Origin of the sequence: Agarivorans aestuarii (assembly GCF_019670125.1) — a bacterium.
GTDB classification, from domain to species: domain Bacteria; phylum Pseudomonadota; class Gammaproteobacteria; order Enterobacterales; family Celerinatantimonadaceae; genus Agarivorans; species Agarivorans aestuarii.
The window spans coordinates 4430001-4487671 of sequence record NZ_AP023033.1; the positions used below are offsets into that span (position 1 = coordinate 4430001).

Here is a 57671-nt window from a genome sequence, read left to right on the forward strand (position 1 = left end):
AACAAGCTCGTCCTTTGAATGAGAAAGAGAAAGCCTTTTTAAGCGAATCGGCCGACAACTACGTGCGCCTGAAACAAAAGTACCTAGAAGAACAGGCTTAAACAATAATTTCGCCATTAGGCTCGAAGTCTTCCTGCTGTAGCTTTTGCTCTAGAAGTTCTTCGATATCAAATTGAACACTGTGATAAGCCTCGAGCATTTTATCGTCGTTAGTTAGCGGTAGTCCCACCAAATGCTCGAGGGTAGATTTACGAACAGCACATTGCACTCGCGCACCCATTACCTGAGCGCTAAATTCAACACACTGATTAACAGCCTGCCAACGTTGATCGTCACTAATTATAATGGCTTGATTCATAATTTATTTACTCCGGCAACGGACTAGTTGTTTTTTCTGCGCGCTGTTCTTAAAGTGTTGCCATTGAACCGACAAACTGCAAGTGAAAATTAGATGATAACATGGCAATGCTTGGCCTTTAATCAACTTAATACCCTACAGCTTTATCAAATGATGATGCTGCGCGAAGAAGTGTTTGTTGTTGAACAAAACTGCCCCTATCAAGACGCCGATGGAAAAGACTTGCAGGCGGAGCATGTAATGGCCTATCAAGATGGCGAACTAGTAGCTTATGCGCGCATCTATACTAGTGAGCCATTAAGTGCCCATATTGGTAGAGTTGTCACCAAAGCCAGCGCAAGAGGTACGGGGCTAGGGCAACAACTTATGCAACAAGCTATAAGCCAATGCCAACAACACTGGCCCAACGCCACCATTCACATTTCTGCGCAACGCTATCTGGAAGATTTCTATCAAGGCCTTGGTTTTGTTATCTGCAGCGAGCCCTACCTTGAAGACAACATTCCACACATAGGAATGGAGATAAGGCCTAACGACTAAGGTTGCGGCGTAATTCGCGTAACACCTGACGAAAACCAGGACGAATCCCTCGCCAAACAGTGAAACTTTCGGCGGCTTGACCCACCAGCATGCCTAAACCATCAACCACTTTTGTTGCTCCTTGCTCTGCAGCCCAAGCATTAAAGGCGGTTACATCGGCTGAGTAGGTCATGTCATAACATCGAGTGGCGGCTTGAATTAACTCTGCCTTTAATGGCGGAAGCTGCCCCTTGAGGCCTGCCGAAGTAGAGTTAATGATGATATCAAACTGACCTGACAAGTCTTCGAATGAATTACTAGAGACCTTACCAAACTCACTAAAGCGCTCGGCAAGCGCTTCGGCTTTAGCCACCGTGCGGTTAACAATTACCAGCTCGCTAATTTGCTCATCTAATAAAGGACGGATTACCCCGCGCGCAGCACCGCCCGCACCTAACAGCAATACTCGCAATTCTTTCAGTTCGCCGAAGTTGGCAATTAAATCTGCAACTAACCCAGCGCCGTCGGTATTGTCGCCAAGAATAATACCGTCATCGGTTAACTTTAGCGTGTTCACCGCTCCAGCTAATAAAGCCCGCTCGGTATGTTGCTGTGCAGCTTGGAAAGCTTGCTCTTTAAATGGCGCAGTAACATTGCAGCCCTTCCCGCCTTCTTGCCAAAATTTAGCAAGAGCGTCTGCAAAGCCGTCTTCTGCTGGTTCAATGGCGGTATAACTTAACTGCTGCTGGGTTTGGCGAGCAAACAAAGTATGAATGAAAGGAGACTTCGACTGGCTAATTGGGTTGCCAAATACTGCGTATAAATCCATTAGGTGCGCTACTAAAACAAATAATAACGCACCTTAACAAGGCTTTAAGAAAAAGCCAAAGTACAAAGTTGAAAAATTAACCCTGTAACGACGCAATAATTAATCTTCGTCGTCAATCTCGGGACCATCGACCTCTTCAACATCGTCATCATCGCTGTTAGCGGCTGTTTCGGTCACACTGGCTTTAGGCGGATTACTCACTAAACCATGAAATGCTTTGCGGCCAGTAAGCTTTTTATATTTAAGCCAGACCTTCTGCTCGGCGGTTTCGGGCTCGGCATCGCCACGGCATACCGATACAAAGTGAGATTCAATATCATCCACGGGCTCGCGGATAGATTCATCAAGCTCTTTAAACGCGCTACCGCAGCGCTCAAGTAACTCGGCTTCTTTAATGGTGAATGCGCCGCTGCGAGAAAAGCCGCGGCGAAAGTTTTTATCATCTGCAAATCGGCGTTTTGCCGAAAACGATCCATTCATAGCTCAGACTCAACTAAAAAAAAAATCATCAAAAGTGGGGGACTTAAAACCCAACAGTTAAAATAATTAATCCATAGTCGGCATTCTTGCAAGAAAATAAGTCGGTTTTTTTACAGTGTTTAGCTCGCCATCTCTAACCAGTTTTGCGGAACCAAATAACGTTGATATAAACGCTCTTCTGGACTACCTGATTCTGGCTGCCAGTTATAACGCCACTTCACCAAGGGCGGTAAGGACATTAAGATGGATTCGGTACGACCACCCGATTGCAGGCCAAACAAGGTTCCGCGATCGTAAACCAAATTAAACTCAACATAGCGGCCACGACGATACAATTGAAAATCTCGTTGTTTCTCGCTAAACGGGCTGTCTTTACGTCGCTCTACAATCGGCAAATAGGCATTTAAGAAGCCCTCGCCAATAGCTTGAGTAAAGGCAAAACTCTGAGCAAAACCAGCTTCATTGAGATCATCAAAAAATAAGCCTCCTACACCCCGCGTTTCGTTACGATGCTTTAGGAAGAAATAACGATCACACCAAGCTTTATATTTCGGATAAACATCTTCACCAAAGGGTTGGCATAAATCAGCTGCAGTTTGATGCCACGAGATACAGTCTTCGTCAAAGCCGTAATACGGGGTTAAATCGAAACCGCCACCAAACCACCAAATTGGTTCTTCACCTTCTTTTTCTGCCACAAAGAAGCGCACGTTAGCATGTGAAGTAGGTACCATTGGATTGTTTGGGTGAATCACCAACGAGACGCCCATCGCTTCAAAGTGACGGCCTGCCAACTCGGGGCGCTGCGCGGTAGCGGAAGCTGGCATTTCTTTGCCACAAACGTGAGAGAAGTTGACTCCCGCTTGCTCAAATACCTTACCATTAGTAAGCACCCGAGTACGGCCTTCGCCAGTTAAGCCTTTATGCTCTGCTGGGTCACGCTGCCAATCATCATGCAAAAATGTTGCTGCGCCATCTTGTAATTCCAGTTGCTGACAGATGGATTGTTGTAGCGTGAGAAAGAATTGGCGAACGGCTTCGATATCAACGTCTTGCATAAGGCTTCCTGTATTCAATCTAGGCGCGGATCACTTGCCCAGTAAAAATGTCTTTTATTTGGCTAGTTTGTTTAGCGGCGCCCAACGCCCCGTCTAATGCCAACCCCAAACCCTGCAACTTAGCCGCTTGCTGCGCAGTTTCGGCCGGGGCTTCGCCACTGTAATTGGCCGAAGTAGACACAATTGGCTTACCTAAACCGGTACATAGCTTTGCAACAACAGGATGCTGAGTTAACCGCACCGCCACTGAGCTAAACTGCCCACTAATCCACTTTGGTGTTTTGGTAGATACTGGCACCAACCAGGTGGTTGGCCGCGCTTGAACACTCACTAACAGCTGCTGCTGTTCGGCAGATAACGCAGCATAGTCGATATAAGGCAATAAGTGCTCTAACTCAGAGGCGAGCAATATAAGCCCCTTTTCAACGGGCCGGCGTTTTATTGCCAGAATTCGTTCTACTGCCGCTTGCTTATCGGGGTCACAGCCAAGGCCGTAAACCGCTTCGGTTGGGTAGGCTAATACCAAGCCTTGCTTAAGTGTGGCAACGGCTTGCTCAATTGAATCACTTACTGGAGTAACTAAAGAGTCGGTCATTATTTTTGCACTTTAACTAAACTATGAACTAATAAAAACTGCAGCGCGGCACATACCACTACCGATGGCCCCGCAGGGGTATCTTGATACCAAGATAAACACAAACCAAGCACTACTGAGATCGCGCCAAAGGCGATAGCGAACAATGCCATTTGCTCGGGAGAGCGGCTTAAACGACGTGCCGTTGCAGCAGGAATTAACAACAGCGAACTAATAATTAATGCGCCAACTATTTTCATGGCTATTGCAATAACCACCGCCAATAATAGCAACAGCAGCGCACGCATCAAGCCCACGTTTACGCCTTCCACCTCGGCGATTTGCTCATTCACTGTGGCCGACAATAGCTTGTTCCACTGGCTCAGCAATAAACCAAGCACTAAAGCACCGCCGCCCCAAATCCACAATAAATCTTGTTGAGTTACCGCTAGTAAATCACCAAACAAATACGCCATTAGATCAATGCGTACATTGTCCATTAAAGCAACCACGACTAAACCTAAAGACAATGCCGAATGCGCCATAATCCCCAGTAAAGTATCACTGGCTAGCTGCTTGTAGCGTTGTAGCGATAACAAAATTATAGCCAGCATAACCCCGCTAAAGACCACCGCTATCACCGGGTTGATTTGCAACCATAAACCTAGCGCTACCCCTAATAACGAGGCATGCGCCAAGGTATCGCCAAAATAAGCTAAACGACGCCACACCATAAATGAGCCCAGCGGCCCCGCTAATACCGCAATACCTAAGCCTGCCAATAAAGCATTTACTAAAAAATCGTCCATGTGCTAGTTGTTCTCTTCAGTGCTTGGCTGATGATTGTGGTTATGGTCGTGATCGTCACAAACATGGTGATGGGTATAAACCGCAAGCTGTTGGCGTTCGTTTTGCGCAAAAAGCCGTGCGAATTCTGGATGTTGAGCCACGCTCTCGGGCTCCCCATGACAGCAAACATGGTGATTTAAACAAATTACATGATCGGTGCCCGCCATTACCAAGTGCAAATCGTGAGAGACCAACAGCACCCCGCACCCCATTTGCTGGGCGATATCAGCAATCAATTGATAAAGCTCTATCTGCCCAGAGATGTCGACTCCCTGCACGGGTTCGTCTAATACCAGCAGTTGCGGCTCACCCAACAAGGCCCGCGCCAACAATACTCGCTGCATTTCGCCGCCAGACAAACGCACCATTTGCCGCTTTAGCAAGCTATCAATACTAAGCTGGCGAATAACCTTAGTTAAACCTAGCTTAGAAGAATGCCTAGCTAGCTTAAGAAAACGCTCCACGGTGAGGGGGAACGATTCATCTAAACTGATTTTTTGCGGTACGTAACCAATACGTAATTTTGAAGCACGAGTAATATCACCGGAGTCTGCAGAAATAAGGCCCAAAATAACCTTAATCAAGGTGCTTTTACCGGCACCGTTAGGGCCAATTAATGTGGTGATTTGACCACGATTTAGCTCCAACGAAACATGGTCGAGAACCATGCGCTGGTCAAAGCTAACGCAAATATTGTTAAGCGAAAGTAAAGTGGTCAATCCTGCATCCTATAGATAACTAGCTGAATAAGCCCCAGTGGCGTTTACTAGGGCGCGCTATTCTACACTAGATGTTACACTATCGTATTATTTTACCAAATCACTCTCAAAATCTTGTATGCGTAACCTGCTTTTTGTTCTGATGTTCTTCGCTATACCAAGCTGGGCCACTAGCCCAAACATCTTAGTTAGTATTAAACCTTTGCAACTCATTGTTAGTAGCTTAAGTGAAGGTGAACTCAATGTTGATTACCTAGTAAGCCCCAACGTATCGCCGCACGATTATGCGCTGCGCCCATCGGATGTGCGTGCACTGCGTCAGGCCGATTTAGTTATTTGGGTAGGTGATGAACTAGAGCCATTCTTAAGTAAACCGCTTAGCCAAACCAGTGCCAGCCAACTAGCGCTGCTAGACATACCCCAGTTAGAACTCATTGATGGCGATGAAGGCCACGATCACCACCATGGCGACCACCACCATGAAGTAGACCCGCACATTTGGTTAGGCCCCAATGAAGCTAAGCTTATTGCCGCTGCAATTACCGAGCAGTTAATTGCTAAAATGCCCGAAGATAAAGCCAAATTAGAGCAGCAGCTTGAACGCTTTAATCAAGAGCTAGCAAAGGTAGTGAGTAGCATTAATCTGCAACTCCAAGCGGTTAAACAGCAAGGCTATTTTGTTTTTCACGATGGTTATAGTTATTTTGAACGCGAGTTTGGCTTAAATCGTTTAGGTGAATTTACCATTAACCCGCAGCGTCGTCCTGGCGCTAAAAGCTTGCTGAATATTCGCCAGCAGTTAGAGCAAGGCAAAGCCAAATGTATCTTTGCTGAACCCCAATTTGATGGTGCATTGCTAGAAAGCATTAGCCAACATAGCGGTGCGCAAATTAGCTTGCTCGACCCTCTAGGGATTAGCGTAAACAATGACAAAAACGGCTACTTTGAATTGCTGCAACAACTGGCCGACTCTTACCACGAGTGTTTAAGCCACTAACAAAAAGCGGAGCCTAAGCTCCGCACTGTTATATCACTCTTGAAAATTGCTGTCGCCGCGCTTGGCTTCTAAAGTACACATCAAAGCACATGCAAATGTTACGAATCAGCAAGCGTCCTTTGTTGGTAACCTGCAAGGCGTCGGCACTTAAACTAACTAGACCATCTTCAACAAAAGGTTTTAGCAGCTGCATATCTTCAGCAAAGTATTGCTGAAAATCTAAATCAAACTGCTGCTCTATATCTTTAAAACTCAGTTGAAAATTGCATATCAGGGTCTTAATCAATTCGCGGCGAATTAAATCATCTTGATTGAGTGCAATTCCCTTCCACTGCGCATGCCCCTGTTGGTCGATTTGCGCGTAGTAGGTTTTAAGATCTTTCTGGTTTTGGCTGTAAGCGTCACCCAACATCGAAATAGAAGACACCCCTAAACCCAGTAAATCGGCTTCGCCTTGGGTGGTGTAGCCCTGAAAGTTACGATGTAACTCACCCTTACTTTGAGCAATGGCAAGTTCATCATCAGGTTTGGCAAAATGATCCATGCCAATAAACTGATAGCCGTGAGTAGTTAAAAACTCGATGCTGTCACGCAAAATACCTAAGCGCTCGTCGCTGCTTGGCATAGCGCTTTCGTCTATTTTACGTTGCGCTGCAAAACGACTAGGTAGGTGGGCATAATTAAATACCGATAAACGGTCTGGATCTAAATCCAGCACGCGACTTAAGGTTTGTTGGAAACTCGCACGTGTTTGATGCGGAAGACCATAAATAAGGTCAATATTTACCGAATTAAAACCAACTTGCTTAGCGCGCTCTACCAAGGCAAAAATAAACGCTTCGTCTTGTTCGCGATTAACTGCCTGTTGCACTTGCTTGTTAAAATCTTGCACACCTAAGCTCAAGCGATTGAAGCCCAGTTCGGCCAAAAGGTTAATCGTAGAAAGTTCTATTTCGCGAGGGTCGACCTCAATGCTAACTTCGGCATTATCGGCAAATTCAAACTGGCTAAATAGCTGACTAGTTAAGCGCTTAAGCTGCTCTGGCTCTAGATAAGTTGGTGTACCGCCGCCCCAATGCATTTGACTTACTTTGCGCTGTTTAAAACGTGGCGCTTGCAGCTGAATTTCTTGTTCTAGGTAGTCTAAGTAAATGTCGGCCTTATGCTGATGACGGGTAATCACCTTGTTACAACCGCAGTAGTAACACAACTTATGGCAAAACGGGATGTGCACATACAGCGATAAATCACGTTCAGGAAACTTATCACAAGCAATGCCAAACTCTTGCTCACCAAAGTCTTCGTTAAACTCAAGGGCAGTGGGGTAAGAGGTGTAACGCGGGCCCGAGTAGTTATACTTCTCGATCAGTTGCTGATCCCAATCCACCATTGCTACTGACATTTACGTGCTCTCCTAGAGTGCGTTAGCACTGAGTTGTTCCAGTGCTTCGGCTTCTTGTAATATTTGTTTCTCTAAGGCTTTTTCTTCTGCTTCACGCTGCAGATCTTGGCGCATACGCTGCTGCAAAGGCAGTTTGTTGCGCGCCTCATGAGTGGGTAACTCTTTTACCGCATTATATAACTGAAAAACAGCAGGGTAGCGCTGCGCCCAATCAATTAGCTGCGGAGTTTGCAAAGCAATCAACAGATTGCTGATGCGGATCACACCCTCAGACAAACCACAACGGTCTTCCTGCATGGCTTTTGCAATGTAACGAATATCAGTTACCAAGTTTTGATTACGCTTAGCAACCGCGTTTTTAATCACTTTTTGTTGCCCCATTAAGCGCCCTACTAATAAGGCGGCATAAATGGCTAAGGCTGACACAATAATAACTGCGGCTACCGCTAACCAAACCATCAAGACTAATCCTTATATTGATCCAAGGAAGAACTATTTAATGAACGCCATAATTGCTCATCATCATCTAAAGCTTCCGCTTCTTCGGCTTCTTCTGACAAACCTAGTTCGGCTAGCAATTCAGCGTGACGTGCTAATTGTTTATCCACCCACTGCTGCTCTTGTTTGCTGATTTCACCGCCTTCATCTAACACGTCGATTAGGCTTTCAAGGCGAGTGTCGGCTTCTAGCATGGCCAACTCTTTTTCTGGAGTGAGTACAACTTTGGCTTTTGCTTTAGCGGGCTTAGTTGCAGGTTTAGCTGCTGGCTTGGCAACACCCAGCGCTACTGGCTCTTTACTACCATGACGCGGATCTTTTTTCTGGGCATTAGCGGCTTGCTGCTGCACCAACTCTGCTTCTTGCTGACGACTGCCAGAGGCTTTTCCCTTACCAATTTTTTTACGATCCGGCGCAGTAACACGTTTAGCTTTAAAGTCAGGGTCTTTACGCACCCCAATTAAGCCGCCTTTACGATTCTTTTTTCTAGACATTTTGTTTACCTCTGTGAAATAGCGCCACGTCGGGGCCAACTATCTCCAATCTCATCTGATAATGATTAGCTAACCAAGTAAAGGTTTTATCACTGTAAAACGCTACGTGGGTAGGATCATTTTTATAATGCCAATGGGGGAACACTTCTGTTCCCCAATGGCGTTTAGTCATTACGGCCAATAACCCCGTTTCAGCCACTAGGCCTGTTAACAGCTTCCAAGACTGAGCTGGGTGGTTAAAATGCTCCACCACTTCGCTGCTAGTGACCAAGCGATAAGTCTCGGTTAGGCGCTGCTCATCGGGGTAATATATTGGATCATAGTTCAGTAACTGATGCCCTGCTTGCGCCAACAATTCACACAGTGCAGGCCCAGGGCCACAGCCAAAATCTAAGCCAACAACCGGCTCTGTCAACTGGCCAATAACCGGCTCACTTAAACGCCGTAAAAAGTTTAAATAGCCTTGGTCTTGCGGGTCATTATTATGCAAGTCATATTGGGCTTTTTCAGCTTCAGTACTGAGTACATCGCCAGGGTCTACAAAGATCAAATCACATTCTGAACAATGCCAGTATTGGCAGCGTTTATTGCGATAAAAATCCTTGGATGATGTGGCACTACAGAGTGGACATTTCACCAATCAACACCTTGCCGTATTTTTTAGGGGCGCAAGTGTAACACTTAGAACTAAGATGGCGAATAATAAATCAAAAACAGCTGGGCAGCGGGCGCTGCCCAGATAAACCTTAGTGTAAGCCACCTAAGTACTGCGATAATATCTCGATATCTTTGTCGCTTAATTTGGCAGCAACATCTTGCATCATGCCGTTTAAGTCGTTAGCACGCTCGCCACTGCGGAACATTTCTAACTGCGACTTAATGTAACCCGCATACTGCGAAGAAACTCGCGGGAAACCAGCTAAGCTTTGGCCAACACCTCGTGGGCCATGACAGGCTGTACAAGCAGCAATGCCACGCTCTAAATCGCCACCCATATAAAGTTGCTGACCTGCTTCAACATATTCTGGGGCAGTGGTGTTAGGGCTCATCGCTTGGCCTGAGTAATAAGCGGCTAAATCTTCCATGTCTTGCTCAGACAATGGCATTGCCATACCGCCCATTACGGCGTTGTTACGTCCTTCGGTACCGCCGCTAATTGCGCCGGCTTTAAATTCTTTAAGCTGCTTAAGCAAATAACCAGCGTGTTGGCCTTCTAATTTAGGATAACCTGCAGCTTCGCCTTGCTCGTTATGACAAGCTTTACAAGTTGCAGCTTTTTGCTCTCCAGCAGCAGCATCTCCCTTTGCCCAAACCGGACTGGCAACACCCGCCATTAACATTAAAACTAAGGTAAGTTTTTTCATGACATTCCATTTATTAGTATTATTCCAAACCACACACTGGTGCCCGTGATACACTTAGCGAGTCCAGTAACGGCATTATTTTACACAATTTTGCCAAAAACGTAATGTATTACCCTAATTTCCTTGTGGAGCTCAACATAACCATGGCGCAATATCATTTTCAAAACACCCACTTCATAACCAGCGCGCCTAATATTCAGGCTATGCCTGAAGATAGTGGAATTGAAATCGCCTTTGCCGGACGCTCAAACGCGGGTAAGTCTAGTGCTTTAAATACCCTTACTCGTCAAAAAAGCTTAGCACGAACCAGTAAAACACCAGGTCGAACTCAATTAATTAACGTTTTTGAAATATCCGAAGGTTTTCGCCTAATTGACTTACCTGGCTACGGTTTTGCTCAAGTACCAGAAGAAGTTAAAAAGCAGTGGCAAAAGTCACTGTCTGAATACTTACAAGATCGCCAAAGCTTAAAAGGCATCGTGGTATTAATGGATATTCGCCATCCATTCAAAGATACCGATGCTGGTCTAATCCAATGGGCTGTAGATTGTGAACTGCCAGTACTCGCGCTTTTAACTAAATCAGACAAGTTAAAACAAGGTGCGCGTAAAACAGCGATTTTGAAGGGCCGTGAGACAGCCAAAGCATTTGGTGGCAATGTTCGAGTAGAAGCTTTTTCTTCTTTGAAAAAACAAGGTTTAGATTTACTGCAAAATACCCTTGTGGGATGGTTTGACCAACATTTAGAAAACTCACCAAGCGACGCTGAGTAATAGCGCTAAGCTCGCCACTGAGGCGAGCTCTCTCCTCATTACGCCCCTACCAATACTGCCACTACCCACCAGCATAAGATAAGGCCAATCATTTATTTCATAAGGTTTCATGAAATATCACGCTGCTTGTGCACTTGCTCATAGTTTTATAACAAATTGTGCTTGCGGGGTAGATTTTGCAATTGGGCTACCGAAGAACGTAAAACTTATCAAGTTTGAGATCGTTATACTGGCGAAAAACTTAATGAGGAAACACCATGAGCGTGAATGACGCAACCAAGGCTAGAGTAGAAGAGCCTCGCGAGATCAGTGATGCAGAAGCAGTAAGCTCCGTAGATAAAGCGCGCGCCAGTGAGCTAAAACCGATTAGTGGCGCCTTAGTGACGCATATGTATACCGCCGATCCTTCAGCCCATGTATTTAACGGCAAGCTTTACGTATATCCCTCTCACGATGTAGATAACGGCCAGCCACTAAATGACAACGGCGATCACTTTGACATGCGTGATTACCATGTTTTCTCATTAGACCGTCCTTTTGGCGTAGTCACCGACCATGGTAACGCGCTAGATGTAAAAGACGTGCCTTGGGCAGAGAAACAAATGTGGGCACCAGACGCTGCAGAAAAAGATGGCAAGTACTACTTATACTTCCCTGCGCGCAACTACGATGGCATTTTCCAAATTGGTGTCGCTGTGGGTGACCGCCCAGAAGGGCCATTTATCCCGCAAGCAGAAGCGATTAAAGGCAGCTTTAGTATCGACCCTGCGGTATTCAAAGACGAAGACGGTAGTCACTACATGTATTTTGGCGGTTTATGGGGTGGCCAATTACAAAACTGGCGCAACGGCGAGTTTGGTGAAGAGCAGTTCCCTGCCGACGACCAACCAGCGCTAAAACCCTTAGTGGCTAAAATGACCGACGACATGTTGGAGTTTGCTGAAACGCCGAAGGAAATCGAAATTGTCGATGAGAATGGCGATGTGCTACTAGCAGGTGACAACGAACGCCGCTATTTTGAAGGCCCATGGATGCACAAGCACAACGGCCGTTACTACTTCTCTTACTCTACAGGCGATACCCACAAAATTGCTTACGCGAGCAGTGATTCACCTTATGGACCGTTCCGCTATGAAGGCGTAATCTTAGAGCCAGTATTGGGTTGGACCACTCACCACTCAATTGTTAAGTACCAAGACAAGTGGTTCTTGTTCTACCACGACAGTACTTTGTCAGCCGGGCAAACCCACTTACGCAGCATTAAGATGGCCGTGCTAAACATTGACGACAACGGCAAGATTGAAGTGATTAAGCCTTACTACGAGTAAGCAAGTTATTAGCTAAATCCAAACGCCACTTTAACGTGGCGTTTTTCTATCCAGAGCCTAAACCAAAACCTCTCAGCACTAAACAGCAGGCAAAAAAAAGCCCCATCGTCCGATGAGGCATGTAAGAAAAGAAATTCTTAAAAACTGAAAGCACTATTCCAATTGCACTAATTATGACTCTCTGAAAATCGATTAGTTCACAAAATTTTCTAAAAATGTGCAATTTTCTTTCATGGAAGCTTTTGTTATTCATCCAGTCCTTAAGCCAACAGCAATCAAACACCATCAATCAATGGTATTTTGAATACAAAATTCCCAAATATCGTAATTTAGCAACCAAATATCAGAAAATAAGAAACAACAGCTAGAGCCCCCTCTTAGACAAGGAGCATAAATGAGTTTAAAAAATGAGAGAGAAGGCAGGCAATCACTGGCATTAAGACAAAAAAACGCCCCGATGGAAACCCATCGGGGCGGCAAAATAGCCTTTTTCAACTACGTGAAATAAAGGTCTGAAAGATAGAACATCTTACCTCTGTACCCTACAAGAGTTACTCTAGAGGATCATCGATGAAAAATAAAGCACTTTCTGTAAGGAAATTTCACTTTGGAGGTATACATTAGTTTTTAAATTACGCGAAAAGGTTTTCATAATTACCAAAATTCGCAAAACCTTGAAGCACAAAAAAAGGAGGCCATCGCCTCCTTTGCTATCTTCCACTGTTTTCTATTAGCGAATTGAGTACTAGTGGGCTTCGTCCCAGTTATTACCTATTCCAGATTCAGCAACTAATGGTAAATCTAGTGTCACAGCCTGTTCCATCAGCTCGGTAAGCTTTGGTACAATCTGCTCTAACTCACTTTCTAATACTTCAAATACCAGTTCATCGTGAACCTGCATCAACATCTTGCAGTGCTCGCTCGGTTGAGTATCAAGCCATTGGGCAACCGCAATCATCGCCTTTTTAATAATATCAGCGGCAGTGCCTTGCATTGGCGCATTCACCGCAGCTCGTTCGGCCGCTTTTTTGCGCATGCCATTGCGCGAGTTAATCTCTGGCAAATACAAGCGGCGGCCAAATAGGGTTTCTACATATCCGTGTTCTTGGCAAAAATCTCGAGTGCTGTCCATGTAGTCCAACACCGCAGGGTAGCGCTCAAAATAACGATTCATGTAGTTTTGCGCATCGGCTCGAGCAATGCCTAACTGCTTGGCTAAACCAAAGGCGCTCATGCCATAAATGAGGCCAAAGTTAATCGCCTTGGCACTGCGGCGCTCATCACCACTTACAGCCTCTAGCTCTTTACCAAATACTTCTGCAGCAGTGGCTTTATGAATGTCTTCTCCGGCAGCAAAGGCTTTTAGCAAACCAGCATCTTGAGAAAGATGCGCCATGATACGCAGCTCAATTTGTGAATAATCTATCGCGACCAGTTTGTAACCATCGGCAGGTACAAAAGCCTGACGTACTTTACGTCCTTCTTCATGGCGAATAGGAATATTTTGCAAGTTAGGATCGGTAGATGAGAAACGCCCCGTTGCTGTTACCGCTTGATGATAAGAGGTATGCACTCTGCCAGTGCTTGGTTCTACCATTTTAGGCAGTTTGTCGGTGTAAGTAGATTTTAGTTTAGACAGGCTTCGATATTCTAAAATCACTTTTGGCAAACTGTAATCTAACGCCAGCTCTTGCAGCACTTCCTCGGCAGTAGACGGCGCACCTTTAGGGGTTTTCTTAATAACTGGCAGTTCCATTTTTTCAAATAGAATGGTTTGTAATTGCTTAGGCGAGCCAAGGTTAAACGGTTCGCCAGCTAGCTCATGCGCTTGCTTCTCTAAACCGTCGATACGCTCGCCTAAAGACAAACTATGCTGCGCTAAGCGTTGGCTATCAATACGCACACCTTGACGCTCGGTTTGCGATAATACACTGACCAAAGGCAACTCGACTTCTTCGAACAAGCTTTTCAGCTTTGGCTCTTTCTCTAGCTTGGCCCACAGAGTTTGGTGTAAGCGTAAGGTAACGTCTGCATCTTCTGCTGCATAAGGTGCTGCTGTTTCAAGTTCAATTTGATTGAAGGTAAGCTGTTTAGCGCCTTTACCTGCGATGTCTTCAAACTTGATGGTTTTGTGTTGCAAGTACTGCAACGACAACGAGTCCATATCGTGGCGAGTAATGGTGCTATTGAGCACATACGACTCCAGCATGGTGTCGTACTTAATGCCTTTGAGCGCAATGTCGTAGCGAGCAAGCACACTAGCATCGTACTTAAGGTTTTGGCCAACTTTCGCTTTATTAGGATCTTCCAATAATGGTTTAAGCTGCGCTAATACCCAGTCACGCTCTAGTTGCTCAGGCGCATCTAAATAATCGTGAGCTACCGGTAAGTAAGCCGCTTTGCCTGCTTCAACGGCAAAAGATAAACCAACTAGCTCAGCTTGCATGTAGTTAAGCGAGGTGGTTTCGGTATCAATAGCGATAAGCTCAGCGCTATTTAGGCGTTCCAACCATTCTTCAAACTGCTGCTTAGTAAGAATAGTCTCGTACTCTCCTTTAAGCTCAACAGCAGGAGCAGCCACTTCGGCCTCAGCATTTGGTTCTGCTGCGGCGCTGTTATTTGATGGGCTAAGCGCTTCACTCAACCAGCGCTTAAATTCCAATTCACCAAATAGCTTAATCAGCGCATCTTTATCTTCTTCGGTCCGTAACATGTCATCCATGCTAAAGCCGACTTCAACATCGCATTTAATGGTGGCTAACAAATAAGATAAACGCGCATCTTCAGCGTGTTCACGTAGTTTCTTAGGCATGGTTTTAGAGCCGCGAAAGCCCAGCGGCGCCACTGCGTCTGGATCAGCTAGTAAGTCATCCACGCCACCAATGCCTTGCAACATGGCCAAAGCAGTTTTCTCGCCCACCCCTGGCAAGCCAGGAATGTTATCCACTTTGTCGCCCATTAGCGCTAAGTAATCGATAATAAGCTCTGGTGGTACACCAAACTTATCGATCACGCCGGCGCGATCCATCACCGTGTCGGTCATGGTATTGATCAAGGTGATGTTTTCATCCACCAGCTGCGCCATGTCTTTATCGCCAGTGCTAATTAACACGGCTTTATTTTCGGCCGAAGCTTGCTTGGCTAAGGTGCCAATAACGTCATCGGCTTCAACACCTTCAATAGCAACTAAAGGCAATCCCATGGCTTTAATCACCGCATGCAATGGCGCTATTTGGCTGCGCAAATCATCGGGCATGGAAGGGCGGTTGGCTTTATATTCTTTATATATGTCATCACGGAAGGTTTTACCCTTGGCATCAAACACCACCACAATATGCTCTGGCTTAAATTGCTTAAGTAAGCTGCGCAGCATGTTCACAACGCCATAAACAGCACCTGTGGCTTCGCCTTTAGAGTTAGTTAGATGTGGAGGAGCGTAGTAAGCGCGATATAGATAAGAAGAGCCGTCAACAAGCACTAAGGGTTGGTCGGGAAGGGTTGCCATTACCGTGATCCATCGTTCAGATTTTCATTGCGCTCGATGATGCCACAGCCACCCTAAATGCACCAGAGTTAAGCGTTATCGGCCGCAACAAATTGTGGATAACTCTGTTGACAAACAGCAGAAATTCTCTCGCGAAAAAATCACAAGCTAAATACAAAGCAACAAATAAGTTTTAATTCAATAACTTATAGATAAAGAAAGGCAAAAAATTGGAGTGGCAAACAGTTCCCTTATTGTGGAAAACATCATTCCATGACATTGCTTTTCGCGACCTAGCGGTGAATTAATAAACAACTCAACGCTGGCAGGTGGATTAATATAGAAGATAAGCCTGCGGGAAACCTTGTAATGGATCACATTTTAACCAGCCTAAAAATATAATTTTGTTTAGGTGAAATTGGCATGATTTAAGGCGGCCAATAATGGGGCATAACTGGTCTGAAAGTGCTCACTATTGGCGCACTCAAACCAAGCGCCTTGGCTTAGCGCATCATAACGAAACCACCACAGTTGCTGTTCGATATAAAAGCCTAATACCTGCCAATCGGCGCCCTGTTCAATAAACGCCTGTTGCCATTGCTGCTGTTGTACAAACTGTTTGGCACTGGCTAAAAACTGCGATTCAGAAAAGGCTTTGCTAATAGTGATCACAGCGTGCTCTGAAAGCACTTCTATCCCGCCGGCTAGCTGCTGCATGAGATCTCCAAACACTTACCCCAAGCTGGCGGTGGCTCAGAAAAATGCTGGGCATCGACTTGCTCAGTAAAGGGATTATTGAGTACTTGATGCAATTGGCGGAGCTGTGCATAACTTCCGTCTTCAGCTTGTTCTATCATTTGCTGGGCCAAGTAATTACGTAGTACATAGAAGGGCACATGTTGCTCAACGGTCAAAATACGCTGTTGTTCATCCAAACCATTTTGCTGGCTGCGCTCGGCATAGAGTTTTAGCCAGGCTTGCCAAGGCCCTGCTAGCTGTTTAGTTAAGCGGTCTATCGGTTGCGCCAAAGCGCGCATACTTTGCTGGTAATCGGCCTTTTGCTCAGCCATCACTTTAAGCAGTAAACCCACCAGCTGTTCATCACTGTCTTGCCACTGCTTGAAGCCAAGCTTATTCAACATAAAGCTTTGGTAATACTGGTTGATTTTTTGCTGGTAACGCAGCCACAAAGGTTCTGACTTGGCACTTGGCACAAAATCTGACAGTGCCTGAGCTAGCCGCTGTAGGTTCCAAAGCCCCACAGCGGGCTGCTGGTTAAAGGCATAACGTCCATAATGGTCGCTATGGTTACAAACGTGTCTAGGATTGTAGTCATCTAAAAATCCATAAGGGCCATAATCAATGGTTAAGCCCAAAATCGACATATTGTCGGTATTCATTACGCCATGACAAAAGCCTTCGGCCTGCCACTTAGCAATCATCAACGCGGTGCTATCCACTACTTGTTCTAACATAGCTAGCACCGGATTTTCGGCAGTTAAACAATCACTAAAATAATGGCTTAAGCAAAAGTCTACTAAGCGTTTTAATGGTTGAGTTTGTTGCTGGTAATACAGGTATTCAAAATGACCAAAACGAATATGGCTTGGCGCCATACGTAGCAGCATAGCTTCTTTTTCAAAGCGCTCACGCTGCACCAAGCCGCTACCCACCGTTAAGCTTAATGCGCGGGTTGTTGCAATGCCTAAAGCGGCCATGGCTTCGCTGGCTAAAAACTCTCGAATGCTGGAGCGAAGTACTGCTTTACCATCGCCTTGGCGAGAAAAAGGCGTTAAGCCGGAACCTTTTAATTGCAGTTCCCAATAGTCGCCCTGCGCGTTTTTTACTTCGCCAAGCAACAATGCTCGGCCGTCGCCCAATTGCGGGCTATAACCACCAAACTGATGGCCAGCGTACACCGTTGAGGCCGGTTGCATGCCATCAATCAACAGGCTGCCAGCGCTTAAGCCAAGAGCTTGCTCACCAGCCATAAACTCGCTGTCTAAGCCAATTAACTCAGCAGCTGCATGGCTATGCACCACTAACTCAGGATCTTTTAGCGGCGTTGGCTGCTGGTGATGGCACAGCTCGGGTAGCTCATTGGAAAAACGATTCACAAATTCCATCTGCGATCCTTAGTATAAGGCGGTTGCTTAACTCGCCTGATATTGGTCGATTAAGCCTAAAAACTGATAGCCGTAGCGTTCTAGTTTTTTCAAACCAACGCCACTTATCGCCAACATCTCGTGTTGAGTCTGCGGCACTTGCTGAGCCATTTCTATTAATGTGGCGTCGTTAAACACCACAAACGGCGGCACTGATTCTTCATCGGCTAAACGCTTTCTTAAATTACGTAGCAAGGCAAACAATCGTTTATCGTAAACCCCATAACTGGTGGTTTTTTTACTTTGCTTGGTTGTGTTTAAGCGCGGCACCGCCAGCGATAAGGGCTGTTCACCTTTTAAAAATGGCCGTGCAGCCTCAGTTAATTGCAATACCGAACTACGGGCTATGTTTTGCTGTAATAAGCCTAGGTGAATAAGCTGGCGTAATACACTCATCCAGTGCTCATGGCTGGCACTTTTACCAATCCCATGAGTAGACAGCTTATCATGGCCTTGTTCTAAAATGCGTTGGCCCATGCTGCCTCGCAGCACTTCAATAACATAACCTATACCAAAGCGCTGACCTAAGCGATAAACACAAGACAAGGCTTTTTGAGCATCTTGCAAGCCGTCATACTGCTTGGGCGGGTCTAAACACACATCACAGTTGCCGCAAGGCTTGGATAGGTATTCGCCAAAATAGTTAAGCAATACCTGACGACGACAAGTTTGCGCCTCGGCAAAGGCGACAATGGCATTAAACTTATGACTCTCTACTTGGCGTTGTTGCTCATTTTCGTTTTCATCAATCATTCGCCTTACCCAGTTGGCATCGGCGGGATCATACAAAAACACCGCTTCTGCCTCGGTACCATCGCGGCCAGCACGGCCGGTTTCTTGGTAATAGGCTTCAATGTTGCGAGGGATATCATAGTGAAAAACATAGCGTACATTGGGTTTATCAATGCCCATCCCAAAGGCAACCGTGGCAACCACTACTTCAACTTCATCACGTTGAAACTGTTCTTGCACTAATTGGCGCTGTTCGATGGGTAAACCAGCATGATAAGCAGCACTGCGAATACCTTCGGCGCTGAGTTTTAGGGCTAGCTCCTCTACCCGCTTACGGCTGCTGCAGTAAACAATGCCGCTATCTTCCTTACGGCGTTTTACATAATCGCTAAGCTGCTGCCAGGGGCGATATTTTTCCTGCAAGGTGTAGCGAATATTCGGTCGGTCAAAACTTGATACTAGAGTGAAGGCATCAGGCAAACCAAGCCGCTGCAATATGTCTTGTCGAGTAGTGTCATCAGCGGTAGCCGTTAGGGCCACCAAAGGCACCGAAGGGAAGTTCTGTTTTAAGCAGCCAAGGGCATTATATTCTGGTCGAAAATCGTGACCCCACTGGGATATACAATGAGCTTCATCAATCGCAAACATCGCCAAAGGCATGGCTTGCAGTCGCTCAATTAAATCACCATTAATTAAGCGCTCTGGAGAAATGTATAACAGTTTAAGCTCGCCCTGCTGCAAGCTTCGATAGATTTGAAACTGCTGCTCTCGCTCAAGGCTAGAATTTAAATATGCTGCATTTACGCCATTGTGTTGCAGGCTATCTACTTGGTCTTTCATCAAGGAGATAAGCGGAGATACCACCACCGTTAAACCCGGCTTTACCAAAGCGGGAATTTGATAACATAGCGACTTGCCGCCACCGGTTGGCATAATTGCTAAACAGTCTTTGTTGTCTAATAGCCGCTCAATCACCGCCGCTTGCCCAGTTCTAAACTCGGCAAAACCAAATACATCTTGTAAAACTTGCTGGGCGCGTTGCATTAAGGCTCGAGATCCAAAAACAGTGAGTGGCTAATCGGTCGCACATTGTAATCAAGCTGCAGCGGCTTGTCTTGGTTTGCCTTTATTCTTTTCTCGCTATACAGTATTTAAACAAGCGTTTAATTTTGTATGGATACAGCATGACGAGCCCAAGACAACAAAAATGGCGCCAAGCCATTGCCGACACCTTCATTAATCAAATGCCGTTTAATCAACTACTTGGCATTGAGTTAGTGGATTACAGCGCAACTGGGGTTAAGTTAAAGCTGCCCATGGATCCCAAATTAGTAGGTAATCCCATTCATGGCATATTGCACGGCGGTGCTACTGCAACCATTTTAGATGTCGCTGGGGGCATGACCGCCGCCGCAGCGGCAGTAAAACGTTTGGAAAACCTATCTAGTAAAGAGCTGTCTGCGCGCATCTCTAAAACCGGCACCATTGATCTGCGCATCGACTACCTGCGTCCGGGCATTGGTGAAGTGTTTTACGCCTCTGCCGAGATAATCCGCTCCGGCAATAAGGTTACCGTTGCACGTATGGAACTACACAATCAAGAAGGCACCCACATTGCCTTTGGCACGGGTACTTACTTAGTGGGTTAGTGCAGCAAACTTGCCATCAAAAAAGGAGTTTTTGTCGAAATATCAACTCAATGTTGATGGTTTCCACTCAGTTAGGGCTATACTAAATTAGGACATCGACTGCGGCACAGGCTAGTAAAATAATGAGCACCACTTACAGCTCCTCTTTGTTAATCAATACTTTAAATAGCGTGTTACTAGAAGTAAAAAAGATTAATGCCGACTTACAGCTAGAAGACTTGGACCAATGGCTAGATCATGAGCTAGAAGGTTATGGCGATTTTGCCCACTTCCCCGACTACCGCATTGTTGAATGTAAGCAGCTAGGAATATTTGAAAAACCAGAGCAAGACTTACAGCATTTCGAACAAATCCATGATGATTGCCTAAACGAGCGCGACCGCTGTCTATTGCGTTACCTGCATATTCAGCAACCCTTAGGAGCATGTTTAAATACTCAGGATGAGATTCAGCGCCCTTGGCCAATGCGCATTTTATCTAGCTACGCTAAAGACATCATTCCCGGTTACAGCTGTGTTCGTGCTTGGCAAAGCTATCACGAGCCATTAAACGAGCGCTTTGTGCATGGCGTATTAGGACACCTCCTCCACCTTTTGCTAGAAGCGCAGAATAGTCAAAGTAAGGCCATTATTCAGAAAATCGACACCTTGTGCCAAGCCGAACCGCAGTTACATAAGGTATGGAACAAGCTTTATTGCGAAGCCGCTTCGGAGGTATAATTCGCTGACAAAACTTACACCGCGAATATATGGCTGCATTGCCACCTGCCTGCTACACTACGCTGACTTTTCTTCCTTTCTCATTTTATATGCCTAATCAAGCCACTAAACACGGCGTTATATTTGCTTTAGCCGCGTACACCATGTGGGGAATTGCCCCCATTTATTTTAAGAGCTTAAGCGCGGTACCTGCCTATGAAATCTTGGCGCATCGGGTGTTATGGTCCTGCATTTTTGTAGCGGTGATGCTCGCCGTAGGCAAGCAGTGGTCGGCAGTTAGCGCAGTATTAAAACACCCTAAGCAGCTGGCAACTCTAGCGCTAACCTCACTGTTTATTGGTATTAACTGGCTAATTTTTATTTGGTCGGTAAACAATGACCGGATGTTGGATGCCAGCTTGGGCTACTACATCAATCCACTCTTTAATGTGGTGCTGGGCATGCTGTTCTTGGGTGAGCGTTTTCGCCGGGCTCAGTGGGCTGCCATTGGCTTGGCCTTAATCGGCGTATTGATTCAAGTAATTAGCTATGGCTCGCTGCCGTGGATAGCAATGAGTCTAGCAGTAAGTTTTGGCCTATATGGCTTATTACGCAAAAAGGTTAACTTAGGCGCTTTGCCTGGTTTGTTTGTCGAAACCCTGTGGCTATTGCCTCTCGCCATAGGCTATTTATGGCTTTTTGCTGATTCAGCCAGCAGCCAAATGGCCAATAACGATACTCAGTTAAACCTACTATTATTGAGCGCGGGTATCGTCACAACTGTGCCACTATTGTGCTTTGCCGCCGCTGCCACCCGCTTGCGCTTATCAAGCATCGGCTTTTTCCAATACATTGGCCCATCGCTAATGTTCATTTTGGCCACCAGCGTTTATGGCGAACCACTGGAGCCGATGAAATTACTCACCTTTGCCTTTATTTGGTTAGGCTTGGCAGTATTCACTTGGGATGCCATTGGCAACCAACGCAAACAAAAAAAGCAGCCTAGTTAGGCTGCTTTCATTATTCATAGAGTAGATCTAACTTTATAGGGCTTCTAGCCGTGCATAAGCCAATACCAGCCACTTGGCACCAGCTTCCTCAAACTGCACTTGTACGCGGCTTTGCTGACCAGAGCCTTCATAATTAAGCACAATCCCTGCGCCAAATTTAGGGTGCGATACCCGTTGCCCTAAGTTAAAACCGCTGTCGTCAAAGGCCGCTTGTTGTACTTGAGAAGAAAAGCGCCCTTGTTGCACCGGTCGGCTTACCGCAGTATTTAAACGCACTTCGTCCAAGCATTCGCTAGGTAACTCACGTAAAAAGCGCGACGGTGGATGGAATACTTCTTTGCCCCACAAACGACGACTCTCTGCATGGCAGAGGTAGAGTTTTTCCATAGCGCGAGTCATACCTACATAACAAAGGCGACGCTCTTCTTCCAAGCGACCCGACTCTTCTGCTGACTGCTGACTTGGGAACATGCCTTCTTCCACGCCCACTAAAAACACCACTGGGAACTCCAAACCTTTGGCGCTGTGCAAGGTCATTAGCTGTACAGCAGCTTCGTCGGCTTCTGCTTGGTTATCACCAGCCTCTAAGGCGGCGTGAGATAAAAAGGCTACCAAAGGAGAAAGATCTTGGTCTTCTTCCATTTGGGTAAACTGCTGAGTAGCGGTAACCAGTTCATCCAAGTTTTCTACCCGCGCCTGGGCTTTCTCACCTTTTTCGGCCTGATACATCGCCAACAAGCCAGAGCCTTTGATCACATAATCGGTTTGCTCACCTAAGACCATTTCCTGAGTTTGCAGCTTTAACTGCCCAAGCAATTCAACAAACTGTTTTACCGCATTGGCAGCCCGACCAGACAGGGCATTGTGCTGCAAGCAATAATCTACTGCTTGCCACAAACTTAGCTGCTGTTCGCGAGCCGCTTGGCGCAGCAGCTCAATAGTACGTTGGCCAATGCCACGGGTTGGGGTATTTACCACTCGCTCAAAGGACGCGTCATCATGGGGGTTACTAATCAACCGCAAGTAGGCCAGTGCATCTTTAATCTCTTGGCGCTCGAAGAAGCGTAAACCGCCATAAATCCGATAGGCCAAACGCTCTTGCATCAAGGCTTCTTCCAATACCCGCGACTGGGCATTATTACGATACAAAATGGCACAATCTGCCAAACTTGCGCCGTGTTGTTCTACTCGCTGTTGAATACGCGCTACCACAAAGCGCGCTTCATCGATGTCATTAAAGGCGGTGTAAATCGAGATTAACTCGCCTTCTTTATCGTCGGTCCATAGGCTTTTACCCATGCGCCCTTGGTTATTTTCAATCAGTTGGTTAGAGGCTTTAAGAATATTGGCGCTGCTTCGGTAGTTTTGCTCTAAGCGAATTGTATTCACCTTAGGCACATCTAGCTCAAAGCTTTGAATATTTTCAATTTTTGCACCACGCCAACCATAAATAGATTGGTCATCATCACCGACAATAGTGATGTTGTTATTGTCGGTAACCAGCATCCGCAACCATGCATATTGAATGGTGTTGGTATCTTGAAATTCGTCCACCAGAATATGGCGGAAACGTTGTTGGTAGTGCTGCAAAATATGTGGTTGCTTCAACCATAACTCGTGAGCGCGTAACAGCAGCTCGGCAAAATCAACCAAGCCGGAACGATCACAAGCCTGCTGGTAGGCTTTATAAATTTCTAACTGCTGACGCTCAATTGGGTTATTACTGTAATCAACATGTTCGGCGCGCTGCCCCTCGTCTTTACGCGCGTTGATATACCATTGCACCTGTTTGGCTGGCCACTGCTTTTCATCTAAGTTCATAGCTTTAATTAAGCGGCGCAACAAGCGGTATTGATCGTCGGAATCAATAATCTGAAAATCTTCTGGCAAACCGGCATCACGGTAGTGAGCTCGCAACAAGCGGTGCGCTAAGGAGTGGAAGGTGCCCATCCACATGCCTTGGAAGCGGCTGCCCACCAGTTTTTCTACTCGCGAGCGCATTTCAGCAGCGGCTTTGTTGGTAAAGGTTACCGACAGAATAGATAGCGGCGATACATTCTCAACCTGCATTAACCATGCAATGCGATGCACCAATACCCGTGTTTTGCCACTGCCCGCACCGGCCAGAAGTAACATATTGCTTGGCGCGGCAGCGACGGCTTCGCGCTGCTTTTCATTAAGGCCGTCTAACAGCTCGGAAATATCCATGGAATTCTCTTGAGGGGTAAAAACACCTGTATATTATAACAGGCGTTGCAGTTGTGCCAGCTGGCTTATTTCAATATCAGGAAGGGCTTGCAGTTTTCGGGCTTGCTGGCTGTTTTGATTAAGCCAAATGGAGCGATAACCAGCCTTGGTCGCACCCGCCACATCAGTAATGCAATGGTCGCCAACATGGGCAATTTGCTGCGGAGCCAGTTGTAATTGCTGACAAGCATACAAATACATATCTGCTGCCGGTTTTGCCTTAAACTCGCCACCCGCTTTAAGCTCTAACTCAAACAAACCGCCTAAGCCAATTTTAGCGATATCCACATTGCCATTAGTAATCGCCACTAGTCGATAACGTTTCGCCAAATTTTGCAGCAAAGTAAGGCTCTCTGCCGGTACCACAAAATCACTACGTACCGCTAAAAACTCTTGGAAGATATTCTCGGCTAAGTTACTGGCTTCAGCTTCCGCCATGCCATGCTCAGTAAAAGCCAAACTTAACCAAGCAACGCGGCAGGCACTAACATCACCCTTCAACTCGGGCTTACGTTTAATCACCTGGCGTTTGTAGCCCTGCCATTGGCTGGCAGTGAGATGAGCAGTTACATGCACTTGGTCTTTGAGGTAGTCGATTAACCATTGTTCGGCGCGCATGATATAGGGCCAGTTGTCATAGAGGGTATCGTCTAAATCAAAGGATAGTGCCTGTACCGGTGACCAACTTCGATAGAAAATCATGGAATCACTCACTTAAGATTTACGTTTTGCTCGCGGGTGGGCGGCATCGTAACTGGTGGCTAGATGGGTAAAGTCAAGATGGGTATAAACCTGAGTGGTGGCCAAATTAGCATGACCCAATAACTCTTGAACCACCCGCAAATCACCACTACTTTCTAGCAAATGAGTAGCAAATGAATGGCGTAATTTGTGAGGATGTAAAGTACTCGATAACTGCATTTGTTGCGCCCAGTGCTGCAAACGCTTTTGCACTGTGCGATGACTAATACGCTGCTGCCTTACACTCACAAACAGCGCTGGTTCTTCTTCATCCATCACCAATAATCGACGCTGTTTCAGCCAATGTTTAAGCGCTTGTTCGGCTTTGCTGCCAAAGGGCACCCAGCGTTGTTTATTGCCTTTACCGGTAACAATAACCTGCCGCTGCTTAAAATCGATATCTTGAACGTTTAAGCCAACCAATTCGGCTAAACGCATACCGCTGGCATAAAACAATTCCATCATGGCTAAATCACGACTACTTACCAAATCATCCCCCTCCATAGAGAGCAACTGATTCAACGAGTCTACATCGAGATTTTTGGGTAAAGGTTTGCTTTGCTTAGGTGCGGATACACCAACTACTGGATTAAAGCTGACCTTTTGTTGTTGCAATAAGTACTTAAAAAAACTGCGTAAGGCCGACAGCTTATTAGCCATTGAACGCGCCGATAAACCACTGGTTTTAAGCTTGAGCAACACACCTCGCACGTTGGCGCTGGTTACTTGTGACCAGGTTTCACAACCAAGGTTTTCGAGGAGTTTAGCTTGTTGCAATAAACTACGTTGATAGGAGCTAATGGTAGCAGGGCTATAGCGACGCTCCACTTCGAGTTGGTGAAGGAAGCGTTCTATATCATCCTGCATCATCGGCCGTTACTGCTCAGATTGAAGAGGAACTAAGCGTAATAACAAACTGCTGATAACCTGACATAGTTGAGTGAGTAATAAACTGTCCATACCGGCAACGTAGTGGTCAGCGTCACGACTCGCAGCCACAAAGAAACCCAACTCGGCATTGTGACCCAGAGGCATTAACGCTACCGAGGCAATGTCATCAGTGTTATCAAAGAGTAGTTCAAGCTCGCCCTTGGTCATACGGCCAAAGTAATGCGGCTGATGGCTCAAGCGGGTCACTCTTATCCGTTCAATCTGCTCTTGCTCTAGGCCATATTCTGGTGATAAGTCTTCGAGATTAAACTGTTGGCTTAGGCGCAACGATACTCGCTCTACCCCAAGATCATCCACTAAGGCGCGACTTAAGCGATGCTGTAACTCAGCAAATGAATCACAAGCCATTAAGTCAGGCAGTAAATCCACGTAAACATGGTATATGCGCTCGTTGAGGCTGGCTACGCTCATCAAATCGGTAATCTCTTGCTCTAAGCTCAGCACCTTGTCTCGCAAGCGCTGAACTTGCAGCTCAACCAAAGACACCGCACCCTTTTCTTTGTGCGGTAAACGCAGCTGTTTGATAAGGTTAGGATGACGCGCAAAGAAGTCTGGGTTATCGAGCAAAAACTCGACCACCAAAGTTTCATCGATTAGTAGTGGCTGGGATAGGTCGAACTCACTCATATATGCACCTGGCCGTCAAAAACCATTGTTGCTGGCCCGGTCATTTTTACCGGTTGGCCCTCACCAGCCCATTGAATACGTAAACGTCCGCCGGGCAAGTCTACATTGACAGTTTCTGACAATTTACCTTGCTGACGCCCAACTACCATAGCTGCACAAGCACCAGTACCACAAGCTAGGGTTTCGCCTACGCCACGTTCAAACACTCGCAGCTTAATGTTTTTATCGTCGATAATTTGGCTAAAACCCACATTCACTTTTTGTGGGAAACGCTCGTGTTTTTCTAAACGCATGCCCAAGGTTTCTAATGGTGCCTGAGCAACGTCATCCACTTCCAATACACAATGGGGATTACCCATAGATACAGCACCGGCAAACACAGTTTGTTCTTCATCACGTAGAATATAGGTTTTCTCGGCCTTTTTGGCTTTGAACGGAATTTTACTTGGCTCAAACTCCGGTACACCCATGTTTACGGTGACTTGGCCATCGTTCTCAACGTGCAATACTATCTTGCCAGACTTGGTGCTAACCCCAATGCTGCGTTTATTGGTTAGCCCTTTGTTAACCACAAAACGGGCGAAACAGCGGGCGCCATTGCCACACTGCTCAACTTCACTGCCATCGGCATTAAAAATGCGGTAGTGAAAATCTAATTCTGGATCATAAGGTGGCTCAACCACCAAAAACTGGTCGAAGCCAATACCAAAGTTACGATCGGCCAAACGGCTAATCACTTCTTGGTTAAAAAACACGTTTTGAGTGACATTGTCGATAACCACAAAGTCATTTCCCAAACCGTGCATTTTAGTAAAGTTTACTAGCATTGGCTTATCCTTCAGGCAACAGCGTTTCGCCGGCCCAAAGTGATTCTAGTACTTCACGCTCTCGCACTAGGTGAGCCTTATCGCCGTCTACCATTACCTCGGCAGCTCGACAGCGAGAGTTGTAATTTGAGCTCATGGTAAAGCCGTAGGCTCCAGCAGAGCGCACCGCAATGTAATCATTTGGTTCAATGGCTAATTCACGGTCTTTACCTAAGAAGTCGCCGGTTTCACATACCGGGCCCACAACATCGTAACTTGCTGTCGCGAGTGCTGGCTTGTTAATGACTGGCACAATACGTTGCCACGCACTGTACAAAGCAGGACGAAGTAAATCGTTCATGGCCGCATCAACAATGGCGAAGTTTTTACTCTCCGACATTTTTAAGAATTCAACTTTAGACACCAAAATCCCAGCATTTGCCATAATCGCACGGCCTGGCTCAAACAATAATTTAAGCTTACGGTCGCCTAAGCGCTCAGCAAGAGCACTGGCGTAATCAGCTGGCTCTGGTGGCACTTCGTCGTCGTAGTTAACGCCTAAACCGCCACCTACGTCGAGGTGCTCAATCACAATGCCTTGCTCAGCTAATTGATCGATAAGCGCAAGTAATTTGTCGATAGCTTCAACAAACGGTGCAATCTCGGTGAGCTGAGAACCAATATGGCAATCTACCCCAACCAGCTTTAAGCCCGGTAATTTTGCAGCATAAGCGTAAGCTTCTTGGGCGCGTTCAATAGCGATACCAAATTTGTTTTCTTTTAAGCCAGTAGAGATATAAGGGTGAGTACCGGCATCAATATCGGGATTAATGCGCAAAGAAATCGGCGCTACTTTGCCAAGGCTTTGGGCAACTTTGCTTATGCGGTCTAGCTCTGGCTCAGACTCAACATTAAAACAATGAATGCCATGATTAAGCGCATCAGCGATTTCGGCTTCGGTTTTTGCCACACCAGAAAACACTACTTTACTTGGGTCACCGCCCGCTTCAATCACGCGGGCTAATTCGCCGCCAGAGACAATATCAAAACCCGAACCCATGCGAGCCATAATGTTCAATACTGCAAGATTAGAGTTGGCTTTTACTGCATAACAGATCAAATGTGGACGCTCGCCCGCCGCTTTATCAAAAGCTTTCCAATGACGCTCAATAGTGGCGCGAGAATATACGTATAGAGGTGTACCATAAGTACTTGCTAAATCAGCTACCGAGCATTGTTCAGCATGTAATTGCTCGTTTTGATAACTAAAAAAATCCAATGATCTGTCCTTAATTGTGTTGCGTTGCTTACTCGCTTGGCGTTACTTGCTCGGGAGCGCTCTGTGGCTCGGCTGGCGGGTGGGTTAAAGGTCCTTTTTGACCACATCCACTTAGGCCTATGCTTAGCAAAATAACGGCAATTGCTTGTTTGTTCATGATTAAGCCATGATTCTTTTTTGAATGCCCTCTATAATCCGCATTCGAAGCAAGAAAAGCAATAGGACAGGATGATTGTGATGAATGATAGCCAATATCACCAGCTAGTAGATGATGCCTTTGAACGTATCGAGCAAACCATGGACAGTGACGACTTCGATATTGAGTGTGACATCAATGGTGGCGTGCTAACACTTGAGTTTGAAAACCGCAGTAAAATGGTGATTAACAAACAAGAGCCTTTGCATCAGCTTTGGTTGGCCACTAAGTTTGGCGGCTACCACTTTGAGTGGCACGAAACCGAACAGCAGTGGATATGTAATAGAAGTGGCAACGAGTTTTGGACTTTGTTGGTAGAGTCAATCACCAAGCAAAGCGGTGAAAAACTGAGCTTCTAGTAACAAATCCTACAGCAATAAGATCAACTTGCCACTAGCCATAAACGACAGCGGTGTTGTTATGTTTAGGGGTAGCGGCAAGTTAGTATTAGGTTTGTTATAACAGAAGGAAGTAAAACGTTTAGCTACTGCGGTAAGATTCAACCTGCCACTGGCCGTCTACAGCAACAATGTCGTAAAACTGCGGCAAATTGAAATTAATCACCTCATGACGGGTACCATATTGCTCGCGCGAAGAGGTGTAAAAACGGTTAATGCCCTGCACTAACTCTTCTTTACTACCTTCAAAATCTTGATACATTTCGATGCGATTATGTTCATCCACAATGTAAATATTGAAACCTGTAGTGAGGTTTTCAAAGAAGTATTGGACCAAACCTTCACTGGCATGAGCTTCAACTATATTAGGCACTTTCTTGGTATTGCCAGCATTTAGCTGCAAAGGTAAACGCTGCAATTTGTTATTAGAAAGCTGACGATAAAACTCGACGCCGTTTTCTAGCTTCTTCACCGACACGCCGCGATCTTCAATAAACAGCCCGTATTTTTCACTGCCCAGAACAATGGTTTTAACAATTCGCTTATCCAAAGGCTGCAAACGGCTTTTAATGCTTTCTACCAGTAACTGCTTAAAGTTAGCGCCAATTTGCTCTTGTAAGTTCTCGCTATAACAAAAGACGTCGATATGCTCGGGAATATTGGCGTCACGATGCATCTTGCCCAAAATAGTTGTGAGCGCATCAACTACCGCACTGTCGCCAGAAAAATGCAGAGTTCTAATCTCATTCCAAGTATTGCGGTAGACCAGATCAACCGAGCCTACCAAGCAATCGGAATCACGACCAAAGCTAAATACATCGGTAGAAATTGCATCAAACTCAATCACCTTGCCACCCCAGTTAGCGGTAGGGTCTTTTTCAAGGTTGATAAACACCCCAAGGTGGCGAATTTCACAGGGTCGAGTTAGAGCTAGGTTACTTGCCGCATCTACGTTTACCGGAAAGGCGCGGCGTAAATCTTCGGAAAATTGATTCAGCGTATCAAGATTTAAGTCACCCGGGTGAGTATGCAAGCTAAGCTGAGTTTGATCAGTCTTAAGCTGATTGAAATAACTCCAGGCCAGTAACTTGGAAATATAGGTGGCGTGCTCCAAAGGAGGCTGGCCTACGATCTCTAAGCCAGTTAAAGGCTGCTTGTATATATACCAACCTTCGGCGCAACTGCGACCTTTACCCACATGAATAAAACTAAGGTTCGCTTCCGATAAATCGGGAGAAATCTGTGGGTTAATTAAGGTTACTTTTCCCGGCAAGCTTTCAAAGGCAGCGTAGAGCTTACGCGACAAAATGCCAATATCTTCCGGGTTAATCGACTCACTAATGTCATTACGTCGAGCGAAGCGAATGAGGTTACGATAGCTAAGCATCAGGGCATCAAGCAACTCACTGTGAGCGAGGCGCACGTCTTGCACTTTCCAGGCTCGGCGTAAATTTAGGTGCTCAATTTTCTGCTGCGGCCATTCCCACTGCTTCACCAGTTTAGCCATAAAGCGCTGCTGCCAAGTTAAAGAACGCACATCTAACAAGTCACTAGGCAGCGGGCTACATTCGCAGTTCTTCAAGTAAAAACAACGACGCACTAAATCAAGGCGCGCGTAATCTTCAATAGACTCTAGATATTGGGTCACCTTGTTGAGCATCAAGTAATAGGCATCTTGCTCGAGGCCAAACTCTTCACCTTGCTGCATTAAACGCTTGGCTTCTACCGCCAATAAGCTAGGTCTTGGATAGTCGGCCGAGTAGGCTTCCATTAACATGGTTTTAAGCACGGCTTTGTAAGGAGAGTCGATACCTTTATAAAGCTGCCACAAACCAGAGCCAAAATACTCTTCGGCAGGAATGGTGTCTAAGCCACCTAGATCTAGCCACTCTTGGTGATTGAATACGCCTAGTTCAAATTGCTGCTGCACAAAGCTGTCGTAGCTTTGTTCTAAGTCACTAGGTACCGCAAACCAAACTAACTGCTTACCCGCTAAGGGCAGGGCGGTACGGTAAAACTCGTCGAGCAATAACAGATGCTGAGCACTGCCACAGTTGTCTTTAGACAATTCGCTAATAGAACCGGTTTTAAACTGGTTCTCTTGCACCATGAAGAAGTTAAGTTCAACTCCCTGATGGGCGGCCCAAGAAGAGATTTGCTCGCACTTTTCAGCCAACAAAGCCACTCGCTCTGCTGCTAGGTCGGTGTTGTGGCATACCCAAACATCTAAATCGCTAGATTCAGTTTGACCAACCGTGGCTGTGCTGCCCATGGAATACAAACCAAGAATGTCAGTTTGCTCAGGCTCTTCTGGGCTACATAAAAAGTGTTGCTGCAAATAAATGCCGTGGCGCGCACTTGGCGAAAATTGACATACGCCGCTAGGCACGTCGCCTTCAATAAAACCAGGGATACAAGGGTGCGAGTAATGCAACATCGAAGGCAGCAGTTCAAATACCTGCTGTACAGCGGCTGGCATTGTTTGCAATGCTAGCTGCTTCCGCTGTTGATTAGTTTGGTTGGCCTTCTCTAACAGAGTGGCAATCGTATCTCGCAAGTTTAAGTTACCTAGCTTTATCGCGTTTGTATTTAATGTAATTTAGACATCACTAAAGTGTGATCATCTTAACAGTTAGTATAATAGTGGTAAACAGATACGCACACTTTTAGTGGGTATATTTTAAGCAAGTTACCCTCACAAATACCTAAGCTAAAACAAACTTTTGGCTATTTTTAAGCCAGCAATGCTTACTTGGGCTATAAACTAACTGGTGATACTATCTCCGGATAAATAATAGAGGTAAGTGTTTGTGAATAAAGTCAGAATTGCCACGCGCAAAAGTCCATTAGCCATGTGGCAAGCCTATTTTGTGAAAGCTGAGTTAGAGCGTCACCACCCAAGCATTGAAGTAGAACTTCTGCCAATGAGCACCAAAGGCGACAAAATACTCGACACTCCTCTGGCCAAGATTGGTGGTAAGGGACTATTCATTAAAGAGCTTGAAGTAGCAATGTTGGAAGGTTTGGCCGATATTGCAGTGCATTCGATGAAAGATGTGCCAATGGAATTTCCTGAAGGCTTAGGTTTGCACTGCATTTGCCAACGCGAAGATCCACGAGATGCCTTTGTAAGCAACAATTACCAAAACCTAGCAGACTTACCTAAAGGTGCGGTTGTGGGTACTTCTAGCTTACGCCGCCAATGCCAACTTAAAGCGCAACGTCCAGATATCCAAATCAAAGATTTACGTGGCAATGTTAATACCCGATTAGCCAAACTAGATGCCGGTGAGTATGACGCAATCATCTTAGCCAGCGCAGGTTTGCTGCGCCTAGAGATGCAAGACCGCATTAAAGCCTATATCGAACCTGAGCAAATTTTACCTGCTGGGGGCCAAGGCGCTGTAGGTATAGAGTGTCGTAGCGACGACCAAGCCTTACTTGCATTGCTTGCCCCTTTGAATCACTCAGCAACAGCAGTACGAGTTACCGCAGAACGGGCCATGAACCGCCGTTTAGAAGGCGGCTGCCAAGTACCTATTGGCTGCTACGCAGAGCTTAAAGATGATCAATTGTTTGTTCGCGGCCTAGTGGGTGCGGTAGACGGCTCGACAGTGATAGAAAAACACATTACTGGCAGCAGCCAGCAAGCGGAACAGCTTGGTTTGCAGCTTGCTGAACAGCTGTTAGATGCGGGGGCTGAACCGATCCTTAAGGCGGTTTACCAAAAAAAATAAGAGGTAGTGGTGCAGGTACTTGTAACGCGGCCCGAGCCGCATAATCAGCGTTGCGTAAGCATGTTACACGTCAATGGCCATCATGCCATTGCCGCACCGATGGTTAAGATTACTGCCAGTGAGCAAATCGCCGAGTTACCTTCACTGATTCAAAGCGTTGATGGCAACAGCCTCATTATCGCTGTTAGCCAATATGCCGTTGAGGCTTGCCAAACCTACCTCAGCCAACAAGGCCTAAGTTGGCCCCAAAACTGTCAATACTTAGCAGTGGGTAAAGCCACTACCGAGTGTTGGCGGCACTATGGCGTAAACGCTAAGGTTCCTGCGCGCCAAGATAGTGAAGGCATGCTTGAGCTAATTAACCATCAACTGCAAGGTATTAAGCAGGCGCATATTCTGCGTGGCCAACAAGGCCGAGAATGGCTAGCAGAGCAGCTCCAAAAACAAGCCATTCAAGTTAACTATCTCACCTGTTATCAACGCCAATTGCTGCACTATTCATCGCAACAACTTGATCAATGGCGGTCACAGATCAACACTATTGTGGCGACAAGTGGTGAAATTTTGAAACACCTTACTACCCTTATGAGTGAACCTAAGCAACTAAGGTGGCTAAAAAATACCAAACTATTGGTACCCAGCCAGCGTTTGCTTGAATACGCAAACAGCTTAGGTTTTATGCATACAGTATTGTGCGACGGCGCATCAGATAAGGCTTGCATCGACGCGTTAGCGCGAATGCAGTCATCTGCAAGGAATGAAAATGACCAAAAATAAACAATCAGATAGTCAAACAAAGGCTACCGACATTAGCGATTCTAGCAGTGCTAAAGAACAACCAACCAGCAGCGCTGCCGCTGCGCCTCCCCCTAGCAACACACCATCAGCTCCTGCCAAAGGCGACAAACTAGCAAAAATATTGGCCATTGTTGCCATTATTCTCAGCCTATCTATTGCTGTAGGTTTATATTGGCATGGACACCAATTTAGGGAGCACGCAGATACTCAACTACAACTTTTAAAAACCACGTTACAAGCTAAAGAACAAAACCTAATTAGCGCGCAAACTAGCAGCAATAATCAAATCAGTGAATTATCGCAAAGTGTTGCAGGGCAAAATCAAGCCATGGCCGCTTTGCAAGCTCAGCTAGAACTCACCGAGCAAAACCGCAAAACCATTGAGCGACAGCTAGCATTACTAAATATTAAAGACGCCAATCACTGGCGCTTAAACGAAGCCAACTACTTACTGCAATTAGCTGCTTACAAATTGTGGCTAGAGCAAGATCCAGTTACCGCCATCGCCCTACTCACCGAGGCGGACAACAGCATTAACAACGCCGATGACCCACATTTATTGCCACTACGCCGCGCCATTAATGTCGACGTACAGCTACTTAAAAGCATCCCTCTGGTCGACAAGGAAGGCATCGCCTTTCGTTTAGAAGGTATTTTACAGCAAGCAGAAAGCCTACAACTGGCCGAGATAGAACTGCCCGAAGTGGTTGCCGCCAAAGACAATCAACTCAGCGCAGATAGCGCCGATTGGCAAGACAATCTAGCCAAAAGCTGGCGTAAGTTTAGCGAAAACTTTATTACTGTGCGCCGCCGCGATGGTCAAGTAGAGGCTCTTATTGAGCCACAGCATGCTTGGTACTTAAAAGAAAACCTGAAACTACAATTACAACAAGCCGAGCAGGCATTGTTCCGCTCGCAAGGCGAACTATTTAAAGCCAAATTACAACGCGCCGAACAATGGGTGAGTGAATTTTTCATTCAAAACTCCCAAGCTCAAGCGATGATTGAAGACTTAAAGCAGCTACAACAACTAGAAATTGTCGATAAACTGCCTGAACAACTAAGCAGCCTAGGCGCCGCCGAACAAGCGATTAAAGAGCGCCAACAACGCTTATTGCCTTCCTTAGAAGGAGCTGAGTAATGGTCAAGATTATTATTCTTCTAGTGTGCATCGCGCTGGGTCTGGCGCTAGGCCCGCAGCTTGCTGGTAACAAAGGCTATGTGCTGATTGCTTTTGATAACTACACCATCGAAATGTCGGTAACCAGCGCAATATTCCTAAGCTTTATTTGCTTTTGTGTCTTGTTGCTCAGCCTATGGTTAGCCCGCTGGTTATGGTTAAGTTTCTCACGCAGTGGCGCTTGGTGGGGCCACCGCCGTAAGCAAAAGGCCAATACCCATACTCAACAAGGTATGTTGGCGATGATGCGAGGCGACTATCAAAACGCGGAGAAATTAGTTAGTAAAGCCGCCAATTTAAGTGATGCGCCAGCGCTTAACTATTTAACCGCTGCCGAAGCAGCTCAAGAGCAAGGCCAAGATAAAAAGCGCGATAAGTACTTAGAGCAAGCCACTCGTATTACCAATAACGATGCGGCGGTATTGGTTACTCAGGCTCGTTTGCAACTCAAGCAACAAAACTACAGCGCCGCGTTAAGCAGTATTGAACAACTGCCACACGAGAACCTCAAGCAAGATGCAGTAAAGCGCATGCTGCTTACTATTCTACCTGAGCTTGGCCTTTGGCAGCGTTATATCGATTTACTACCGTTAGCGCTAAAAGTTGGTTTAATCGACAATGCTCATTATCAAGTTGAGTTATCTAGTGCCTACAAAAACCTATTTTTGGAATTGGCCAATAGCCAAGGCTCGGATGCGGTAGCTAAACACTGGAATGGCATGCCGCGTAAGCAAAAGAAACAAATGACTATTGCTGCGGCGGCTTGCCGCGCGCTAATCAGCTCTGGCGACAATGCAGCAGCGTATCAGCTGCTCGGCGACCTTATAAATCGCCATCTTGATAGCGAATTACTCGACGTGGCAGCAGAGCTGCATTTAAACGATCCTCATCCATTATTGCAGCAGCTTTCTAGCTTGCGCCGCAAGCACCCAGAAAATGCAGTATTAATGCGCTTAATTGGCCAGTTACATTTGCAACAGCAACAATGGCCCGAAGCCAAAGAGTTATTTGAGCAAAGCATGAAGCTGGCCCCAAGTGCCGAGTGCTATCAAGGTTTGGCCGAAGTTCACCGCCAACTCGATGAACCCGAGCAGGCGATTCATTACTATCGCCAAGCGCTAGCTATTTAGGTTTGTCTCAAACACAAAAAAGGCGAGCTTAGCTCGCCTTTTTTACGCTCTAAATACCTTAGATAAATTCGTAAGCATCGCCATGTAATTGCTCTATCGGTAGCCCTTGCTTAATAAAAGCAGTACGCGCGACATCGGCCATTTCAAAACGGCCAGCAATGTACACCTCTAGGGCGCTCATATCGGCAAAGTCTTCAAGCACAGCTTCGTGCACCAGACCTTTTTTACCAGTCCACTGCGGCATAGCTTGCTCAAGCACTGGCACAAATTTAACCTGATCTAATTCTTCCCATTGGTAAGCTAACTCATGCAAATACAAACCACCTAAGTTACGACCGCCCCAATACAAATAAATCTCGCGATCTTGCTCAGTATCAACAATATGTTCGATGATCGATTTAGCATAAGAAAAGCCGGTACCGCCTACCATTATCAAAATAGGTCGCTGGCTAGTTTCATCAAAGCCGGCATTACCAAAGGGCATTTCAACTTCAATCTCACCACTTTTCTTCAATTTATCGATGACTTGTCGGGCATAAGGGTTACCTTCTGGCGCACCAATATGCAGTTCCAATACTTCACTTTGCTCGGGTGAACTGGCTAATGAAAACGGTCGTTTATCGTCTTCTGCCATAACAATTTGTAGATACTGGCCAGCCACAAAGCTCTGGCTCTCTTGTGGCTGTAATTCAACATTAAAAATATCATCTAAAATCGGCGAGACCGATGCAACCTTGCAACTAATGCGCTTCATACTTTCACCCTTCTAAACTTATATTCAAATCTGATTTTGCACTGGCTAGGCAAGCTAAGAACCAGCCTTTGGCTTGTTCTGCTTCACTTAGCATTGGCGCCATTCCAAGGTAAATAATCTCGCCGGATGTACACCGGGCCAAACAACTGCAACAGCCACCTTGGCGACAACGATGTGGCCAATCGATGCCCTGTGCTAAGGCTGCTTCAAGCACTGTTTGCTTGTGCTCTACACTAAACTCTTTCTGTGCAAGCCTTACTCGAAAATAGCTGGCCATTAGTCTATGCCTAATTGCGCCCAAATACTATCGACACGCTGTTTCACTTCGGGAGCCATTTCAATCACTTCGCCCCACTCTCGATTAGTTTCACCGGGCCATTTATTAGTCGCATCCATTCCCATTTTGGAACCTAAACCAGAGACTGGTGAAGCAAAATCCAAGTAATCGATAGGCGTATGGTCGATTAAGGTGGTATCGCGCGATGGATCCATTCGCGTAGTAATGGCCCATATTACATCCTGCCAAGAGCGCGCGTTGATATCATCATCACAAACGATGACAAACTTGGTATACATAAACTGTCGTAAGAACGACCACACACCCAACATCACCCGTTTTGCATGACCAGGATATTGCTTTTTAATCGTAACCACGGCCATTCGGTAAGAGCACCCTTCTGGCGGCAAGTAAAAATCCACAATTTCTGGAAACTGCTTTTGTAGAATAGGTACAAAGACCTCGTTTAAGGCAACGCCCAATACAGCGGGTTCATCGGGTGGACGACCAGTGTAGGTGCTGTGGTAAATGGGATCTTTACGCATCGTGATATGCGTGATGGTGAATACTGGAAACTCGTCCACTTCGTTGTAATAACCGGTGTGGTCACCATAAGGCCCTTCTGGCGCCGTTTCATTGGGCTCTAAATACCCTTCTAAAACTAATTCAGCACTGGCCGGCACTTCTAAGTCATTACTTATACATTGAACCGTTTCGGTTCTACCGCCTCGCAGCAGGCCGGCAAAAGCATATTCGGATAAGGTATCCGGTACCGGTGTTACCGCACCCAAAATGGTCGCGGGATCTGCGCCCAAGGCCACTGACACAGGATAAGGTTTGCCAGGATTAAGCTCTTGGAATTCACGAAAGTCTATCGCGCCACCGCGATGCGATAACCAGCGCATAATCAGTTTGTTTTTAGCTAGTTTTTGCTGGCGATAAATACCTAGGTTTTGGCGCTTTTTATAGGGGCCACGGGTAATAGTCAGTCCCCATGTAACCAAAGGCGCTACATCGCCAGGCCAGCAATGCTGAATAGGTAGTTTATCTAAATCAACCTCATCACCACTCCATACAATTTCTTGGCAAGGAGCTGAGCGCAGTTTTTTAGTTGGCATATTAAGTACTTGCTTAAATATTGGCAGCTTTTCCCAAAGCTCTTTTAAACCCTTGGGCGGCTCTGGTTCTTTAAGGTAAGACAGCCAAGTGCCTACTTCGCGCAAGGCTGATACCGACTCCTGACCCATGCCCAGCGCAACGCGCTCTGGCGTACCAAATAAGTTACCTAGCACTGGCATAGAATGGCCTTTAACGTTCTCAAACAGCAATGCCGGCCCGCCAGCCTTTAAGGTGCGGTCACATATTTCGGTCATTTCCAGTTCGGTAGATACTTCTACACTGATTCGCTTAAGCTCACCACGCTGCTCTAGCAAATCAATGAAATCTCTCAAGTCTTTATATTTCATTGTTATAACCTGGTCTTATAACTGTAGTGGCTATTGAGATTGCATCTCAATCATTACCATCGCAGCCAACTCTTGATGTTCTGATTCTCTAAACTGCGCCAAAATAAACTGGGCAGCGGGAGGATATACTCTACCTAAACGAGCAATCGCACTGTATGAAAAATACAACAATTCTGGATTTTCTGCTGCTCCGCGAAGCAAGTGATAGGCACGCTCTGCCGGTAACCGCTGAATAAGCCACTCAAGCAACGACACACTATATTGATCCATTGGCAGGCTCAGTACTTCGGCCAACGCTTCATCACTGCCAATACCTATTGCCATAGCAACTCGCACGTTATTATCTGGGAAATACAAACGCTCAGGCATATGCAGTTTTACATATTCAAGCTGCTCCGAATTTAACTGAGCAAAAGCACGCATTACATCCAGCTGCTGCGCCAATAATAAGGGATTGTTCTTTCGAAAGATCAGCGACCATTGGAATTCATCTCGAAGTAATTCACTGAGATAAAGTTGCGAGCGCTCGGCAGATAGCTTATTCAAAATTAAACTTCGTGCCAAAGCAGGGTAATCATAGCTAGGACGTATGACTTCGTAGCCATCAATCACTGCCGCTTCACGTACCACGGGTCGCTCAGACGCAAGCTCAAGTAGCCAGTTTTTTAAGGTTTGATCGGGAATATGCTTGTTTTGATGCAAATAGCGCAAGCTTTGAAAAAGCAAAGCTTCGCGGTCTTCAGGGCGCAAATTTGGCAGTAAGTCGATGATCCAAGCCGGTTGATTTTGCATCAGCGTATCTACGCTACGTTGCAATATCATCAATGGAACATCTTGGTAAAGCGGCTGGGAAAGAGGATTAGGACCTTGCTGCTCAGCGAGAACAGAAAATTGAAAAAATAGCCCTAAAACTAACAGAAAGCGTTTCATCATCCAAAATGAAACTGGCCGAATTAACGGCCAGTTTTTTGTTTATTTCTTCTGTGCTTTCATCGCGTTAAAGAATTCGTCATTGGTTTTGGTCATTGCCAATTTATCAATTAAGAACTCCATTGCGCCAGTCTCGTCCATTGGGTGAACAATCTTGCGTAAGATCCACATTTTCTGTAGCTCTTCTGCACTGGTGAGTAACTCTTCACGACGAGTACCTGAACGGTTAATGTCGATGGCAGGGTAAACACGTTTTTCTGCAATTTTACGGCTTAAGTGCAGTTCCATGTTACCGGTACCTTTAAACTCTTCGTAAATCACTTCGTCCATTTTTGAACCGGTATCTACAAGAGCGGTAGCAATAATGGTTAAGCTGCCACCTTCTTCAACGTTACGTGCCGCACCAAAGAAACGCTTAGGGCGATGCAATGCATTGGCGTCTACACCACCGGTTAATACCTTACCAGATGAAGGAATTACCGTGTTGTAGGCACGCGCTAAACGGGTAATTGAGTCAAGCAAGATGATCACATCTTTTTTGTGCTCTACTAAGCGCTTAGCTTTTTCGATTACCATTTCAGCCACTTGAACGTGACGGCTAGCAGGCTCATCAAAGGTAGAAGCAATTACTTCACCACGAACCAAACGCTGCATCTCGGTCACTTCTTCTGGGCGCTCATCGATCAGTAAAACAATCAATTCACACTCAGGGTGGTTAAACGCCACGTTTTGCGCAATGTTTTGCAGCAACATGGTTTTACCGGCTTTTGGCGGAGCAACAATCAAACCACGTTGACCTTTACCAATAGGTGAGGCTAAATCCAATACACGTGCAGTGATATCTTCGGTTGCACCATTACCTCGCTCCATGCGCAAACGGTCGTTAGCGTGCAGCGGGGTTAAATTTTCAAATAAGATTTTGTTACGCGAGTTCTCTGGCTTGTCGTGGTTAACGATGCCAATTTTAAGCAACGCGAAGTAACGCTCACCTTCTTTAGGAGGGCGAATCTTACCTTCTACCGTATCACCGGTACGCAAGTTAAATCGACGGATTTGACTTGGAGAAACATAAATATCGTCAGGACCAGCTAAGTAAGAGCTGTCGGCGCTACGTAAAAAGCCGAAGCCATCTTGCAAAATCTCCAGCACACCATGACCAAAAATCGCTTCGCCGCTTTTTGCGTGAGCTTTTAAGATCGAGAAGATAATGTCTTGCTTACGCAAACGGGCTAGGTTTTCTAAACCCATGGACTCGCCTAACGTAATCAGTTCATGGACGGGGGTATTTTTTAGCTCAGTTAGATTCATAATGGTGAGTTTTCAATTTTTATCGAAATAGGCTGACAGCAGCGTGAGTTAGGTAAAGTAGAGATGCTTACTCGACTGTTTAGCCGGCCAAGAGGTAGCCTTTATTACAGGCGTAGGAAAAATTCGAAAATAAAATTAGCACTAATGTGGAGAAAGATCCAGCAAAAGCAGGCAACGAATGTCGACCTGCTCACATTGTTACTACAGGTTTTCGTCTAAAAACGCTGTTAGTTGGGCTTTTGACAGGGCGCCAACCTTAGTAGCAGCTACTTTACCGTCTTTAAACAGCAGTAAAGTTGGAATTCCGCGAATACCAAACTTTGGCGGTGTGCCAGCGTTTTGGTCGATGTTTAGCTTACCTACCACTACTTTTCCGTCGTATTCTTCAGCTACTTCGTCAAGGATAGGGGCAATCATTTTACAAGGTCCACACCACTCAGCCCAGAAATCAACTAGTACTGGTGTGCTTGAGTTTAGTACGTCTGCGTCGAAGCTGTCATCGCTCAGCTGAACCAATTTATCGCTCATTTAATACTCCAAAATTCTATGTTATCTGTCTCGATAATTTCATGACTATTTGAAATGATCCGACCAATGAATGCAAGCCTAAGCTCATTCCAAGGGAATCTAAGCTACTACCAATTAACATAAGTGCTAGCTAGAGATCGCCTATTTAGTTTTGATCTTAAGATCACGGTGCTAAATAAAAGAAATGGGATCTAGCCATATAATTACAAGCTACAAGCTCCTGCAGCTTAGTCATTGATGGGAATTAACCAGAAATTCTCAGCGCATAGATCACAGCCCCAAATAACTCAACACATTTACTGAGAATGGGTGCTGGTAGTGCCACTTAGCTGTGATATGCTTACGCAATGAGCAAAACACATTTAACTGAACTACGATTTGCCGAGTTAGGACTGCAGGATACGGTATTAACCGCCTTAGAGCAGCACGGCTATCACAATTGCACCCCTATCCAAGCGCAAAGCCTACCCATCTTAACCAAAGGTAAAGATATTGCAGGCCAAGCTCAGACCGGTACGGGAAAAACTCTAGCCTTTTTAGTGGCTACGTTTAATCATTTGCTGACCACAGCAATGCCTGAAACGCGCCAACAAAATCAACCGCGTGCGATTATTCTCGCACCAACCCGCGAATTAGCCATACAAATTCATAACGATGCGCGCTTGCTTGCTAAAGCAACCGGCCTCAAGTTGGGTTTGGTTTATGGCGGTGAAGGGTATGCAAGTCAACGAGCTACTTTAGATGAAGGTGTAGACATTCTTATCGGTACTACCGGGCGAATGATCGATTACTTCAAACAAGGTGCATTTAGCCTAAACGCCGTGCAAGCTATGGTATTAGATGAAGCCGACCGCATGTTCGACCTTGGTTTCATTAAAGACATTCGCTATTTAATGCGTCGCATGCCAGAGCCAAAAGCGCGCTTAAACATGCTGTTCTCTGCCACGCTATCTTTCAAAGTGAAAGAATTGGCATTTGAGCACATGAACGACCCAGAACACGTTATTGTAGAGCCCGAACAAATGACCGGCGCTCGCATTCAAGAAGAACTATTTTACCCGTCGAATGACGACAAAATGGCCTTGTTGCAAACCTTAATAGAAGAAGAGTGGCCAGAACGCGCTATTATTTTTGCTAATACCAAGCACCGTTGTGAAGATATTTGGGGCCACTTGAGCGCCGACAAACATCGCGTTGGTTTGCTAACCGGTGATATTCCTCAGCGCAAACGGGTGCAAATACTTGAACAGTTCACCGAAGGTAAGCTTGACGTATTAGTGGCTACCGATGTTGCTGCACGTGGCTTGCACATTCCTTCGGTAACTCATGTTTTCAACTATGACTTGCCAGACGATGCCGAAGACTACGTTCATCGTATTGGTCGAACAGGTCGTGCCGGTGCGAGTGGCCATGCCATCAGTCTTGCCTGTGAAGAGTATGTATTTAACCTGCCCGCCATTGAAGAGTACATTAAGCACCCGGTGCCGGTAAGCCAGTATGATACCGAAGCGCTAATGCGTGATTTACCCAAGGCAACGCGAGTTCATCGCGCCAAAGGTAATAATAGCCGTGGCGGTAACCGCAACAATAGTCGCGGCAATAGTGGTCATTCTAATCAGCGACGTCAGCGTCACTAAGCAGTAGATTCAAGGAATAACGTGTCTAAAGTTTCACCCCTATATGCAGCCATTGATTTAGGTTCCAACAGCTTCCACATGTTAATTGTTCGGGAGCTGAGCGGAAGCGTGCAAACCATTGCCAAGGTGAAAAGAAAGGTGCGCTTAGCCGCTGGCTTAGATGCCAACGACAAGCTCGACCACGCATCAATGGTGCGTGGCTGGCAATGCTTAAGTTTGTTTGCTGAGCAGCTAAGAGACATTCCAGAAGCGCAAATTAAAATTGTTGCCACCGCAACCTTGCGTCGCGCAACTAATGCCGATGAGTTTTTGCGACAAGCCGAAAAAATCCTCAACCACAAAATCCATATCATTAGTGGCGAAACCGAAGCCAAAATCATTTACCGCGGCGTGGCACATACCAGCAGCGGCAGTGGTAAGCGTTTAGTTATTGATATTGGCGGTGCCAGTACCGAGCTAGTGGTTGGCGAGCAAAGCGAAGCCTTGCTGCTTAATAGCCTCGACATGGGCTGTGTTACTTGGCAGAAGCGTTTCTTTCAACTAGAACTCAACGAAGCCAATTTTGAGCTCGCCATTGATGCGGCTAAAGACGTCATTAGCCCTGTACTCAGTGATTACCGTCGACTAGGCTGGCAAAGCAGTGTTGGCGCCTCTGGCACCATTCAAGCATTGTTAGAAATTGTTACCGCTCAAGGTCTCGATGAACGCATCACCTATCCAAAACTAAAAAACATTCAGCAACAGGTTGTTGCTTGCGGCTCCCTTGAGAAGCTTGAAATACTAGGTCTGTTAGCAGAGCGCAAGCCCGTATTTGCTTCGGGTTTAGCTATATTAATAGCCCTGTTCGAAAGCCTGCAAATAGAGTCACTTTCTTTGGCAGGAGGCGCTTTGCGTGAAGGCTTGGTTTATGGCTTACTCAGCCAAAAAGAGACCAGCAGCGTTAGAGCTCGCACCGTAGAAAGCTTTGTAAAACGTCATCGCATCGACAAGCAGCACGCCGAACGAGTGGCAAATTGCGCCTTAGGCATGGCGCAGCAAGTAACACCTAAGCTAAGTAATCGCGCTATAAGCTTGCTGAAGTGGGCAGCCATGTTCCACGAAGTAGGTTTAAATATCGAGTTTAAAAAAGCGCCACAACACGCCGCTTACATAATTGATCACTCAGATTTGCCTGGCTTTAGCAGTGCACAAAAACACTTTGTATCCAGTTTGTTGTTAAACCAACGGGGTGATTGGCAAAGCGAACTACTTGCCCAGCAAAATGCTTTAGAAAAGCCCGAAGCTCTAGTGCTCGCAAGATTGCTACGCATTGCCATTATCGTATGTATGCGCCGCACTGAAGGCAGCGTACCTAAAACAAGCTTGTTTCAAGCCGAAGAGGATTGGCGGCTGTGTTTCCCACCCACCTGGAATGAACAACATCCTTTACGTGCAGCCGAACTAGACCTAGAGGCCAAAGTACAAAGCCAAGCGGGTTACCCCTTAGAAATAATTGAAGGGCTTTGTTAGTATTTACTTAAAATGACTAGGCTATACAAGCCTTGCCGCGCCTAACACATTTTGTCTCGAACAAAATTCAACTACAGAGAATCATCATGGTTCAATCCTATTGTGGTGTTTTCAGCTCAATTTTTACTCGCCGTCGATAATTAAGTAGATCAAAATCTTCACGCCAATATTCCTCAATTAGTTTATCCAGCAACCCACTGTCTTCGGCTTTTTTTAAGGCATCTTCGATAATAGCGGCTAGCTCAGGCTGAGAGTTACTCACGTAAAACTGAAAATCACGCTCATATTGCAAGATAAGATAAGGCTCTATGGCCAGATAAGGATGATGTAAGGAATCGTTAATTATCTCAGTAAACCCGCGTGAGAAATAATCGATACCGCGCTTATGGTTTGCCACCATTTTATATAAGCGCCGCCACTCTCCATCAACTTCAACAGTTTTTAGCTGGTTAGCTTGCCAAACGTCTACATCAAACCAATTTTTGCCAAAGCCACCGATTTTATCAAGATTCTGAAAATCCTCTAAAGTATTCACAAAGCGATAAGCATCCACTTCTGAGCGTGGCACTAGCAATAGTCGATGACCAATTAAACCATTAGTTAAGCCTATTCGAACAGGAGTAAAATTGGGATCTTTATCTCGCTCAGCTGAAGCCAACAGCCACACCAAGCTTAATTGGCCGTTACGTAGCATCGACTCAGCCCGTTTTTGCGGCAAGTTGGCTGAGGGAATATCAATCACCGGTTGATGCCCTGCTTCAAGTAAGGCTTGCTCTAGCAGTTCGTGATAATAAATGTGTGAATCATCGGAATAAGCAGGCAAGCGTAACTCTACGTTTGCCGCCATAAGCTGGGTACTGAGTAGAGACAAAAATGCTACAAGTTTCCACATTGCTTCTCTCCTTAGAGGCGAATGAAATTTTTCGAAAGCAGAAGGCTAAGGCACTATTTTAACAGTAGTCCAAATCTGACCAATTCGTATTGAGAAAGGGGGAAACATCATAAAATTAGCAAACACCTCAAGGTTTACCCAAACAAAGCACTATTTAGCTAGTACAAAATTCGATTTTATCGGCTAACACTGCGCTAATATTGACCTTAGCGGGCAAGGCTGGCAAACTGCGCGCGCAAATAGACAACAATTTTGTTGTCGCTCAGAAACGTGTTACCACTGTGCTATTTAAGTCGAGGAGAATACAATGCCACAACCACAAGTTGCCATCATCATGGGGTCAAAAAGTGATTGGCCAACTATGGAAAACGCCGCCGAAGTACTACAACAATTAGGCGTTGAATTTGAGGTTGAAGTGGTTAGTGCTCACCGCACTCCCGACAAACTAATGGAATTTTCAGCCAATGCTGCCGATCGCGGTATCAAGGTAATTATTGGTGGTGCTGGCGGTGCTGCTCACCTACCAGGCATGGTGGCCTCTAAAACCCGTTTACCGGTACTCGGTGTACCAGTTCAAAGCAAAGCATTAAATGGTATGGATAGCTTGTTATCAATTGCTCAAATGCCCAAAGGCGTAGCCGTGGGTACACTTGCCATTGGTACTGCTGGTGCTTATAACGCGGGATTGTTTGCTGCACAGATTTTAGCTACTACTAACCCAGAACTAGCTGGGCGTATCGAGGCTTTCCGCAGTGCCCAAACAGAATCAGTATTAGCCCACCCTGATCCTCGCGTAGCTGAGTAGTGGTAAGCAAAATGAATAAGATTTGGATTTTAGGTGCGGGCCAATTGGGAGCAATGCTAAAACACGCAGCGCAACCATTAAACATTGAGGTTCGCCCAGTAGAAACTGACGAGACTGATACCTTTGATATCGCTGCCAACGACATAATTACCGTTGAGCGCGAGCACTGGCCAGTAACGCCAGCCACCGAGCAGCTTACTCAACACTCAAGCTTTCTTAACGGCCCGGCTTTAGCTCAGCTAGCTGACCGAGCAAGCCAAAAGAAATTGCTCGACCGCTTAGGCTTAGCCACAGCGCCTTGGGTAGACGTAAAACAAGGTCACAGCGCTGAACAACTGTTTGCTGAGTTAGGCGAACGAGTATTGCTAAAACAGCGCTCCGGCGGCTACGACGGCAAAGGCCAGCATTGGTTAAAACTTAGCGGCAACGCTGAACAACGTGCCATTCCACAAGACTGGTTAGATCATTGTATTGCTGAACAAGCGATAGGCTTCGACGAAGAAGTATCACTTATTGGTATGCGCCACGCCAACGGTGACACCGCATTCTACCCACTGGCGATTAACCAGCATCATGAAGGTATTTTGTTAGCCACGGTATCACCGGTTGCGAGTAAAGCGAGCCTTCAGGGCCAGGCTGAAAATATGCTTGGTAAGCTAATGGACTCGCTAGATTACGTGGGTGTAATGACCATGGAATGCTTCCAGGTTGGCGATAAGTTGCTGATCAATGAGATAGCACCTCGTGTACACAACAGCGGCCACTGGACCCAAGCAGGCTCTAGCCTTAGTCAGTTCGAGGCGCATATCCGAGCCGTGGCAGATTTGCCCCTAGTACAACCTTTAGTTAAAACCCAAAGCGTGATGCTTAATCTGATTGGTGTTGAATACAATCATCAGTGGCTATGCGTGCCAGGGGTGGAAGTATTTTGGTATGGCAAAGACGTTCGTCCAGGACGTAAAGTTGGCCACATCAACATCAGCATTGCAGAGCGTTCACAATTACTAGCAAGTTTAGCGAAATTAGAACCACTTATGACGCCTGTATACGCCGACGCAATAGCCTGGTTAATTAAGCACCTAGATTAAGTAACGTGGCAATGTAACCGAGGTTACATTGCCAAACTTTCGATAAAACGGTCGCGATCTAAGCTAATTCACAGTAGTTTTACTTTTTCAGGTATACAATCGTTTTTATTTGAGTATTAACTGTAAGGAACACGGTTGCTCAACAAGATACTTAACATAGGCACCAGCAAAGGAAAGCGTCACGCCGTTCGTATGACCAATCTATTTGTGGTTATAGGTCTGCCTTTACTTGCCCTAAACGTTATTGTTCAAGCGCTTGAGCACAACATTACGGCGGTTGAATTCTGGCTGGTTAATGGCTTAGTGGTATTTGCTTACACCCTAACGCTGCTGTTTAACTGGTTATATCAAAATGATCTAGCCCGAGCCTGGCTGTTAACGGTATTTGTTCTCGATATTACTTTGGCCTCTACCCGTTGGTTTGGTATCGAGTCCTTCATTTTCTTCCATCTTATTGTTATTTATCCAGTAGCATTTTTGCTATGGCAAGAAAAACCGTCCATTCGCAATGCCATTTTAGCCCTAATAAGCGTGGCCTTTTTTGCGGTATTCTACTGGCCGAGCGACCCTATGTTCCCCAGTGATGTAGAGCAAAAACGAAGTTCTATGGGCTTAGTCTTTATTAACTGCGCCATTCTATTAAGTATTGTGGCCAAGCTGTTTTCTATCGATACTCAGCGCGCTCATCGCCACCTTGCTGAGCAAGCGCGCATCGACCCGCTCACCAACATTTTGAATCGCCGAGAGTTAGAGCGCCAGCTTGATACTCAATGTGAATCGGTATTAAGCATGGCAGTAATGCTGTTTGATATAGACAAATTTAAACACATTAATGACCAATACGGTCATCACACCGGTGATGATGCGCTAAAACATGTTGTAGCCTGCGTAAAACAACAACTCCCTGAAGAGGCAATGTTTGCCCGATTTGGAGGTGATGAATTTTGTATATTATGGGCCAATTGCCAGCGCCAACATGCGCAAGACTTAGCCAATATCATTGTCCAACAAGTTGCCGAAAAACCTTGCTCGGTTAACGACCAACACCTCGCCATTAGCATTAGCATGGGCATTGCCTTTGAAACCCAAAGAAAAGATTTGTCCCGTTTGTTGATTGACGCCGACAATGCCATGTATGCTGCCAAACGCAAAGGTCGTAATACCTTTGTCACCACTTGGGCACAGCCAAGCCAAGCGGTACCAGCCTAAGTTAACTCAGCGTTTCACTTAGCCCTCTCTAATTGCGTTTTAGGAGCATACCTTGAGTTATGAATGGTTAGCCTTGCTGGCCGCTGCGCTTTGGGCCTGCACCAGCTTAATCTCGGTAACCCCTAGCCGAGTGATGGGCGCTTTTGCCTATAGCCGCTGGCGCATGGGTTTGGTTAGCCTAATGCTGCTTGGTGCCACTTTATACAATAACCAATGGCAAATGATTAGCCTGTCGCAAGCGGGATTGTTTGCTTTGTCGGGCTTTATTGGCGTATTTGTTGGCGACACCGCCTTGTTTGCCTGTATGAACCGCCTAGGACCACGCCGCGCCAGCTTGTTATTTGCCTGTCACGCCGCTTTCTCTGCCTTTTTAGGGGTATGGCTATTTAATGAAGATTTGCTTGGTTGGCCGCTATTGGGCGCTGCCTGTTTGTTCTTAGGTGTGGTATTAGCTGTTAGTTTTGGTCACCGTAGTGAACAGCACAGCTGGGAAAAAATTACCGACTCAGTCAGTATAGCGGTTGCTTTGGGGTTAACGGCAGCGCTCTGCCAAAGCCTGGGTACAGTAATGCTAAAACCACTGATGAGCGCCCCTGAATACAGCGCTATTGATCCAGTCGCAGGCTCGGCATTGCGAATGCTAAGTGCTTTTTCAGCCCACTTTTTGTTATGGCTAAGCGGCTATAAACTTGCGCGAGCACTTAAGCCGATTAACTCAAAGCTATTTCTTATGATCGCCGCCAATGGCTTTTTAGCCATGGCTGTAGGCATGACATTGATGCTGTTTGCCCTGCGATATGGCGATGTATCAGTGGTTGCCCTGTTATCATCAACTTCACCAGTGTTGGTGCTGCCGCTGTTATGGATAGTCACCAAACAAGCGCCTACTCACTCGGCCTGGCTTAGCGCCGGTTTATGTGTACTAGGCAGCGCCTTGCTAATATTTGGCTAGTGTTCAGGGTTAAGAAAAGCCGGTAAGTGAGCGATGCGCTGGTCAATAAAAAACACTTTTTGCTGATATAACTCAGAGTCCGTAGAGCCATAAACTTGGGCAAAGCTTTGCTCACTAATGCCTTCGGCTAAATCATCTATCCTTGGGAAAAATGCCTGTTCCGAGCGTGCGGAGCGCATTGCAGTCAAAAACTGTTCTGCCTTGTTAAGGTTTTTAGCCGATTCGGCAAACTCAATGCCAGTGCGATCTGCCGCTAGATCGGCAAAACTAAAACCACTGCCACCCTCTAAAGAATCAAATAGCTCTTTAAACTCACCAATTGAAGCACTAAAACCTTGCTCTGCAGCCATGCTCAAGCCCGCCGAGTAGACAAAGTGCAGCAGTAAGTCTCTGCGCCCTGCAAGGGTAACGTTGTTTGGAGCGGCTTCTAGGGTCAAGTCATCAGCAAAACGTTGCGCCATCACTTTTTGAAAAGTACCTTGGCTGAAAAAAATCGCCATTGCCCACACTAAGGCCTGTTGTTCTTGTAGAACATCGCTTTGCTCACCACGCATTGCGACATCAAAGCTCAGCGGGTACAGATAGTCATACAAAGAAATGGCTTGCTGCTCACCATATTGTTTTCTTAACTGGCTCAGCTTTTGATAGTAGACCGCCACCGGCAAGCTAGCCGCTTGCGGGTCCTTCAATTGATTAAGGTTCTTATAGGCACCGGCGACTTTTAATCCCAAATCCTCTACGGGCTCAATCTCAAATACCACTTGCTGTTGGCCAACTTCTACTGTTTTTATGCTGGCCAATAGCTCATCGGCTTGTAACTCCGGGAATAAACGCTCGGCCAATCTCACTGCTATAGCTTGCGCCATGCTGCCAGGCAAATTTAACTGGCCTATCTTCCATTGGCCAAACTGCAAGCCGTGAGCAGAAGAATACAAACTAATTTCGTTGTTGATATAACCTTGGTAAATACTCGCAGGCAAAGCAAAACTCCCACGTAGAGTTAAGCTTTCATCGGTAAAAGCGGCGTCTGCATCTAAACCTTTAAACGCGGTAGAAGATAAAGCTAACAGGCCATCTAACTGTTGCTGGCTTAGCTGAACGTCTATGATTTGTTGCGAGCTGCGAAATTGCTGGAGGTTTTGTTTAAGCCAATCTTTGGCATCAGCAACTTGCCTGCCGCTCACCGAAGGGGGAGTGAGCACGGTGGCTTGCTTAGAAACCATCAAGGCAAAGGCGATTAATACCGCCAGAGCAAGCAATAAACTAAGGCTGAGTAGGGCAAACAGTAATTTCTTCATAGTAAAATAAAGCCCCTCTACGGGGGCTTAGCAAGTACCTAGTAAGGGTTTATTTTGATTCGGCCAGCCACTGCGCTACGTCTTTAGCGAAGTAAGTTAAAATGCCATCGGCACCGGCGCGTTTAAAGGCAAGTAAAGATTCAAGCACTACCGGACGCTCAGCTAACCAGCCATTCTCAATAGCTGCTTTATGCATGGCATATTCGCCGCTCACTTGATAAGCAAAGGTAGGCACCGCAAAGGCTTCTTTAACTTGTCGCACCACATCTAAATAAGGCATGCCAGGTTTTACCATGACCAGATCGGCGCCTTCTTCGATGTCTAAGGCCACTTCGTGCAGGGCCTCTTGGCCATTAGCAGGATCCATTTGATAGGTCTTTTTATTGCCGCCTTTTAAGTTACCCGAACTGCCCACTGCATCGCGAAACGGCCCGTAGTAACTGGAAGCGTATTTGGCTGAATAGGCCATGATCATGGTGTTGTGATAACCAGCTTCTTCTAGGGCTTCACGAATTGCTGCAATTCTGCCGTCCATCATATCCGAAGGAGCCACCACATCAGCGCCAGCAGCAGCGTGTGATAATGCCTGCTTTACCAAAATCTCAGTGGTAATGTCGTTTTGCACATAGCCGTCATCGTCAATAATGCCGTCTTGACCATGAGTGGTGAAGGGATCCAAAGCCACATCGGTCATAATGCCAAGTTCCGGAAAGGCTTGTTTAAGGGCTCTAACTGCGCGTTGCGCTAGTGCATCATCGGCATAGGCTTGCTCTGCCAACAGTGACTTTTGCTCAAGCGGCGTTACCGGGAACAGAGCAATCATCGGCACACCTAAGGCCACTAATTGCTCAGCTTCTTTTAACAGCAGATCGATGCTAAAACGCTTTACACCGGGCATGGAGGCAACGGTTTCGGTTTGATTTTCCCCTTCAATCACAAACATTGGGTAAATCAAATCATCAACACTTAACTGGTTTTCACTGGCTAGGCGGCGAGAGAAGTCATGACGGCGAATTCGACGCATGCGGGTGGCAGGGAACATTCTTGATACGCTCACTCAGCGCTCCTTAATTTTGTTGCTGTTAGCATCTAGCGCTACTTTAAGCGGCTAATGCTTGGCGAGCAAGTGTATGTAACAGTTTTTCTTAACAGTTTCAGAACAGCTCAGACCCTGCTGCTACAGCGAAAAAAGCATAGATAATATGTGATTACACTCGCGAACAAAGGAAAACGTTTCCACATTTGATTTACATTTGTTAAATTGTAGATACAACATCACCTAGTCACTGGTCGTGACGCCAGCACATCTTAAGCTAGTGTTTTCAACTTAGTCACACGAAAGAATCTTTTTCTTGGAGTATAAATGGCCACAATTAAAGACGTAGCAGCTGCCGCCGGTGTTTCCGTCGCCACCGTATCTCGGGTGGTCAATAATGGCCCCAAAGTAAGTGCCAAAAACCGCGATTTAGTAAAAAAGGTGATGTTAGAGCTAGGCTATCGCCCCAATGCAAATGCACGTGCCTTAGTGACCCAAACCAACCCTACTTTAGGTTTGGTGTTTAGTGAACTCACCGACCCATTTTTTGCCACCTTGGCAGGAGGGGTGGAAAAGGTAACCCGCAACAACAATATCCAACTGTTAATTAGTAATGGTTTAGTCAGCGCCGAGACTGAAAAACGCGCTATTGAAACACTCTTAGAACAACGTTGCCAGGCCTTGGTTGTGCATTCTAAAGCCCTAAGTAATCAAGCCTTAATTGACTACGCCGAAGCCGTGCCTGCCATGGTGCTAATTAACCGTTATATTCCTGAAATTGCCCACCGCTGCGTATGGTTAGACAACCAAGCTGGCGGAGAAACGGCTGCTCGCCACTTGTTGTCTTTAGGCCATAAGAACATTGCTTGTATCACCAGTAGCTACGACATTGAAGATCCACGCTTACGTTTAGAAGGAGTCAAGTCAGTGCTTAGCGAACAAGGTATGCCTTTGGCCGAGCATGCTATTGCCTCGTCAGATCCCAATGAGATTGGTGGCGAAATTGCTGCGCAAAACTTACTAGCCCGTGGCTTAGATTTTACCGCCTTAATTGTTTACAACGACTCCATGGCGTCTGGCGCCATCACTGTACTTTGCGACAACGGCTATCGAGTACCCGAAGATGTATCGGTAATTGGCTTTGATGATGTATTACTGTCTCGCTACTTGCGCCCTAAACTCACCACCATGCGTTACCCTATTGAGATGATGGCGATGGAAGCCGCCGAGATGTCTTTAGCGTTAGCCAGTGGCGAAAGTGTTGCGCCTATTCATAAATACGTGCCTACGCTGGTAAAACGCGATTCGGTAAGCCAACCTAAAGACTAAGCAAGCTTAAATACCTAATTTATCTCGCAGGTTGTAATACACCGCACCCAGTGCGGTGAATGGCACCTGTAAATGCCGCCCTCCCGGAAAACGATAGTGATTAAGTGAAGCAAATACATCAAAACGCTGCGCTTGGTCACTGAGCACTTCGGCTAACAGCTTACCGGCCAAGTGAGTACAGGTTAAGCCATGGCCGCTGTATCCCTGCAAGTAATAAATGTTGCTATCGAGCCTGCCAAACTGAGGCATTCTCGAGTATGTAAGCAAGAAGTTTCCGGTCCAAGCATATTCAACAGCGGTTCCTTTTAACTGCGGGAATAAGGCTTCAAATTTCGGTCTAATCTGCTTTTCTATGGAAGCTAAAGGCTTGGCACCATAAACCACCCCACCGCCAAACAATAAGCGTTTATCTGCAGTCAAACGATAGTAATCAAGCAGATAGTTACAATCTTCCACGCAGTAGTTAGTAGGCAATATCTGCTGACACAGCTCATCACTTAAAGGCTCAGTAGCAATCACTTGGGTGCCGCAGCGTATCGCCTTATCGCTAAGCTTTGGCTCAAGTTCACCCAAGTAGGCATTTCCGGCAAACAGCAAGTAGTTAGCAGTAACACTGCCATGTTCGGTAGTTACCTTGGCGGGCTCACCTGCTTGGTAATCTAGCACTGCAGATTGCTCGTAGATTTCACCACCTAAACCAAGTACTGCTTCGGCTTCACCTAGAGCAAGATTAAGCGGATGAATATGCCCACCTTGCATGTCCAACAAACCACCATGGTAGGCAGTAGTCCCTACTATTTGTTCTAACTCCGCTTTATCTAACAATTGCAATTGGTGATTGCCAAAGCGCTCCCAATTGGCTTTTTGCTCCTGTAAGCCTTTAAACTGCTTAGCGTTGTTGGCAGCAAAAACACCACCGGCTTGGTAGTCACACTCAATATTATATTGGGCGATGCGAGAACGGATGATTTCTCCGCCCTCAAAGATCATTTCATTCAAGGCTTGGGCTGTATTTTTATCATAGCGCTGCTCAATTACGTCCACGTCGCGACTATAGCTGTTAACCACTTGCCCACCATTACGTCCAGTTGCGCCAAAGCCCACCTTGGCACTCTCTAACACCACCACATGGAAACCTTTCTCGGCGAGGTGCAAGGCCGAAGACAAACCACTAAAACCTGCACCAATAATGCAAACATCACAACGAATATCTTGGTTTAACTGAGGAAACTCTCGCTGGTTATTTGTGCTGGCAGCGTAATAAGACGAAGTGTGTTGTTGCATGATGCTCTCCAATGGTCTGTTGGCCCTAATAACTGCTACGCAGCACGGCGTTTTGCTGCTGCCACAAACTGACTAAAAATGGCTTGCGATACCTTGTTTTCGCTGGCTTGCCACTCGGGATGCCATTGCACAGCATAGAAAAACGGATGCTCAGCAAGCCGAAACGCTTCCACCAAACCATCTTCAGCTTGGGCTTCAGCTAACAGTGATTCGGCTAGCTGATTAATGCCTTGGTTGTGCAGGGAGTTAACCTGAATAACCTCGCTATCTAGCCACTCACTTAGCCAACTGTCTCGGCTAAGCTGCAGAGGATGTTGCTCGGCATATTTTTTGGCGAAGTCTTCGGTGTCGGGTTCACGGTGCTCAACACTACCACCGAGCTGATAGACTTTATGATGCAAACTTCCGCCAAGGGCCACGTTCATCTCTTGAAAGCCGCGGCAAATACCCAAAATAGGTAAACCATGCTGTTTAGAATATTCAACAATAGCAAAAGCTAAACTATCTCGGCCTCGATCTAAACGAGGTTCTAAATGACGGGCACCATATAGCTCTGGGTGCACGTTAGAATGGCTACCGGTAAATAGCACTCCGTCCAGCCCATCCAATACTCGTTTTAAACTACTGCCTTTTAGCTGATGAGTCAGCAATACCGGGGCTGCGTCATAACTTTCCAAAGCGTTTAGGTAGAACTCATTGACGCTTTGCACTTGGTATAATCCCTGTGGTTTGTGGCAGGTTATCACACCAATAAGGGCTTGCTGCTGCTTCATATTATCTACAAAACTCCATCTTAAATGCGCTAGTTTCAATAAAACTAAATTGGCACAGAATATTTAAAATGTAAAATATATTTAACACCCTTTAGTTCGAGCTATCAGACAAAGCTTAGATAATTTGGTGAAATAGCGAGTATTAGTGATTAAATGCTAAGCCTGATGCCGAAAACCAAGATCCGGTGATTGCTTTTACTAAACAGTAAGTCGAGAACAGCAAACAATAACCAAGCCATCACCAACAGATTTTGGGTAAATCAATAGCGGCTAAGGGAGTAAATCGGTAAAATCGCCGAGCAGTTATAATTGGAGTATGGGGCAAATCCTCAGTCATGGCAGAACAAGTAAGCATCAAAATACATCTCAATGCATCCGCAAGCCAAACGGCGACTATAGATAAAGTTCCCGCACCAAAGCCTCCCTTTGACCTACGCAAAATTTTTGCCGCAGTGTTAGTTGTTACCTTGCTTGTTGGCGGGTTAGTGCATTTTATGTGGCCCGCTCAGGCCGAGACTGTAGCCGATTCAAATGCCACGACTTCTCAACCAAGCAGCCCAATCGAGAACACTGCCAATAAAGCACAATTGCCAGGGGCCGAAGTTTCAGCTGAGCACTCTTCAATAGCTCAAATAGAACAAGATCAAACGCTTAGCACTCAAAGCTCAGCTGCAGTGGCTACAGAGCAACAGCTGCAGCCCTTAGAAGTAGAAGTACTTGAAGAGCCAACCGTTACTGCTGCAAACACACCTGCGGAAACAACGCTAATTCAGCCAGAAACCAATACTGTGCAGCCTAGCCAACAACTTGAAGAGTTAGCGGATAGCCCCATGGCTGCGGCTGCAGAGCAAGCAGAGGAGGCCAGCGAACAAATTAGCCAGCCAGCCTCTCAAGCAAACGTAGTGGAAGAGCCAACAACAGATGAGCTTGAGCCCTCGATACTTGAAACTGAAGCGTCAGCCAAAACGGTAGAAGCTCCCACAAACCTTGAGCAAACCAGTGCTGTGCCAACCCAAGTCGCGCGCGCCCAATTAAGCTCTGCCATTAGCCAACGTGAGCCAGTAGATAACTTAAGCAAGGTAGCACTTAGCGAGATTCAACAGGTTTACTTGTTTATGGAGTTGCACGAGATGCAGGGCCAAAGCATTCAAGTTAACTGGTCTCACCAAGGCCAGTTACAAGCCTCGGTAGACTTAGATATTGGCGGCCCGCGCTGGCGCACCAATGCCAGTAAGCGTTTTACTGCTCAAAGTCGCGGAGAATGGCAAGTAACCATAGTTAATCAGCAGCAAGTACGCATTTTCGAACAAAATTTTACTGTGGAATAAGCCAATAGGCTTGCAGTGACACTAGGCAGTGGTAAATTAATTAAGTGGCTTAGTGGCTTTCAATTGAATAAAGATATGCAGGTGAAGTTATGGAACTTGATTTAATTCGCAGCGCTTTAGGCTGGGGAGCCATCATCAATATCGCGGTGTTGTTATATTGGTTTGCCTTTTTAACCCTAGCCCACGACTGGACCTACAAACTGCACTCGAAATGGTTCAACCTAAGTGTTGAGAAGTTTGACCGCTTTCATTACCTAGGCTTGGCACTCTATAAAACCGCCATTATTGCGTTTTATGTAGTGCCATATATCGCCCTAGGTATTGTGTTAGATTAATCGGTATACAACACTATCGACTCAGGTTCGGCGATGGAATATCCCGCGGTGGCAACCCCCTCTACCGTTTGAACCTGGGTATGAATAATTCCTTCCACCCATATTGGTTCCCATAAATCTTCTAGCTGTAAACCCTTAGAGTAAGTCACATACACAATCTGGTTTGGTGGCGGTGGTGGGTAATGCAAGCAAGCACCAAAGTACGGCACTAACAAAAATTCCTTCACCAACTCACCTTCGGTATCCAGCGGCACCACAAAACCGGGAATACGCAAAGGTTTGCCGTCCAACTCGGTGTTCACACTTACATTTAAGTTTTGCTGTGCAGCCTGATCCAGCGGTGCATTGTGGTCCACTTCAGGCATAAAGGTATTTCGTTCATTTTCTGGCAGTAGCTCATTCCAAACGTCTACACCATTGGCCTGTAGGTTCATGCTCACTAGCAATAAACCCACTACGTAATACGCTAGTTTCATGTTTACCCTTTCTAAATCTTTATGCTCATGCCATCGCTAAGCGAATAACGATAGGCACGCCACGCAGGCAATACGCCGGCGACAAAGCCAACCACGACCACAGCAACTAACAAATACCATTGCTCCAGAGTGGGCCAGCTTAAAACTAAATAAAAGCCAAACTGATTGAGTAGGATAGGTTTTGCAGCCCCTAAAATTAGATACATACTAACTAATCCTAACAGGGCTCCTAATACACTCAGCAATAGCGCTTCTATCAACAACAGGCCAAAAATATGCCGAGGCTTAGCCCCAACTGAGCGCAATATAGCCATTTCTCGGCGGCGCTCTTTTAAGCTTACCATCAAGGTGCTTAGCATACTCATTAAGCCAGTAATCACCACACAA

Annotated in this window: 59 protein-coding genes (2 of these 59 cut by a window edge); 22 read left to right on the forward strand and 37 right to left on the reverse strand. The window is 46.1% G+C overall.

Features of this window, described 5'->3' with window-relative positions; all coding sequences use genetic code 11:
* A protein-coding gene (locus K5609_RS20455; RefSeq protein ID WP_016400037.1) for a gamma carbonic anhydrase family protein crosses the window boundary here: on the forward strand, positions 1-101 show its 3' portion. It extends 436 nt beyond the left edge of the window; only the last 101 of its 537 coding nucleotides appear in the window; its start codon lies off the left edge, out of view; the stop codon is at positions 99-101.
* On the opposite strand, the gene K5609_RS20460 is transcribed toward K5609_RS20455, so the two are convergent.
* On the reverse strand, positions 98-358 hold the full coding sequence (locus tag K5609_RS20460) for a DUF1488 family protein (protein WP_016400038.1): 261 nt from the start codon (positions 356-358) through the stop codon (positions 98-100). The genes K5609_RS20455 and K5609_RS20460 overlap by 4 nt on opposite strands.
* 93 nt (positions 359-451) lie before the next feature.
* Here K5609_RS20460 and K5609_RS20465 point away from each other — a divergent pair, with 93 nt between their 5' ends.
* Entirely contained in the window at positions 452-898 is a 447-nt protein-coding gene (locus tag K5609_RS20465) for a GNAT family N-acetyltransferase (RefSeq protein WP_221075234.1), read from the forward strand.
* Here K5609_RS20465 and aroE read toward each other — a convergent pair.
* The 6 genes from aroE to znuC all read right to left on the reverse strand — a co-directional run bounded on the left by aroE (position 888) and on the right by znuC (position 5386).
* On the reverse strand, positions 888-1706 hold the full coding sequence (aroE, locus tag K5609_RS20470; protein WP_221075235.1) for a shikimate dehydrogenase: 819 nt from the start codon (positions 1704-1706) through the stop codon (positions 888-890). The genes K5609_RS20465 and aroE overlap by 11 nt on opposite strands.
* Before the next feature lie 99 nt (positions 1707-1805).
* A complete protein-coding gene (locus tag K5609_RS20475; RefSeq protein ID WP_016400041.1) occupies positions 1806-2186 on the reverse strand; it encodes a MaoP family protein in 381 nt (126 codons plus the stop codon).
* Between the two features lie 119 nt (positions 2187-2305).
* Positions 2306-3244 (reverse strand): oxygen-dependent coproporphyrinogen oxidase, encoded by a 939-nt coding sequence (hemF, locus tag K5609_RS20480; protein WP_221075236.1) that lies wholly within the window; start codon positions 3242-3244, stop codon positions 2306-2308.
* Positions 3245-3263: 19 nt separating this feature from the next.
* Positions 3264-3839, reverse strand: a complete 576-nt coding sequence (tsaC, locus tag K5609_RS20485; protein WP_221075237.1) for an L-threonylcarbamoyladenylate synthase type 1 TsaC — start codon at positions 3837-3839, stop codon at positions 3264-3266.
* Complete coding sequence (gene znuB / locus K5609_RS20490) at positions 3839-4627, reverse strand: zinc ABC transporter permease subunit ZnuB (protein ID WP_221075238.1); 789 nt, start codon at positions 4625-4627, stop codon at positions 3839-3841. Before znuB ends, tsaC begins: the two co-directional genes overlap by 1 nt.
* A gap of 3 nt (positions 4628-4630) precedes the next feature.
* A complete protein-coding gene (znuC, locus tag K5609_RS20495; protein ID WP_221075239.1) occupies positions 4631-5386 on the reverse strand; it encodes a zinc ABC transporter ATP-binding protein ZnuC in 756 nt (251 codons plus the stop codon).
* A gap of 118 nt (positions 5387-5504) precedes the next feature.
* Between znuC and znuA the strand changes: the two genes are divergently transcribed.
* On the forward strand, positions 5505-6383 hold the full coding sequence (gene znuA, locus K5609_RS20500; RefSeq protein WP_221075240.1) for a zinc ABC transporter substrate-binding protein ZnuA: 879 nt from the start codon (positions 5505-5507) through the stop codon (positions 6381-6383).
* Between the two features lie 28 nt (positions 6384-6411).
* Here znuA and hemN read toward each other — a convergent pair whose 3' ends face one another.
* From hemN to K5609_RS20525, 5 genes are all read right to left on the reverse strand, one after another.
* Positions 6412-7785 carry an oxygen-independent coproporphyrinogen III oxidase gene (hemN, locus tag K5609_RS20505; protein ID WP_221075241.1) on the reverse strand — a complete coding sequence of 458 codons (1374 nt, stop codon included), beginning with the start codon at positions 7783-7785 and terminating at the stop codon, positions 6412-6414.
* 12 nt (positions 7786-7797) lie between these two features.
* The gene (locus tag K5609_RS20510; RefSeq protein ID WP_246612011.1) at positions 7798-8244 is read right to left on the reverse strand and encodes a DUF2489 domain-containing protein; all 447 of its coding nucleotides are present in this window, start codon (positions 8242-8244) and stop codon (positions 7798-7800) included.
* A 5-nt stretch (positions 8245-8249) separates the two neighbouring features.
* Positions 8250-8777: a Der GTPase-activating protein YihI gene (yihI, locus tag K5609_RS20515; RefSeq protein WP_221075243.1), complete on the reverse strand. Its 528-nt coding sequence runs from the start codon at positions 8775-8777 to the stop codon at positions 8250-8252.
* Positions 8770-9414 (reverse strand): methyltransferase domain-containing protein, encoded by a 645-nt coding sequence (locus K5609_RS20520; protein ID WP_221075244.1) that lies wholly within the window; start codon positions 9412-9414, stop codon positions 8770-8772. Before K5609_RS20520 ends, yihI begins: the two co-directional genes overlap by 8 nt.
* 109 nt (positions 9415-9523) lie before the next feature.
* Positions 9524-10141 (reverse strand): c-type cytochrome, encoded by a 618-nt coding sequence (locus K5609_RS20525; RefSeq protein WP_221075245.1) that lies wholly within the window; start codon positions 10139-10141, stop codon positions 9524-9526.
* A 137-nt stretch (positions 10142-10278) separates the two neighbouring features.
* Here K5609_RS20525 and yihA point away from each other — a divergent pair, with 137 nt between their 5' ends.
* Together yihA and K5609_RS20535 are read left to right on the forward strand one after the other, a co-directional pair.
* The gene (gene yihA, locus K5609_RS20530; RefSeq protein WP_425514842.1) at positions 10279-10914 is read left to right on the forward strand and encodes a ribosome biogenesis GTP-binding protein YihA/YsxC; all 636 of its coding nucleotides are present in this window, start codon (positions 10279-10281) and stop codon (positions 10912-10914) included.
* A gap of 257 nt (positions 10915-11171) precedes the next feature.
* The gene (locus tag K5609_RS20535; protein WP_221075247.1) at positions 11172-12242 is read left to right on the forward strand and encodes a glycoside hydrolase family 43 protein; all 1071 of its coding nucleotides are present in this window, start codon (positions 11172-11174) and stop codon (positions 12240-12242) included.
* A 745-nt stretch (positions 12243-12987) separates the two neighbouring features.
* Here K5609_RS20535 and polA read toward each other — a convergent pair.
* The 4 genes from polA to recQ all read right to left on the reverse strand — a co-directional run bounded on the left by polA (position 12988) and on the right by recQ (position 19667).
* Positions 12988-15747 (reverse strand): DNA polymerase I, encoded by a 2760-nt coding sequence (gene polA / locus K5609_RS20540; protein ID WP_221075248.1) that lies wholly within the window; start codon positions 15745-15747, stop codon positions 12988-12990.
* 387 nt (positions 15748-16134) lie between these two features.
* A complete protein-coding gene (locus tag K5609_RS20545) occupies positions 16135-16443 on the reverse strand; it encodes a DUF3630 family protein (RefSeq protein WP_221075249.1) in 309 nt (102 codons plus the stop codon).
* On the reverse strand, positions 16431-17852 hold the full coding sequence (locus K5609_RS20550) for a protein adenylyltransferase SelO (protein ID WP_221075250.1): 1422 nt from the start codon (positions 17850-17852) through the stop codon (positions 16431-16433). Before K5609_RS20550 ends, K5609_RS20545 begins: the two co-directional genes overlap by 13 nt.
* Before the next feature lie 27 nt (positions 17853-17879).
* A complete protein-coding gene (gene recQ / locus K5609_RS20555; RefSeq protein ID WP_221075251.1) occupies positions 17880-19667 on the reverse strand; it encodes a DNA helicase RecQ in 1788 nt (595 codons plus the stop codon).
* 140 nt (positions 19668-19807) lie between these two features.
* On the opposite strand from recQ, the gene K5609_RS20560 reads away from it, so the two are divergent.
* The 3 genes from K5609_RS20560 to rarD all read left to right on the forward strand — a co-directional run bounded on the left by K5609_RS20560 (position 19808) and on the right by rarD (position 21980).
* Positions 19808-20272, forward strand: a complete 465-nt coding sequence (locus K5609_RS20560; RefSeq protein WP_221075252.1) for a thioesterase family protein — start codon at positions 19808-19810, stop codon at positions 20270-20272.
* Positions 20273-20394: 122 nt separating this feature from the next.
* The gene (locus K5609_RS20565) at positions 20395-20991 is read left to right on the forward strand and encodes an AbiTii domain-containing protein (RefSeq protein ID WP_221075253.1); all 597 of its coding nucleotides are present in this window, start codon (positions 20395-20397) and stop codon (positions 20989-20991) included.
* Positions 20992-21080: 89 nt separating this feature from the next.
* A complete protein-coding gene (gene rarD, locus K5609_RS20570; RefSeq protein WP_221077323.1) occupies positions 21081-21980 on the forward strand; it encodes an EamA family transporter RarD in 900 nt (299 codons plus the stop codon).
* Between the two features lie 33 nt (positions 21981-22013).
* Here rarD and uvrD read toward each other — a convergent pair whose 3' ends face one another.
* From uvrD to lptM, 7 genes are read right to left on the reverse strand one after another with little or no spacing between them, the layout of a single operon-like run.
* Positions 22014-24188, reverse strand: a complete 2175-nt coding sequence (uvrD, locus tag K5609_RS20575) for a DNA helicase II (protein WP_221075254.1) — start codon at positions 24186-24188, stop codon at positions 22014-22016.
* Positions 24189-24221: 33 nt separating this feature from the next.
* Positions 24222-24941, reverse strand: coding sequence for an HAD-IA family hydrolase (locus K5609_RS20580; RefSeq protein WP_221075255.1), 720 nt, complete (start codon positions 24939-24941; stop codon positions 24222-24224).
* Complete coding sequence (xerC, locus tag K5609_RS20585; protein ID WP_221075256.1) at positions 24942-25838, reverse strand: tyrosine recombinase XerC; 897 nt, start codon at positions 25836-25838, stop codon at positions 24942-24944.
* A gap of 6 nt (positions 25839-25844) precedes the next feature.
* Positions 25845-26546, reverse strand: a complete 702-nt coding sequence (locus K5609_RS20590; protein WP_221075257.1) for a DUF484 family protein — start codon at positions 26544-26546, stop codon at positions 25845-25847.
* Complete coding sequence (gene dapF / locus K5609_RS20595) at positions 26543-27373, reverse strand: diaminopimelate epimerase (protein WP_221075258.1); 831 nt, start codon at positions 27371-27373, stop codon at positions 26543-26545. Before dapF ends, K5609_RS20590 begins: the two co-directional genes overlap by 4 nt.
* Before the next feature lie 4 nt (positions 27374-27377).
* Entirely contained in the window at positions 27378-28631 is a 1254-nt protein-coding gene (gene lysA / locus K5609_RS20600) for a diaminopimelate decarboxylase (protein WP_221075259.1), read from the reverse strand.
* A 28-nt stretch (positions 28632-28659) separates the two neighbouring features.
* Entirely contained in the window at positions 28660-28788 is a 129-nt protein-coding gene (lptM, locus tag K5609_RS20605; protein ID WP_163130142.1) for an LPS translocon maturation chaperone LptM, read from the reverse strand.
* Positions 28789-28862: 74 nt separating this feature from the next.
* Between lptM and cyaY the strand changes: the two genes are divergently transcribed.
* A complete protein-coding gene (gene cyaY / locus K5609_RS20610; protein ID WP_221077324.1) occupies positions 28863-29186 on the forward strand; it encodes an iron donor protein CyaY in 324 nt (107 codons plus the stop codon).
* A gap of 121 nt (positions 29187-29307) precedes the next feature.
* On the opposite strand, the gene K5609_RS20615 is transcribed toward cyaY, so the two are convergent.
* On the reverse strand, positions 29308-31782 hold the full coding sequence (locus K5609_RS20615) for a class I adenylate cyclase (RefSeq protein ID WP_221075260.1): 2475 nt from the start codon (positions 31780-31782) through the stop codon (positions 29308-29310).
* 253 nt (positions 31783-32035) lie between these two features.
* Between K5609_RS20615 and hemC the strand changes: the two genes are divergently transcribed.
* Genes hemC through K5609_RS20635 form a run of 4 tightly spaced genes read left to right on the forward strand, consistent with a single transcriptional unit; the run spans position 32036 to position 36070 of the window.
* Positions 32036-32962: a hydroxymethylbilane synthase gene (gene hemC / locus K5609_RS20620; RefSeq protein ID WP_425514827.1), complete on the forward strand. Its 927-nt coding sequence runs from the start codon at positions 32036-32038 to the stop codon at positions 32960-32962.
* A gap of 9 nt (positions 32963-32971) precedes the next feature.
* Entirely contained in the window at positions 32972-33739 is a 768-nt protein-coding gene (locus K5609_RS20625) for a uroporphyrinogen-III synthase (RefSeq protein WP_221075262.1), read from the forward strand.
* Positions 33726-34901: a uroporphyrinogen-III C-methyltransferase gene (locus tag K5609_RS20630; RefSeq protein WP_221075263.1), complete on the forward strand. Its 1176-nt coding sequence runs from the start codon at positions 33726-33728 to the stop codon at positions 34899-34901. The genes K5609_RS20625 and K5609_RS20630 overlap by 14 nt, the downstream gene beginning before the upstream one ends.
* Positions 34901-36070 (forward strand): heme biosynthesis HemY N-terminal domain-containing protein, encoded by a 1170-nt coding sequence (locus K5609_RS20635; protein WP_221075264.1) that lies wholly within the window; start codon positions 34901-34903, stop codon positions 36068-36070. The genes K5609_RS20630 and K5609_RS20635 overlap by 1 nt, the downstream gene beginning before the upstream one ends.
* A 58-nt stretch (positions 36071-36128) precedes the next feature.
* On the opposite strand, the gene fre is transcribed toward K5609_RS20635, so the two are convergent.
* The 6 genes from fre to trxA form a co-directional block, all read right to left on the reverse strand.
* Entirely contained in the window at positions 36129-36824 is a 696-nt protein-coding gene (gene fre, locus K5609_RS20640) for an NAD(P)H-flavin reductase (protein WP_221075265.1), read from the reverse strand.
* 4 nt (positions 36825-36828) lie between these two features.
* Positions 36829-37101: a 2Fe-2S iron-sulfur cluster-binding protein gene (locus K5609_RS20645; protein ID WP_221075266.1), complete on the reverse strand. Its 273-nt coding sequence runs from the start codon at positions 37099-37101 to the stop codon at positions 36829-36831.
* Positions 37101-38567 carry a 4-hydroxy-3-polyprenylbenzoate decarboxylase gene (ubiD, locus tag K5609_RS20650; RefSeq protein ID WP_221075267.1) on the reverse strand — a complete coding sequence of 489 codons (1467 nt, stop codon included), beginning with the start codon at positions 38565-38567 and terminating at the stop codon, positions 37101-37103. The genes K5609_RS20645 and ubiD overlap by 1 nt, the downstream gene beginning before the upstream one ends.
* Before the next feature lie 30 nt (positions 38568-38597).
* On the reverse strand, positions 38598-39500 hold the full coding sequence (locus K5609_RS20655) for a hypothetical protein (protein WP_221075268.1): 903 nt from the start codon (positions 39498-39500) through the stop codon (positions 38598-38600).
* A gap of 39 nt (positions 39501-39539) precedes the next feature.
* On the reverse strand, positions 39540-40805 hold the full coding sequence (gene rho, locus K5609_RS20660) for a transcription termination factor Rho (protein ID WP_221075269.1): 1266 nt from the start codon (positions 40803-40805) through the stop codon (positions 39540-39542).
* A gap of 201 nt (positions 40806-41006) precedes the next feature.
* Positions 41007-41333 carry a thioredoxin TrxA gene (gene trxA / locus K5609_RS20665; protein WP_221075270.1) on the reverse strand — a complete coding sequence of 109 codons (327 nt, stop codon included), beginning with the start codon at positions 41331-41333 and terminating at the stop codon, positions 41007-41009.
* A 347-nt stretch (positions 41334-41680) separates the two neighbouring features.
* Here trxA and rhlB point away from each other — a divergent pair, with 347 nt between their 5' ends.
* Both rhlB and gppA read left to right on the forward strand, forming a co-directional pair.
* Positions 41681-42970, forward strand: a complete 1290-nt coding sequence (gene rhlB / locus K5609_RS20670; RefSeq protein ID WP_221075271.1) for an ATP-dependent RNA helicase RhlB — start codon at positions 41681-41683, stop codon at positions 42968-42970.
* 21 nt (positions 42971-42991) lie between these two features.
* Entirely contained in the window at positions 42992-44479 is a 1488-nt protein-coding gene (gene gppA, locus K5609_RS20675) for a guanosine-5'-triphosphate,3'-diphosphate diphosphatase (protein ID WP_221075272.1), read from the forward strand.
* A 97-nt stretch (positions 44480-44576) separates the two neighbouring features.
* Here the strand turns inward: gppA and K5609_RS20680 are convergent, their stop codons facing one another.
* Complete coding sequence (locus K5609_RS20680; protein WP_221075273.1) at positions 44577-45371, reverse strand: hypothetical protein; 795 nt, start codon at positions 45369-45371, stop codon at positions 44577-44579.
* Positions 45372-45678: 307 nt separating this feature from the next.
* Between K5609_RS20680 and purE the strand changes: the two genes are divergently transcribed.
* The 4 genes from purE (at position 45679) to K5609_RS20700 (ending at position 49425) form a co-directional block, all read left to right on the forward strand.
* On the forward strand, positions 45679-46176 hold the full coding sequence (gene purE / locus K5609_RS20685; protein WP_221075274.1) for a 5-(carboxyamino)imidazole ribonucleotide mutase: 498 nt from the start codon (positions 45679-45681) through the stop codon (positions 46174-46176).
* An 11-nt stretch (positions 46177-46187) separates the two neighbouring features.
* A complete protein-coding gene (gene purK, locus K5609_RS20690) occupies positions 46188-47264 on the forward strand; it encodes a 5-(carboxyamino)imidazole ribonucleotide synthase (RefSeq protein ID WP_246611910.1) in 1077 nt (358 codons plus the stop codon).
* 135 nt (positions 47265-47399) lie between these two features.
* Positions 47400-48473: a GGDEF domain-containing protein gene (locus K5609_RS20695; protein ID WP_221075276.1), complete on the forward strand. Its 1074-nt coding sequence runs from the start codon at positions 47400-47402 to the stop codon at positions 48471-48473.
* A gap of 52 nt (positions 48474-48525) precedes the next feature.
* Positions 48526-49425 carry a DMT family transporter gene (locus K5609_RS20700; RefSeq protein ID WP_221075277.1) on the forward strand — a complete coding sequence of 300 codons (900 nt, stop codon included), beginning with the start codon at positions 48526-48528 and terminating at the stop codon, positions 49423-49425.
* On the opposite strand, the gene K5609_RS20705 is transcribed toward K5609_RS20700, so the two are convergent.
* Together K5609_RS20705 and hemB are read right to left on the reverse strand one after the other, a co-directional pair.
* Positions 49422-50723, reverse strand: a complete 1302-nt coding sequence (locus K5609_RS20705; protein WP_221075278.1) for a YfiM family lipoprotein — start codon at positions 50721-50723, stop codon at positions 49422-49424. The genes K5609_RS20700 and K5609_RS20705 overlap by 4 nt on opposite strands.
* A 49-nt stretch (positions 50724-50772) precedes the next feature.
* On the reverse strand, positions 50773-51765 hold the full coding sequence (hemB, locus tag K5609_RS20710; RefSeq protein WP_221077325.1) for a porphobilinogen synthase: 993 nt from the start codon (positions 51763-51765) through the stop codon (positions 50773-50775).
* Between the two features lie 321 nt (positions 51766-52086).
* Here hemB and K5609_RS20715 point away from each other — a divergent pair, with 321 nt between their 5' ends.
* Positions 52087-53088 carry a LacI family DNA-binding transcriptional regulator gene (locus K5609_RS20715; protein WP_221075279.1) on the forward strand — a complete coding sequence of 334 codons (1002 nt, stop codon included), beginning with the start codon at positions 52087-52089 and terminating at the stop codon, positions 53086-53088.
* Between the two features lie 6 nt (positions 53089-53094).
* Here K5609_RS20715 and K5609_RS20720 read toward each other — a convergent pair whose 3' ends face one another.
* Together K5609_RS20720 and K5609_RS20725 are read right to left on the reverse strand one after the other, a co-directional pair.
* Positions 53095-54372 carry an NAD(P)/FAD-dependent oxidoreductase gene (locus K5609_RS20720; protein WP_221075280.1) on the reverse strand — a complete coding sequence of 426 codons (1278 nt, stop codon included), beginning with the start codon at positions 54370-54372 and terminating at the stop codon, positions 53095-53097.
* A 35-nt stretch (positions 54373-54407) separates the two neighbouring features.
* Positions 54408-55145 (reverse strand): gamma-glutamyl-gamma-aminobutyrate hydrolase family protein, encoded by a 738-nt coding sequence (locus K5609_RS20725; protein ID WP_221075281.1) that lies wholly within the window; start codon positions 55143-55145, stop codon positions 54408-54410.
* 335 nt (positions 55146-55480) lie between these two features.
* Here K5609_RS20725 and K5609_RS20730 point away from each other — a divergent pair, with 335 nt between their 5' ends.
* On the forward strand, positions 55481-56473 hold the full coding sequence (locus K5609_RS20730; RefSeq protein WP_221075282.1) for a DUF2914 domain-containing protein: 993 nt from the start codon (positions 55481-55483) through the stop codon (positions 56471-56473).
* Positions 56474-56562: 89 nt separating this feature from the next.
* Positions 56563-56808, forward strand: coding sequence for a DUF6868 family protein (locus K5609_RS20735; RefSeq protein ID WP_221075283.1), 246 nt, complete (start codon positions 56563-56565; stop codon positions 56806-56808).
* Here the strand turns inward: K5609_RS20735 and K5609_RS20740 are convergent.
* Together K5609_RS20740 and K5609_RS20745 are read right to left on the reverse strand one after the other, a co-directional pair.
* Complete coding sequence (locus K5609_RS20740) at positions 56805-57284, reverse strand: DUF3299 domain-containing protein (RefSeq protein WP_221075284.1); 480 nt, start codon at positions 57282-57284, stop codon at positions 56805-56807. The two genes, K5609_RS20735 and K5609_RS20740, sit on opposite strands and share 4 nt — an antisense overlap.
* 11 nt (positions 57285-57295) lie before the next feature.
* Positions 57296-57671 carry the end of an ABC transporter permease gene (locus K5609_RS20745; protein ID WP_221075285.1) on the reverse strand. The gene runs 851 nt beyond the window's last position, so the window shows 376 of its 1227 coding nt (coding positions 852-1227); its start codon lies off the right edge, out of view; its stop codon occupies positions 57296-57298.

Bases quoted from the DNA above. Each gene is read 5' to 3' on its own strand.
- yihI (WP_221075243.1), bottom strand. From the start codon at position 8,777: ATGTCTAGAAAAAAGAATCGTAAAGGCGGCTTAATTGGGGTGCGTAAA.
- aroE (WP_221075235.1), bottom strand. From the start codon at position 1,706: ATGGATTTATACGCAGTATTTGGCAACCCAATTAGCCAGTCGAAGTCT.
- hemN (WP_221075241.1), bottom strand. From the start codon at position 7,785: ATGTCAGTAGCAATGGTGGATTGGGATCAGCAACTGATCGAGAAGTAT.
- K5609_RS20550 (WP_221075250.1), bottom strand. From the start codon at position 17,852: ATGGAATTTGTGAATCGTTTTTCCAATGAGCTACCCGAGCTGTGCCAT.
- fre (WP_221075265.1), bottom strand. From the start codon at position 36,824: ATGAAGCGCATTAGTTGCAAGGTTGCATCGGTCTCGCCGATTTTAGAT.
- znuB (WP_221075238.1), bottom strand. From the start codon at position 4,627: ATGGACGATTTTTTAGTAAATGCTTTATTGGCAGGCTTAGGTATTGCG.
- K5609_RS20525 (WP_221075245.1), bottom strand. From the start codon at position 10,141: ATGAAAAAACTTACCTTAGTTTTAATGTTAATGGCGGGTGTTGCCAGT.
- polA (WP_221075248.1), bottom strand. From the start codon at position 15,747: ATGGCAACCCTTCCCGACCAACCCTTAGTGCTTGTTGACGGCTCTTCT.
- purK (WP_246611910.1), top strand. From the start codon at position 46,188: ATGAATAAGATTTGGATTTTAGGTGCGGGCCAATTGGGAGCAATGCTA.
- rhlB (WP_221075271.1), top strand. From the start codon at position 41,681: ATGAGCAAAACACATTTAACTGAACTACGATTTGCCGAGTTAGGACTG.
- K5609_RS20590 (WP_221075257.1), bottom strand. From the start codon at position 26,546: ATGAGTGAGTTCGACCTATCCCAGCCACTACTAATCGATGAAACTTTG.
- K5609_RS20655 (WP_221075268.1), bottom strand. From the start codon at position 39,500: ATGATGAAACGCTTTCTGTTAGTTTTAGGGCTATTTTTTCAATTTTCT.
- K5609_RS20715 (WP_221075279.1), top strand. From the start codon at position 52,087: ATGGCCACAATTAAAGACGTAGCAGCTGCCGCCGGTGTTTCCGTCGCC.
- K5609_RS20720 (WP_221075280.1), bottom strand. From the start codon at position 54,372: ATGCAACAACACACTTCGTCTTATTACGCTGCCAGCACAAATAACCAG.
- hemF (WP_221075236.1), bottom strand. From the start codon at position 3,244: ATGCAAGACGTTGATATCGAAGCCGTTCGCCAATTCTTTCTCACGCTA.
- recQ (WP_221075251.1), bottom strand. From the start codon at position 19,667: ATGCAACGCGCCCAGCAAGTTTTACAAGATGTATTTGGTTTTGCCGAG.
- K5609_RS20730 (WP_221075282.1), top strand. From the start codon at position 55,481: ATGGCAGAACAAGTAAGCATCAAAATACATCTCAATGCATCCGCAAGC.
- purE (WP_221075274.1), top strand. From the start codon at position 45,679: ATGCCACAACCACAAGTTGCCATCATCATGGGGTCAAAAAGTGATTGG.
- K5609_RS20535 (WP_221075247.1), top strand. From the start codon at position 11,172: ATGAGCGTGAATGACGCAACCAAGGCTAGAGTAGAAGAGCCTCGCGAG.
- K5609_RS20560 (WP_221075252.1), top strand. From the start codon at position 19,808: ATGACGAGCCCAAGACAACAAAAATGGCGCCAAGCCATTGCCGACACC.
- K5609_RS20635 (WP_221075264.1), top strand. From the start codon at position 34,901: ATGGTCAAGATTATTATTCTTCTAGTGTGCATCGCGCTGGGTCTGGCG.
- K5609_RS20545 (WP_221075249.1), bottom strand. From the start codon at position 16,443: ATGCAGCAGCTAGCCGGCGGGATAGAAGTGCTTTCAGAGCACGCTGTG.
- uvrD (WP_221075254.1), bottom strand. From the start codon at position 24,188: ATGGATATTTCCGAGCTGTTAGACGGCCTTAATGAAAAGCAGCGCGAA.
- K5609_RS20565 (WP_221075253.1), top strand. From the start codon at position 20,395: ATGAGCACCACTTACAGCTCCTCTTTGTTAATCAATACTTTAAATAGC.
- K5609_RS20680 (WP_221075273.1), bottom strand. From the start codon at position 45,371: ATGTGGAAACTTGTAGCATTTTTGTCTCTACTCAGTACCCAGCTTATG.
- K5609_RS20705 (WP_221075278.1), bottom strand. From the start codon at position 50,723: ATGAAGAAATTACTGTTTGCCCTACTCAGCCTTAGTTTATTGCTTGCT.
- ubiD (WP_221075267.1), bottom strand. From the start codon at position 38,567: ATGAAATATAAAGACTTGAGAGATTTCATTGATTTGCTAGAGCAGCGT.
- tsaC (WP_221075237.1), bottom strand. From the start codon at position 3,839: ATGACCGACTCTTTAGTTACTCCAGTAAGTGATTCAATTGAGCAAGCC.
- znuA (WP_221075240.1), top strand. From the start codon at position 5,505: ATGCGTAACCTGCTTTTTGTTCTGATGTTCTTCGCTATACCAAGCTGG.
- K5609_RS20465 (WP_221075234.1), top strand. From the start codon at position 452: ATGATAACATGGCAATGCTTGGCCTTTAATCAACTTAATACCCTACAG.
- K5609_RS20725 (WP_221075281.1), bottom strand. From the start codon at position 55,145: ATGAAGCAGCAGCAAGCCCTTATTGGTGTGATAACCTGCCACAAACCA.
- hemB (WP_221077325.1), bottom strand. From the start codon at position 51,765: ATGTTCCCTGCCACCCGCATGCGTCGAATTCGCCGTCATGACTTCTCT.
- K5609_RS20735 (WP_221075283.1), top strand. From the start codon at position 56,563: ATGGAACTTGATTTAATTCGCAGCGCTTTAGGCTGGGGAGCCATCATC.
- K5609_RS20460 (WP_016400038.1), bottom strand. From the start codon at position 358: ATGAATCAAGCCATTATAATTAGTGACGATCAACGTTGGCAGGCTGTT.
- xerC (WP_221075256.1), bottom strand. From the start codon at position 25,838: ATGATGCAGGATGATATAGAACGCTTCCTTCACCAACTCGAAGTGGAG.
- rho (WP_221075269.1), bottom strand. From the start codon at position 40,805: ATGAATCTAACTGAGCTAAAAAATACCCCCGTCCATGAACTGATTACG.
- rarD (WP_221077323.1), top strand. From the start codon at position 21,081: ATGCCTAATCAAGCCACTAAACACGGCGTTATATTTGCTTTAGCCGCG.
- K5609_RS20630 (WP_221075263.1), top strand. From the start codon at position 33,726: ATGACCAAAAATAAACAATCAGATAGTCAAACAAAGGCTACCGACATT.
- K5609_RS20510 (WP_246612011.1), bottom strand. From the start codon at position 8,244: ATGGTTTGGTTAGCGGTAGCCGCAGTTATTATTGTGTCAGCCTTAGCC.
- K5609_RS20740 (WP_221075284.1), bottom strand. From the start codon at position 57,284: ATGAAACTAGCGTATTACGTAGTGGGTTTATTGCTAGTGAGCATGAAC.
- lptM (WP_163130142.1), bottom strand. From the start codon at position 28,788: ATGAACAAACAAGCAATTGCCGTTATTTTGCTAAGCATAGGCCTAAGT.
- dapF (WP_221075258.1), bottom strand. From the start codon at position 27,373: ATGCTAGTAAACTTTACTAAAATGCACGGTTTGGGAAATGACTTTGTG.
- trxA (WP_221075270.1), bottom strand. From the start codon at position 41,333: ATGAGCGATAAATTGGTTCAGCTGAGCGATGACAGCTTCGACGCAGAC.
- K5609_RS20645 (WP_221075266.1), bottom strand. From the start codon at position 37,101: ATGGCCAGCTATTTTCGAGTAAGGCTTGCACAGAAAGAGTTTAGTGTA.
- K5609_RS20475 (WP_016400041.1), bottom strand. From the start codon at position 2,186: ATGAATGGATCGTTTTCGGCAAAACGCCGATTTGCAGATGATAAAAAC.